General features: G+C 70.4%; 37 protein-coding genes and 5 pseudogenes. 26 read left to right on the top strand and 16 right to left on the bottom strand.

The window, feature by feature from the left end; translation table 11 throughout:
• Positions 1-193 precede the first annotated feature (193 nt).
• The 4 genes from ACFWVE_RS03455 to ACFWVE_RS03440 all read right to left on the bottom strand — a co-directional run bounded on the left by ACFWVE_RS03455 (position 194) and on the right by ACFWVE_RS03440 (position 4222).
• Positions 194-388 carry a ferredoxin gene (locus ACFWVE_RS03455; RefSeq protein WP_384007770.1) on the bottom strand — a complete coding sequence of 65 codons (195 nt, stop codon included), beginning with the start codon at positions 386-388 and terminating at the stop codon, positions 194-196.
• Positions 389-477: 89 nt separating this feature from the next.
• On the bottom strand, positions 478-1659 hold the full coding sequence (locus ACFWVE_RS03450) for a cytochrome P450 (protein ID WP_384007768.1): 1182 nt from the start codon (positions 1657-1659) through the stop codon (positions 478-480).
• Positions 1660-1727: 68 nt separating this feature from the next.
• Positions 1728-2786, bottom strand: coding sequence for a DegT/DnrJ/EryC1/StrS family aminotransferase (locus tag ACFWVE_RS03445; RefSeq protein WP_384007766.1), 1059 nt, complete (start codon positions 2784-2786; stop codon positions 1728-1730).
• 59 nt (positions 2787-2845) lie between these two features.
• Entirely contained in the window at positions 2846-4222 is a 1377-nt protein-coding gene (locus tag ACFWVE_RS03440) for a glycosyltransferase (RefSeq protein ID WP_384007765.1), read from the bottom strand.
• A gap of 341 nt (positions 4223-4563) precedes the next feature.
• Here ACFWVE_RS03440 and ACFWVE_RS03435 point away from each other — a divergent pair, with 341 nt between their 5' ends.
• The 8 genes from ACFWVE_RS03435 (at position 4564) to ACFWVE_RS03400 (ending at position 19083) form a co-directional block, all read left to right on the top strand.
• Positions 4564-7452 (top strand): ATP-binding protein, encoded by a 2889-nt coding sequence (locus ACFWVE_RS03435; RefSeq protein ID WP_384007763.1) that lies wholly within the window; start codon positions 4564-4566, stop codon positions 7450-7452.
• Positions 7453-7535: 83 nt separating this feature from the next.
• Positions 7536-10301, top strand: coding sequence for an AAA family ATPase (locus tag ACFWVE_RS03430; protein WP_384007761.1), 2766 nt, complete (start codon positions 7536-7538; stop codon positions 10299-10301).
• A gap of 4 nt (positions 10302-10305) precedes the next feature.
• Positions 10306-13113: an AAA family ATPase gene (locus ACFWVE_RS03425; RefSeq protein WP_384007759.1), complete on the top strand. Its 2808-nt coding sequence runs from the start codon at positions 10306-10308 to the stop codon at positions 13111-13113.
• A 506-nt stretch (positions 13114-13619) separates the two neighbouring features.
• Positions 13620-14291 carry a PAS domain-containing protein gene (locus tag ACFWVE_RS03420; protein ID WP_384007757.1) on the top strand — a complete coding sequence of 224 codons (672 nt, stop codon included), beginning with the start codon at positions 13620-13622 and terminating at the stop codon, positions 14289-14291.
• Positions 14288-15124, top strand: coding sequence for an aminotransferase class IV (locus ACFWVE_RS03415; protein ID WP_384007756.1), 837 nt, complete (start codon positions 14288-14290; stop codon positions 15122-15124). Before ACFWVE_RS03420 ends, ACFWVE_RS03415 begins: the two co-directional genes overlap by 4 nt.
• Positions 15125-15300: 176 nt before the next feature.
• Positions 15301-16506 carry a glycoside hydrolase family 64 protein gene (locus tag ACFWVE_RS03410; RefSeq protein ID WP_384007754.1) on the top strand — a complete coding sequence of 402 codons (1206 nt, stop codon included), beginning with the start codon at positions 15301-15303 and terminating at the stop codon, positions 16504-16506.
• 215 nt (positions 16507-16721) lie between these two features.
• Entirely contained in the window at positions 16722-17819 is a 1098-nt protein-coding gene (locus ACFWVE_RS03405) for an AI-2E family transporter (RefSeq protein WP_384007752.1), read from the top strand.
• Positions 17820-17871: 52 nt separating this feature from the next.
• On the top strand, positions 17872-19083 hold the full coding sequence (locus ACFWVE_RS03400; protein ID WP_384007750.1) for a cysteine desulfurase-like protein: 1212 nt from the start codon (positions 17872-17874) through the stop codon (positions 19081-19083).
• 75 nt (positions 19084-19158) lie between these two features.
• On the opposite strand, the pseudogene ACFWVE_RS03395 reads toward ACFWVE_RS03400, so the two are convergent.
• The 4 genes and pseudogenes from ACFWVE_RS03395 to ACFWVE_RS03380 all read right to left on the bottom strand — a co-directional run.
• Positions 19159-19296, bottom strand: a pseudogene (locus tag ACFWVE_RS03395) (TauD/TfdA family dioxygenase); the annotation flags it as partial.
• 62 nt (positions 19297-19358) lie between these two features.
• A pseudogene (locus ACFWVE_RS03390) lies at positions 19359-19529 on the bottom strand (hypothetical protein); the annotation flags it as partial.
• Between the two features lie 61 nt (positions 19530-19590).
• The gene (locus tag ACFWVE_RS03385; RefSeq protein WP_384007749.1) at positions 19591-20013 is read right to left on the bottom strand and encodes an acyl carrier protein; all 423 of its coding nucleotides are present in this window, start codon (positions 20011-20013) and stop codon (positions 19591-19593) included.
• On the bottom strand, positions 19899-20906 hold the full coding sequence (locus ACFWVE_RS03380; protein WP_384007747.1) for an AMP-binding protein: 1008 nt from the start codon (positions 20904-20906) through the stop codon (positions 19899-19901). Before ACFWVE_RS03380 ends, ACFWVE_RS03385 begins: the two co-directional genes overlap by 115 nt.
• Positions 20907-21058: 152 nt before the next feature.
• Here ACFWVE_RS03380 and ACFWVE_RS03375 point away from each other — a divergent pair, with 152 nt between their 5' ends.
• Together ACFWVE_RS03375 and ACFWVE_RS03370 are read left to right on the top strand one after the other, a co-directional pair.
• Complete coding sequence (locus ACFWVE_RS03375) at positions 21059-21583, top strand: hypothetical protein (RefSeq protein WP_384007745.1); 525 nt, start codon at positions 21059-21061, stop codon at positions 21581-21583.
• Positions 21584-21858: 275 nt separating this feature from the next.
• Entirely contained in the window at positions 21859-22263 is a 405-nt protein-coding gene (locus ACFWVE_RS03370; RefSeq protein ID WP_384007782.1) for a SpoIIE family protein phosphatase, read from the top strand.
• Here ACFWVE_RS03370 and ACFWVE_RS03365 read toward each other — a convergent pair.
• Positions 22247-22681 carry a DUF2267 domain-containing protein gene (locus ACFWVE_RS03365; protein ID WP_384007743.1) on the bottom strand — a complete coding sequence of 145 codons (435 nt, stop codon included), beginning with the start codon at positions 22679-22681 and terminating at the stop codon, positions 22247-22249. The two genes, ACFWVE_RS03370 and ACFWVE_RS03365, sit on opposite strands and share 17 nt — an antisense overlap.
• 177 nt (positions 22682-22858) lie before the next feature.
• Positions 22859-23290 (bottom strand): Hsp20/alpha crystallin family protein, encoded by a 432-nt coding sequence (locus ACFWVE_RS03360; RefSeq protein ID WP_384007741.1) that lies wholly within the window; start codon positions 23288-23290, stop codon positions 22859-22861.
• Between the two features lie 133 nt (positions 23291-23423).
• Here ACFWVE_RS03360 and ACFWVE_RS03355 point away from each other — a divergent pair, with 133 nt between their 5' ends.
• Both ACFWVE_RS03355 and ACFWVE_RS03350 read left to right on the top strand, forming a co-directional pair.
• Positions 23424-23651 (top strand): hypothetical protein, encoded by a 228-nt coding sequence (locus ACFWVE_RS03355; protein ID WP_384007739.1) that lies wholly within the window; start codon positions 23424-23426, stop codon positions 23649-23651.
• Between the two features lie 134 nt (positions 23652-23785).
• On the top strand, positions 23786-24118 hold the full coding sequence (locus ACFWVE_RS03350) for a hypothetical protein (RefSeq protein WP_384007737.1): 333 nt from the start codon (positions 23786-23788) through the stop codon (positions 24116-24118).
• Between the two features lie 59 nt (positions 24119-24177).
• Here ACFWVE_RS03350 and ACFWVE_RS03345 read toward each other — a convergent pair whose 3' ends face one another.
• Positions 24178-24309 carry a hypothetical protein gene (locus ACFWVE_RS03345; protein WP_384007736.1) on the bottom strand — a complete coding sequence of 44 codons (132 nt, stop codon included), beginning with the start codon at positions 24307-24309 and terminating at the stop codon, positions 24178-24180.
• A 317-nt stretch (positions 24310-24626) separates the two neighbouring features.
• Between ACFWVE_RS03345 and ACFWVE_RS03340 the strand changes: the two genes are divergently transcribed.
• From ACFWVE_RS03340 to ACFWVE_RS03310, 7 genes and pseudogenes are all read left to right on the top strand, one after another.
• Complete coding sequence (locus ACFWVE_RS03340; protein ID WP_384007734.1) at positions 24627-25328, top strand: urease subunit gamma; 702 nt, start codon at positions 24627-24629, stop codon at positions 25326-25328.
• Positions 25329-25390: 62 nt separating this feature from the next.
• The gene (locus tag ACFWVE_RS03335; RefSeq protein WP_384007780.1) at positions 25391-27262 is read left to right on the top strand and encodes an urease subunit alpha; all 1872 of its coding nucleotides are present in this window, start codon (positions 25391-25393) and stop codon (positions 27260-27262) included.
• Positions 27263-27335: 73 nt separating this feature from the next.
• Positions 27336-28010: an urease accessory protein UreF gene (locus ACFWVE_RS03330; protein ID WP_384007732.1), complete on the top strand. Its 675-nt coding sequence runs from the start codon at positions 27336-27338 to the stop codon at positions 28008-28010.
• Between the two features lie 34 nt (positions 28011-28044).
• Entirely contained in the window at positions 28045-28746 is a 702-nt protein-coding gene (gene ureG / locus ACFWVE_RS03325; RefSeq protein WP_384007730.1) for an urease accessory protein UreG, read from the top strand.
• Entirely contained in the window at positions 28743-29564 is an 822-nt protein-coding gene (locus ACFWVE_RS03320; RefSeq protein WP_384007728.1) for an urease accessory protein UreD, read from the top strand. Before ureG ends, ACFWVE_RS03320 begins: the two co-directional genes overlap by 4 nt.
• 601 nt (positions 29565-30165) lie before the next feature.
• On the top strand, positions 30166-30696 hold the full coding sequence (locus ACFWVE_RS03315) for an alcohol dehydrogenase catalytic domain-containing protein (protein WP_384007726.1): 531 nt from the start codon (positions 30166-30168) through the stop codon (positions 30694-30696).
• A gap of 101 nt (positions 30697-30797) precedes the next feature.
• Positions 30798-31202: pseudogene (locus ACFWVE_RS03310) on the top strand (transposase); the annotation flags it as partial.
• Positions 31203-31234: 32 nt separating this feature from the next.
• Here ACFWVE_RS03310 and ACFWVE_RS03305 read toward each other — a convergent pair.
• From ACFWVE_RS03305 to ACFWVE_RS03285, 5 genes and pseudogenes are all read right to left on the bottom strand, one after another.
• The gene (locus ACFWVE_RS03305; RefSeq protein WP_384007724.1) at positions 31235-32395 is read right to left on the bottom strand and encodes an oxygenase MpaB family protein; all 1161 of its coding nucleotides are present in this window, start codon (positions 32393-32395) and stop codon (positions 31235-31237) included.
• 95 nt (positions 32396-32490) lie between these two features.
• Complete coding sequence (locus tag ACFWVE_RS03300) at positions 32491-33546, bottom strand: polyprenyl synthetase family protein (RefSeq protein WP_384007722.1); 1056 nt, start codon at positions 33544-33546, stop codon at positions 32491-32493.
• Positions 33536-33814 (bottom strand): polyprenyl synthetase, encoded by a 279-nt coding sequence (locus tag ACFWVE_RS03295; RefSeq protein ID WP_384007720.1) that lies wholly within the window; start codon positions 33812-33814, stop codon positions 33536-33538. Before ACFWVE_RS03295 ends, ACFWVE_RS03300 begins: the two co-directional genes overlap by 11 nt.
• 379 nt (positions 33815-34193) lie before the next feature.
• Complete coding sequence (locus tag ACFWVE_RS03290) at positions 34194-35399, bottom strand: esterase/lipase family protein (RefSeq protein ID WP_384007718.1); 1206 nt, start codon at positions 35397-35399, stop codon at positions 34194-34196.
• Positions 35400-35857: 458 nt separating this feature from the next.
• Positions 35858-36058: pseudogene (locus ACFWVE_RS03285) on the bottom strand (RNA polymerase subunit sigma-70); the annotation flags it as partial.
• A gap of 124 nt (positions 36059-36182) precedes the next feature.
• Here ACFWVE_RS03285 and ACFWVE_RS03280 point away from each other — a divergent pair.
• The 7 genes and pseudogenes from ACFWVE_RS03280 (at position 36183) to ACFWVE_RS03250 (ending at position 45517) form a co-directional block, all read left to right on the top strand.
• Positions 36183-36710 (top strand): hypothetical protein, encoded by a 528-nt coding sequence (locus tag ACFWVE_RS03280; protein ID WP_384007717.1) that lies wholly within the window; start codon positions 36183-36185, stop codon positions 36708-36710.
• 720 nt (positions 36711-37430) lie between these two features.
• Positions 37431-37952, top strand: coding sequence for a hypothetical protein (locus ACFWVE_RS03275; protein ID WP_384007716.1), 522 nt, complete (start codon positions 37431-37433; stop codon positions 37950-37952).
• An 82-nt stretch (positions 37953-38034) separates the two neighbouring features.
• Positions 38035-39190: pseudogene (locus tag ACFWVE_RS03270) on the top strand (transposase); the annotation flags it as partial.
• A gap of 480 nt (positions 39191-39670) precedes the next feature.
• Positions 39671-40042, top strand: coding sequence for a hypothetical protein (locus tag ACFWVE_RS03265; RefSeq protein WP_384007714.1), 372 nt, complete (start codon positions 39671-39673; stop codon positions 40040-40042).
• A 172-nt stretch (positions 40043-40214) separates the two neighbouring features.
• On the top strand, positions 40215-41036 hold the full coding sequence (locus tag ACFWVE_RS03260) for an IS3 family transposase (protein WP_384007779.1): 822 nt from the start codon (positions 40215-40217) through the stop codon (positions 41034-41036).
• A gap of 371 nt (positions 41037-41407) precedes the next feature.
• The gene (locus tag ACFWVE_RS03255) at positions 41408-42235 is read left to right on the top strand and encodes a restriction endonuclease (RefSeq protein WP_384007712.1); all 828 of its coding nucleotides are present in this window, start codon (positions 41408-41410) and stop codon (positions 42233-42235) included.
• Between the two features lie 510 nt (positions 42236-42745).
• Positions 42746-45517 (top strand): glycosyl hydrolase, encoded by a 2772-nt coding sequence (locus tag ACFWVE_RS03250; protein ID WP_384007711.1) that lies wholly within the window; start codon positions 42746-42748, stop codon positions 45515-45517.
• Positions 45518-45628 lie beyond the last annotated feature (111 nt).

The raw sequence follows: 45628 nt of genomic DNA, 5'->3' as shown, positions 1-45628 counted from the left end.
CTGTCCGGGCCCTCTGACCTCGGACATCCCGCCGGAAGACCCATGACCGGACCGGCCCCGGGGGCCCGTCCCGTCACGGAAGTGCTCCCCTCCGCCACGGCCGCTCGCGTGCCCGCCGCGCCGCGGCGGGCAGACGCCGCGCGGCCCGGGGACGCCGCGGCCCGCCGGACCGCACGTCCCCGCCCGGGGACGGTCAGTCCTCATGGACGGTGATCGAGCCGGACGGGCACAGGTCGCCCGCGGCACGGATTCCGTCCGCTTCCGCCTCGCCGGGCTCCTTCACCAGCAGGGTGACGATCCCGTCCTCGTCCTGGTCGAAGACCTCCGGCGCGTTCAGCGCGCACTGGCCCGCTCCGACGCACCGCTCGCTGTCGACGGTGACGCGCATGCTCGTTGCTCCTTGTGGGGGTGGGTACTCGGGCGGCGATGGGACCGGGTGCCGCCGGGACCGTCCGGCGGCACCCGGGTGCCGGTGGCCTACCAGCGCACCGGCAGCTCGTGGAGTCCGAACAGAATGCCGTCGTACTTGAAGGCCAGTTCGTCCAGCGGGACGGCCAGCTCCAGCGTCGGGATGCGTTCGAACAGCTTGCGGTAGGCGATCTCCATCTCGACCCGGACCAGGTTCTGGCCGAGGCACTGGTGGACGCCGTAGCCGAACGCCACATGCCGGCGCTCGGAGCGGTCCGGGTCGAAGGCGTGCGGACAGCCGAACACCTCGGTGTCGTGGTTGGCGGCCGCGAGCAGCGGGACGATGCCCTCACCCTTGCGGATGAGCTGCCCGGCGATCTCCACGTCGTCGACGGCGACCCGCAGCGCCACCATGTCGGCCACCGAGTGCAGCCGCAGCAGCTCCTCCACCAGCCGCTCGTTGCCGATCCACTGCGGGTTCGTCAGCAGGGTGACCACACCGAGGCCGATGTTGTTGGCGGTGGTCTCGTGGCCCGCGATCAGCAGGAGCAGCAGCACGCCCGACAGTTCGACGCTGGTGAGCTGACCGGTGGCCAGCAGCCGGCTGATCAGGTCGTCGCCGGGCCACTTCTCCTTGATGGCGATCAACCGGTTGATGTAGCGCAGCAGTTCCCGGGTCGCGGTGGCCCGCTGCTCGTCGGTGGAGGTGCGGATGGCGACCAGGGTGCGGGTGCGGGACTCGAAGAAATCGCGGTCCGCCGGCGGCACCCCGAGCAGCGAGGAGATCACCAGGGACGGCACCGGCAGCGCGAAGTCGCTGATGAGGTCGGCGTGGTCGCCTGCGGCGAGCATCGCGTCGATGCGCTCGTCCACGGTGCGTTCGATCGCCGGACGCAGCTCGCGCACGCGCCGCACGGTGAACTCGGGGATGAGAACCTTGCGGAACCGGTCGTGCTCGGGGGAGTCCAGGCCGACGAACCAGCCCGGGATCTGGTCCTGCTTGGGCACGCCCATCGTCTCACCGACGTTGGGGAAGCCCTCGTTGTCCGGGTTGGCGCTGATCTTCGGGTGGGTGAGCACCGCGCGCACGTCCTCGTGCCGGGTCACCAGCCAGATCGGCACCCCGTTCGGCAGGTGGGACAGCACCAGACCGTTCTGCTCGCGGTGGCTCGCGTACTGGGACAGGGGCAGCGGTTCCTCCGGAGTGCGCCGGGGGAAGCCGACCACCGTGGGGCCGGTGCTGGTCGTCATGTCCGTTCCTTCTTCCTCTTCCTGAGGTTTCCAGGGGGTCTGCGTGTTCCCGCGGTGCGTCCCGGCGGTCAGCCCGCTGAGTAGAACTCCCGCACGGCACCGGTCACGTACTCCTGGTCGGCTGCGGTCAGTCCCGTGTGGGTGGGCAGGTACAGACCGTCCTCGCTGAAGCGGTGCGCGTTCAGCGACGGCCACACCGGGTCGAGGTAGCCGGGCTGCCGGCTCATGGGTTTGAAGAACAGCCGGGTCTCGACGCCGCGGTCCGCCAGGTGCACCCGGAGTTCCTCGCGGCGCTCGGCACGGATGTCGTACATCCACAGCACGTCCCGCGGCGGCATCAGCGTGATCCCGGGCACGTCCTTGAGCGCCGTGTCGTAACGGGCCTCGATCGCCCGGCGGGCGGACAGGATCTCGTCCAGCCGCTCCACCTGGGCCAGCGCCACGGCCGCCTGCATGGCCGTCATACGGAAGTTGTAGGCGAGCTTCTTGTGCAGGAAACTGTGGTCGCGGGTGAACGCCATGGCCCGCAGGTGCGCGAGCTGTTCGGCCAGTCGCGGGTCGTCGGTGAGACAGACACCGCCCTCGCCCGCGGTAATGATCTTGTTGGCGAAGAGCGAGAAGCACGCGATGTCCCCGACCGGCCGCACACCGTGCGCCTCCGCCGAGTCCTCGACCACCCGCAGGTTGTACTGGTGCGCGAGGTCCATCACCGCATCCATGTCGCAGCGGCGCCCGTAGATGTGGACCGGCATCAGCGCCTTGGTGCGCGGGGTGATCTTCTCCTCGATCAGGGCGACGTCGATGTTCAGGTCGTCCCCGCAGTCCACGAAGACGGGCGTCGCACCGGTGTACGTCACCGCCCACGCGGAAGCCACCATGGTGAACTCCGGCACGATCACCTCGTCGCCGGGACCGATGCCCAGCGCGCGCAGCGCCAGGGTCAGCGCCGCTGTGCCGGACGAACAGGCGACGCCGTGCGCCACGCCGTTCCACCGGGCGAACGCCTCCTCGAAGCGCCGCACGTAAGGGCCCTGCGAGGAGATCCAGCCGCCGGTGACGGCGTCGGTGACGTACTCCAGTTCGCGCCCCTCGAGAGCGGGCCGGGAGACGGGGTGGGTGAAAGACATGCGTCCTCGCTGCGACGGTGCGTGCGGTGGCTGAAAGGGAGGGGACGGCCGGTTCGGCGTCATGGCTTGGGCAGCAGGCCCAGGATCAGGTCGGCTGCCGCCTTGCGCCCCCCGGCCGCCTTCTGGAGCGCGCCCAGCCGCTCCGCCCGCTCGCGGAAGGACGGGTCCGCGACGACCCGGGTGAGCTTGTCGACGACGTCGTCCGGGTCGACGGTCTGCGGCCGGTCCAGGGTCAGGCTGATGCCGAAGTCGCGTCCGCGCACCGCCTGGTCGAAGCAGTCCACCCACAGCGGCCGCACGACCTGCGGCTTCCCGAAGTAGACGCCCTCGTGATAGGCGTTGCCGCCGCCGTGCGAGAAGAACACCGACACCTTCGGGTGGGCCAGCACGTCCAGTTGGGACGGCACCCAGCCCTCCACCCGCAGATTCCCCGGCAGTGAGCCGGCCGGCGGCAGCAGGTGCTGCTGCTCCTTCGGCAGCTTCCACAGGAACTGGTGGCGGTCCGACATCCGGCGTGCCACCTCCACCAGCGCGGCGACCTCCTCGCGGGTCAGGCGGGTGATGGTGCCGAAGCCCATGTAGACCACGGACGACTGCCGGTCCAGCCAGCCGCTCACGTCCTCGTCGGCCGGTGACTCCGGCAGCGGCGGCAGCAGGGCGCCCACCAGCCGGACCTTCTCCGGCACGTCGAAGGGATAGTCCAGTTCCGCAATGGAGGAGCACAGCACCATCTCGGCCGCGTCCACGCGGGTCAGGGCGTTGGGCGGGGCGATGCCCAGTTCCTTGCGGATGGCGGCGTCCTCCTTGAGCACCCTGCCCATCGCGGGGTGCAGGAACATGCCCAGCGTGCGCCACTTGAACAGGGTGTTCGCCAGCTTCTGCCGAGCCGTCATCTCCAGCGGCAGACCGGAGTTGGGGACCGGGAAGTTCTTCGGGGTGTAGGACGCGCCGAAGGGGTTGTGCGAGGTCAGCACGTTGCTCGCGACGAAGGGCACGGACAGCACGTACGGGATCCGGTGCGCGAGCGCCAGGTCCACGCCGAAGCCGCTCACGCAGTCGACCACCATCAGGGACGGCCGCACCCGCTCGACCACCTTCTCCAGAGCGCGGTACTTGCGAGCCTGGAGCGCCGGCCTGTACGACTGCCGGACCACGGCGCGGTGCGCCTTGAACCGGGAGGACTGGGTGACCTCCCGGTACACGGTGTCGTCCCAGGTCACCGCCGACAGTTCGGACACCACCCCGCCCAGCGAGGCGAACGACACCGCGGAATCGGCGGCCAGTGCCGCCACGTCCTCGCGGCGGTGCTCGTCGGTGGCGAACCACAGGTCGGGCACACCGCGCCGGGCCAGTTCCCCGGCCAGCACCAGCAACGGGTTGAGCAGGCCGCTCTCGGGGAGACCGACGAAGAGGATCGGCCGTGCGGCGGAGTCCATGAGGGCCCTTTCACGAGATGACTGCCGAGGTCGCCGCCCGCCCGCACGGGCACGACCGGCAGGCAGGCAGGATGGAGTTGTCCGTGTGCGGCCTGTCGGCCGGGGCCCGGTTCGGGCGGCGCCGACCGCACCCCACCTTGGTCTCACGGGCGGAACCGGGAAATCCTTAGACTTCCCGTCGCAGGCCGGACGGACGCCGGGCACGGGACCCCGCTGTACTCGCGTCAAGAAAACCGGCGTTCACTGTACGGTGGGGCGCGCCGAGAGCTCCGCAGCGCCGGGAACAAGGGCTGCCCACGGGAGCGCCGACCCTGGCCTCAGCACGACGCAAGGGAGACCACGTGACGAACCGGGAACGGGCCATCGGCCCGTCCCTCCCCCTGGTCGGCCGCGAGGCCCACCTGAGGACGCTTGCCGCCAGGGCCGCCGCCGCCCGTGCCGGACAGCCACAAATGGTCGTCCTCGACGGGCCGGCGGGGATCGGCAAGACCTCCCTGCTGCGGGCCGCCCTCGACGACGGCGGGCCCTGCGACGGCGCGACCGCGCTGTACGGAGCCTGCCGCGCGACCGACTCCGGAAGCGGCTACAGCGGTGTGCGCGCTCTGTTCGGACCGCTCAACCTCACCGCACGCCGAGGCCGCGCCTCGTCCCTGCTCGGCGGGAGCGCCCGCCACGCCCTGCCCGCCCTCGCCCCCGACCTCGTCGACGCGGACACCGCATCCGGTGCCACCTTCCCCGCCCTGAACGGCCTGTACTGGCTGGCCGCCAACCTCATGGCGGAGCGCCCCCTGGTGCTGGCTCTCGACGACGCCCACTGGTGCGACGAACGATCCCTGCGCTGGCTGGACTTCCTGCTGCGCCGCGCCGATGGAATGCCGCTGCTCGTGGTGCTCGCCCAGCGCACCGGGTCCGGCCGGACGGCCGGGCCCGCCCTGACCGACCTGGTGGCCCACCACCGGCCCGTGCCGCTGCCCCTGACCGCACTGCCGGCCTGCGACGTCGAGGCCCTCGTCCGCCGGGCCTTCCCCGGTGCCCCGCCGCAGCCCTCCTTCGTCGACACGCTCACCGCCGTCACCGGTGGCAACCCCCTCGAACTCCAGCGGCTCCTGCACAGGCTGCGTGCCGCCGGGGTGGCCCCCGACGACACGGGCGCCCGGCGCATCACCGAGATCGGGGGGCGGGTCATCGCCTCTTCCGTGCGCGAGGTCCTGGGCAGCCAGCCGGACCGTGTGCGCGAGGTCGCCCGCGCCCTCGCCGTGCTCGGCCCGGAACGGACCGAGCACCTCGCGGCCCTCGCGGGGGTCTCCGTCGTGCAGGCCGAGGAAGCTGTGGAGGTCCTGTGCCGGGCCGCGCTCGTCCGGCCCGGCCGGACCGAGCCGGCGCACGACATGGTGCGTGCGGCGATCCTCTCCACGGTCGGCTCCGCAGCCCTCGCCGGTCTGCGCACCCGGGCCGCCCAACTGCTCAGCGACGTCGGGCGGTCCCCCGAGCAGATCGCCGGCCAACTACTGCTCCTGCCGCGAGCCGACCAGCCGTGGATGACCTCCGTCCTCCTCGACGCCGCCACGCAGGCGGAACAACGGGGGGCTCCCGAGGCCGCCGCACGCTACCTCGAGCGCGTGATGGCGACCGGGCCGGACACGCCGGAGGTCCGGATACGCCTCGCCAAAGTCCTGTCGGAGACGGACCCGTCCCGCTCCCTGACACTGCTGCACGAGGCACTGACCCGCACGGACGACGTCCGCACCCGGGCTACGGCGGCCGTTCAGTTCGGACTGACCTGCCTCAGCGTTCAGAGGTCGCCCGACGGCTCCCGCGTGCTGACCGAGGCCCTGGACGCCCTGCGCGCCGAACTCGGCCCCGAGCCCGAACCCGCCGACCGTGAACTCCTCACCATGGTCGAATCCACCCTGCTGATCGTCGGCGCGGACGAGAAGAGCACCCTTCCGGCGGTGCGTGAACTTGCCGCTCGGCTGACCCCACCGCCGGGCGACACGCCCGCCCAGCGCCAGCAACTCGCCATGCTCACCGTGCTCACCGCGATGGACGGCCGTTCCGCCGCCCAGTCGGTCCGGCAGGCCCGGCGTGCCCTGCGCTTCCCGGACGCACCGCTCGGCGCCTGGTCCCTGCTGCCCGCCTCCCTCGTGCTGTCCCTGGCCGACGAGACCGACGAGGCGCTGGACGCGCTGGACGCCGTACTGCGCGACAGCCGGCGGGCCGCGGGGGTGTGGACGTGCGGCCTCGCGCTCTCCACGCGTGCGTTCGTCCATCTGGACCGGGGCGACATCACCCAGGCCGCGGCAGACGCCCAGACGGCTCTCGACCTTCTCGAGGAGGACCGGGGCGAGGGCGCCACCATGCCGCAGACCGCCTGTGCCCTTGCCCTCACCGAGCGCGGTGAGCCGGCCAGGGCCGAGGCGGTACTCGACACCATCAAGCGTCCGCGCATCGAGCGCTTCGCGTGGGAGTACCACTGGTACCTCATGGCACGGGCACGGGCGCGGTGGGCCCGCGGTGACTCGGAGAGCGCTCTCATCCTGTTGCGCAGCTGCGGAGACTCCCTCGCCGAGGCGGGACACGCCAATCCGGTCCTGGCTCCCTGGTGGCTGGACGCCGCCTGTCTGCTGGCCGACGCCGGCCGCATCGACGAGGCCCGGGAGGCGGCCGACCACGGTGCAGGGCCGGCCGAACGCTGGGGAACCTCTCGCGCCCTGGGCTACGCCGCCCTCGCCAGTGGCGTCGCCACGCCCGGTCCGGAAGGAATCACTCGGCTGCGGGAGGCGGTCCGCCGGCTGTCGGCGTCACCGGCCCGCGTCGACCACGCCCGCGCGCTGCTGCTGTTGGGGCGGGCCCTGCTGGCCGACGGCGCGCCGCGCGAGGCACGCGAACACCTGCGGGACGCGGTCGCGATCGCCCACCGCTGCGGCGGCGTGGCCCTCGCCCGGCGGGCCCGTGAGGAACTGGTCGGGGCCGGCGGAAGGATGCGGGGGGTCCCGGTGTCACCCCTGGACATGCTGACCGGCACGGAACGCACGGTGGCCACGCTGGTCGCCTCGGGAGTGAGCAACCGGGAGGCCGCGGAGTCCCTGTTCGTAACGGTACGCACCGTGGAACTCCACCTCACGAGCGTCTACCGAAAGCTCGGGATCACCCGCCGCGCCGATCTCGCGGGCGTCCTGCGCGAGGACACCCCGGCCGCTCCCGGCTCCCGATCCGATGCGACTCGGTGAGGGCCATGCGGGTACAAGGCCATCAGGAGAACATCGCCCCACAGACGCGCCAGGAAGCGCGTAGGCGTCCCTATGATCACGTCATGCCGCTCGCCGAGCTCCCTTTCCTGGAGCGTGACCGTGAGCAGGCCGTGCTGTCCGCCGTGACCGGAGAACTGAGGGCCGGCCGGCCGGCCGTGGTCACCGTGACGGGTGAACCCGGCGCGGGACAGAACGAACTGCTGAGATGGGCGGCCCAGCACGCCGCCGAGCGGGGACTTCGTGTCCTCACCGCTCGCGCGACCCCCGCCGAACAGGATCTGCGCTACGGCGCGGTCAGCCAGCTTCTGGCGGGCCACGAGAGTTTCGCCGACCACCTGCCCCATCTCTTCCTCGACCAGGGCCGGCCCGGCCGGTTCCCGGGGCTCACCCGTCTGCTGACCGTGGCCCGTGACCGACCCATCCTCCTGACGGTGGAGGACGTCCACCGGCTCGACTCCGACTCGCTGCGCTGGCTGGAGGCTCTGGTACGCCGGTTGCCCCGCGCGCCGCTGGCCTTGATCACCAGCAGCATCCGCACGGCGGACATCGGCCTCGACTGGTTCGCGGGCAACCCACTCACCGGCTCGGCCACCACCGTCGAACTGGCTCTGCCCGGCCTCACCCACGCCGGGACGGGCAGCGCCGTGCGGACCGTCTGCGGCACCCTCGGCGACCGCTCCTTCCTCGATGCCCTCGCCGACGCGACCGGAGGCAACCCCACCGCCGTACGCGACACCCTGCACCGCTTCACCCGAGCGGGGCACACGCCGGACGCCGACCACGTGGACCACGTCCGTGCCATCGCGGCCGACGTGATCGGCGAGCACGCCGCTTCGGCGCTCGGCGGTCTGCGCGACCCCGTGGCCCTCGACGTCCTGCGGGCCCTCGCGGTCTGCGACGAACTCCTCGACTTCCCGCTGGTACTGGCCCTGGCAGGACCGGGCGCCGTGTCCGAGGACCGTCTCCGCGCCGCCCTGCTGGACAGCGGTCTCGTCGCCGTGCGCGACGGCCGGTTCCGCGTGCGCGGTCCGGTCGTGCGGGCCCGGATCATCGAGGAGATGCCCGCAGCCGAGCGTGCGGACCTGCACGCACGTGCCGCCGAGCTGGCCCACCGTGCCGCCGCCGACGACCAGGGCATCGGCGATCTGCTGCTGTCGGCCCGTCCGGTCGGTGTTCCGTGGGCGGCGGACACGCTGTGCCGCGCAGCCGCCGCCGCTCTTCGCGCCGGCCGCCGCGACCGTGCCGCCGCCTATTTCTCCCGAGCCCTGGACGAACCGCTGTCCGCACAGGACCGCCTCCGTGTCCTGCTCCAACTGGCCGGCACGGAACTGGTGATCGCGCCCGTCGCCGCCGGGCGCCGCATCGTGGGCATCCTCCGTGAGCCCGGAGAGGCGGCTGCCGCCTTCCGGTCCCGTGCCGGCGACCTGTTCCTCCTCAGCGGTGACACGGACACCGCCCGGCGCGCCCTTGCCGGGGCCCTCACCGACAGCGGGCCCGACGGCAGGCGGGGGACACCGTCCGACCCCCGGGCGGCGGAGACGGCCGCAGCACGGCACGAGGAACTGACGGCCCTGTTCCGGGTGGCGCAGTCGCTCCACCGGACGCCCGCCGAGATCGCCGTCCCGCCCGTGCCGGAACTGCCCCGTACGTCACGAAACCCCGCCGTGAACGGCGTGCACGCGTGGGAGACCGCCGTGCGGGGAGTCGATTGCGAGGAGACCCGCAGGCTGGCCCGTGCCGCCCTGATCCCCGATCCCTCCGGCCGGCCCTCGCTCACCGTGCCCCGGCTGCTGGCCTGCCGCACGCTCCTTCTCACCGAGGACGGGGACGAGGCTGAGAACCACCTGTGCGCCCTTCTGGCCGAGGCCCACCGCGAACGCAACTCCGTGGCCGTCGGCCGGGTGCTCGCCCTCCGCGCCGAACTGCACCTGCGTCACGGCCGGCCCGATCTCGCCGCCCGGGACCTGGCCGCCGCCGATCTCGAACTGCCACCGGACAGCAGGCATCCGCTGTCCTACCCGTACTGGACGGCGCTCGGCGTCGTCACCGACCTGGCCAACGGCCGACCGGACCGGGCGCGTGCCGCCGCCGAGCGCCCCGTGCCGCCCCCCGCCGAAGAGTCCCTGAACGGTGCCCAGTTGCTGTTCGCCCGCGGCCTGCTGGCCAACGCCGACGACGACCCCCACCGGGCCCGTGCCCTCTTCCGTGCCTGTGGGCGCTGGCTCCTGCAGTACGGCTGCACCAACCCGGCCGTACTTCCCTGGCGCTCCCGGACCGCCGAGGCCGCCCACGCCCTCGGTGACGCGGCGCAGGCCCGGAGGCTGGCGCGGGAGGAACTCGAACTCGCCCAGCGCTGGGGCGCGCCGGGCTCCATCGACGCGGCCCGGCTCTGCCTCGCCCTGATCAGTGAGGAGGACCGCGGCCGGCCGCTCCGGTCAACTGCCGACAGCCCGGACCGGGCCGCCTACCCGTACGCGGTCGTGGCACCGGCCTCCGCCGAGAGCGGCCGGCCCGACCGTGCGACGGCCCCCGCCCCACCGACAGGCGGCACGGTATCCACCACTGCCCACGGTGTCGCGGTGCCGCCGCCACCCCGGCCCACGGGAACCCGCAGCGGCGCACTGCCGCCCGTATGGCGGATCCTCTCGCAGGGGGAACAGGCCGCTGCCGCGCTCGCTGCCCGAGGTCTCGCCAACCGGGACATAGCCGCGGCGCTGTCGGTGACCCCCCGCACCGTGGAACTGCGCCTGAGCAGTGTCTACCGCAAGCTGCGCGTCCGAGGACGCGACGGACTGCGCATCCTGGGCCAAGACACGGAGGACGACTGACCACATGCTGCTGGAGCGCACCACCGAGACGTCCCTGGTCGACGCGGCGCTGGCCGCCGCCGGTCGGGGCAGATCCTCCCTGATCATGGTCACCGGCCCGCTGGGCATCGGGCGATCAGCCCTGCTGCAGTCCCTGCCCGCACTCGCCGACGGCCACGACGACATCCGGGTGCTGCGTGCCAACGCGGCACCCATGGAACAGGACTTCGCCTTCGGAGTCGTGCGACAGCTCTTCGAGAGCCTGCTGTCCACCTCGCCCGAGGACACCGGCGCCCGCTGGATGGACGCCCACGCCTCCTTCGCCCGCCACGTCTTCGCCGACGACAGCGACTCACCCGGTGCGGACCAGGCCGCCGCGGCCAGTGAGGCGGTCCTGCACGGCCTGCTGTCCCTGCTGGCCAACGTCAGCGCCGACGGCAGGCTCCTCGTCCTCGTCGACGACCTCCAGTGGTCCGACGTACCCTCTCTGCGCTGGCTGACCTACCTGGCCAAACGGCTGCACGGCCTGCGCGCCGTCGTCGTGTGCGCCCTGCGTGACGGAGATCCCCGCACCCACCACACCCTGGTACGGGAAGTCAGGGAAGCCGCCACCCAGTCCCTGCGGCCCGCTTCCCTCAGCCTCGACGCCACCCGCGAGCTGGTCCACGAACGGTTCGGCGAGCCCGGCGACAACACCTTCGTCCATGCCTGTCACGAGACCGCCGTCGGCAACCCCCTGTTCCTGATGTCCATCCTGCTCGGCATGGAACACGCCGGCCTGCGGCCGCTCGCCGAACACGCCGACCAGGCACGGTCGCTGCGTCCCTCCCAGCTGCGGGAGCGACTCGCCAGCATCCTGCGCACCCAGGCCCAGCCGGTCCGTGACCTCGCGGCCGCCATCGCGGTACTCGGCGATCACGTCGACCCCGACAACGTTGCCGACCTGGCGCGCCTCGACCCCGTCGGCTACACGGCCGCGCTGCGCACCCTGGTGGCCCTCGGGCTCGTCGCCGCGGACCGCGGGCCGCGCTTCATCCACCGTGTGGTGCGGGACGCCGCCGAGTCGACCCTGACCATGGTCCGGCGCGAACAGCTCCACGACGACGCGGCCGCCCTCCTGTACACCTCCGGGCGTTCCGCCGAACAGGTTGCCGCCCAGCTCATGGCCGTCGTCACCCGCCATCAGCCCTGGACCGTGGACGTCCTGCGGTCCGCCGCCGACACGGCCCTGCGCCGCGGAGCCCCCGACGCCGCGGCCCGTTACCTGCGTCGTGCCCTTCTCGACAGCGCCGCCCAGGGCCTTGACCGGGCCCACCTGCTCGTCGAACTCGGCAGCGCCGAACGTGCCTTCGATCCCGTAGCCTGTGAACGGCACATCGCGCAGGCGACAGCCCTGCTGCCCGAAGCCCGTGACCGGGCCGCGGCCGTGCTGCGCATCTCACCCACACCCCTTGGGCCCGCTCCCTCCGGCGTCGTCGACCTGCTGCGCCAGGCCGCGGAAGGGCTCGGGCCGGCCGCCGGGCTCACCGGAACCGACCGGGACCTCGCCCTGCGCCTGGAAGCCCGGCTGCGCCACTGCGCCTACGAGGACCCCTACGAACTCGCCGACGCCGCCGAGCGGTTGCGGCAACTCGGCTCCGAGCCACCGTTGGAGACCGGAGGCGAGCGGGAACTGACGATCGCCCTGCTCGTCGCCGCCACCTTCGGCAGCAGTCTGCCGGCCGCGGACGTGGCCCGCTGTGCCGAACGCGTCCTCGACCGCGAGCCGGCGACCTCCGCCCGCGTCCAGTCCACCCTTCCCCTGGTGGTCATCACCATGATCGCCGCTGATTCCGTGGAGGCCCTCGACTCCTGGCTGGCCGTCGAGTACCGGGCCCGGGAACACCACACGACGCCGGCCGACGCGCTGGTGCACATCGAGCGGGCCCTGATCCACATCGGCCGCGGCCGGCTCGCCCAGGCCCGCGAGCAGTCCGAAACCGCCCTCGGTATGACCGAGGCCGACCGGCACAGCCTCGGCACGGTCGCCACCCTCGCGCACGCGATGGTGGCGCTGGAGACCCGTGACCCTCTCCCGGCCCAACGCGTGCTGCGACGCGCCGAACACATCCGCCCGCAGGGCCTGACCGTCACCGCGATGCTGCGCCTGCTGGGGGCCGCCGGCGCCGTGGCGATGGGCGATCTCACCGGAGCACTGGACTCCCTGCGATCCTGCGGGCGCCGCCTCGAGGCCGCCGGCTGGCAGAATCCGGTGCTGTTTCCCTGGCGTCCCTGGGCCATCGGTGTCCATCGCCGCCTCGGAGACCTCCGCGCGGCGCGTGCCCTGGCCGAGGAGGAATATGCCAGTGCTCAGCAGTGGGGAGCGCCGGTGGGTGTGGGCCGCGCGCTGCGTCTGCTGGGCCGCATGGAGGAGGGCGGCCGTGGAACGGCTCTGCTGCGTCAGGCGGTCGCCGTGCTGCGCGGCTCCGCCAACCAGCTGGAACTCGCCCGCGCCCTGCTCGCGCTCGCCGAACGGCTGGGTGGGGGAGTGGAGTCGGAGGCCCTGGCCCGCGAGGCCACGACACTCGCCACCGCATGCGGTGCACCGTGGCTCGCCGAACGAGCCGCCGTCGGCGCCGGGGCCCCCGTGGGCGTCACCGCCTACCCGGAGGCCGTGCTCACCCGCACCGAACGCAGGGTGGCCGCGTTCGCCTGCAGAGGTCTGACGAACCAGGAGATCGCCGAGGCCATGGGAGTCAGCTCCCGGGCCGTGGAGAAGCACCTTACCCATTCCTACCGGAAACTCGGGATCTCCGGCCGACGAGAACTGATCGCCCTGATTTCCAGTACGTGAATACCCTCCGATCCGAGGGGATGAGGCGCTCACGAACATCCGGAAACGGTCCGCGGAATTCAAGGACCGTGCCCGGGCGTTTCCGTGTGCGGGCCCCGGGGTGTGGTTATGACGCCGTCCTCGGGGTGCCCGCCCGACCGGAGCGGGCCCGACCGTCCCCGCGGGCCGACATGTCTACCCAGCGTACCGGCCCCGCTCCTCCGAGTGCCCTCACCGGGGGTTTTCGTCCGGTACGGGCAGTGCGCCCGTTCGAGGCGGCCATCGGCACACCGAACCCCCGAAGACCGAACCCCTTCGGTGCGGGACCGTACCTACCGCAGGTGCGACCACAGTGTTGGGGGCCGCTCCTGATTTCACATTGACCACGGACAGTCGTCTCCGTAATCTCCGAATCAATACCGATCACGGTCACGGATTTTCGGCGGGATCAGGCTTCCGTGCCGATCCGAAAGCCGGCCGTGTTCTTTGTTTCCCTTTGAAGTACAACGTAGAAGGGCCTGAGTTCCTTGACGCCTTTCCCCCACGACCTCGTCATGGACCGTCCGCACGCCGCAGACGGGACCGAGGCGGCCCCTGACGTCGACCGGTCCCACGCCTCCGTGGCGTGCCTGGACCCCACCCTGACCATCCAGCAGGCCAACCAGGAGTTCGGCCGTCGGTTCGGCAATCCGGTGGAGGACCTCTGCGGCCGGCCCTTCTGCGACCTGGTGCACCCCAGCGTTCAGCAGCCCCTGATGCGGCAGTTCTCGCGCATGCTGGAGGGCAAGCGGAACCGGTTCGCCACCGAGGTCATCACCCTGGGCCAGGACACCGCGCACACGCTTCCACTGACCGCGATGGCCGTGCGCGGCGGCCACATCCCGGACGTCGCCGCGATCCTGGTGATGCTGCCCGCGGCGGACGGCGAGAGCGTGGACTCCGAGGTCGTGGTGCCTCGCAAGAAGCTTCTCAGCGAGGTCGACGCACGCATCCTCGAAGGCATAGCCGCCGGTGTCTCCACCGTGCCACTCGCCTCCCGCCTCCACCTCAGCCGGCAGGGAGTGGAGTACCACGTGTCCGGTCTGCTCCGTAAGCTCAAGGTGCCCAACCGCGCCGCCCTGGTGTCCCGGGCCTACTCCATGGGCGTGCTCAAGGTCGGCACCTGGCCGCCGAAGGTCGTCGAGGATTTCATCAAATGAGTCGTGTACCCGCCGACCGGAGCGTGCCGCTCCGGGGGTGGGGCGCGGGCTCCGCAGGGGTGACGGAACTGAACGGCTCACCCGCCGGCCCAGAGGCTCTGCGGGCACTGGCCCTGACCAACTACGGCCACTTCACCACCATGGCGGTCGAGGACGGCAGGGTCCGCGGACTGGAACTGCACCTCGAGCGGCTGGACCGCGACTGCCGTCTCCTCTTCGACGTGCCGCTCGACACCGGACGGGTTCGCACCTGGGCGCGCCGCGCGGCTCCGGCGACAGGCCGGTCCACCGTGCGGATCACCGTTTTCGATCCGCTCCTCGGTCTCGCCACCATCTCCGAGGACGCGGTCCCGCAGGTCCTGGTGACGGCCGGACCCGCGCCCGCGACCAGGGCGGAGCCACTGCGAGTGCGCTCCGCCGTCCACCTCCGGGACCTGCCCGAGGTGAAGGGCGTCGGTCTGTTCGGCGCTCTGCGGCTACGGCGCGAGGCCCGGAGGTCGGGTTACGACGACGTGCTGTTCACGGACGGCGACTCGACACTGCTGGAGGGCAGCACCTGGAACATCGGCGTCGTCCATGAGGGCCGGGTGGTCTGGCCGACAGGCCCGGCCCTCGCGGGCACCGCCCGCGAACTCCTGCGCCGCGCCGGGGCGGGGACGACCGCCCGCGTCACTCTGCCCGAACTGGCCCAGTGCGATGCCGTGTTCGCCACCAACTCCACCGGCGGGGTCCACCCCGTCATCCGGGTGGACGGCCTCGTGTTCCCCGCCGTTCATCCCGCTGTGACCCGCCTCGCCGACCTCTACGCGTCGCTCCCGGCCGACAGACTGTAGTGCGCACGGACTGCGGTGCGCACGGAGTCGGTCCGGGGCGGCGCGGTGGACGGTGACGCCTTCGCACCCGACGGGCCCACTCCTTCCCACCCGTTGACAGGTCCATACCAGGACGGCACGCTGAGAGCGCTCTCACCCCCCACCCCGCATCGGCCGCAGTCGAACGGAGACGGAGCATGCTGCGCACACTCAAACAACGGGCCCTGACCGTGGTGTCGACCATCGTCATGCTGCTCGGCGGCTCACTGCTCGCCACGGCGACCCCCTCACCCGCCCACGCCGCCGTCCCGGACACCATCCCCCTGCAGATCACCAACAACTCGGGCCGTGGTGAACGGGTGTACGTCTACAACCTCGGCACCCAGCTGTCGACCGGCCGACAGGGCTGGGCCGACGCGAACGGCACGTTCCACCCCTGGCCCGCGGGCGGCAACCCGCCCACCCCCGCGCCCGACGCGTCGATACCGGGCCCGGCGGCCGGACAGTCCACGACCATCCGCATGCCGAAGTTCTCCGGCCGCATCTACTTCTCGTACGGTCACAAGCTCGTGTTCAAGCTGACCACCGGCGGCCTGGTGCAGCCCGCCGTGCAGAACCCCACGGACCCCAACCGGGACATCCTCTTCAACTGGTCGGAGTACACCCTCAACGACTCGGGCCTGTGGCTCAACAGCACGCAGGTCGACATGTTCTCCACCCCCTACTCGGTCGGGGTGCAGCGCGCCGACGGCAGCACGGCGAGCACCGGCCGGCTCAAGCCCGGCGGCTACAACGGATTCTTCAACGCACTCCGAAGGCAGTCCGGAGGCTGGGCCAATCTGATCCAGACCCGGTCCGACGGCACCGTGCTACGCGCGCTGTCCCCGCTGTACGGAGTGGAAACGGGCGCCCTGCCGGCGTCGGTCATGGACGACTACGTCAACCGCGTCTGGCAGAAGTACACCACCTCGGCCCTGACGGTCACCCCCTTCGCCCACCAGCCCGACGTCAAGTACTACGGACGGGTCTTTGGTGACGTCATGAACTTCACCAACAGCGCGGGCGCCGTCGTCACCAGCTTCCAGAAGCCGGACGCCTCCTCCATCTTCGGCTGCCACCGGCGGCTCGACGCGCCGAACGACCAGGTGCGCGGCCCCATTTCCCGCACCCTGTGCGCCGGATTCCACCGCTCCACGCTCCTGACCAACCCCCACCAGCCGGACTCCGGCGCGGCAGCTTTCTACCAGGACGCCGTCACCAATCACTACGCCCGTGCCGTTCACGCGCAGATGGCCGACGGGAAGGCCTACGCCTTCGCCTTCGACGACGTGGGCAATCACGAGTCGCTCGTCCACGACGGCGACCCGCGCCAGGCCCGGCTCACCCTGGACCCCCTCAGCTGACCGCTCCTCTGCGGTGGACACCGTGCCGGTGGCGGCGTGCGGGGCCTCGCGCCGCCACCGCCGGTTCTCGGACACGGCATCGATCTCCCGCCCACGGGGATCGGCCGGCGTGCCGGACGGGTGAGCGGTCGTCAGCCGTCGGCGCCCGCCGGCGACGGACGCAACGCGGCGAGGCCCGTGATCACCGTGACCGGCGGGCCCCATAAGGTGCCTTCATGTCTGCCACGTTGAATGCGGGGAAAACCCGCGCCGCACTGCGTACGTCCGCGCGCATCTCCGGTGAACTGCTGCTGGTCCTGGTGGCCGTCGCGGTGGTTCTGTGGGTTGTGGGCCGGATGTGGCCGATCGTCTGGCCCCTGATAGTCGGTCTCCTTCTTACCACGCTCACCTGGCCCCCGACCCGCTTCCTGCGTCGACGTGGCCTCGCCCCGGCGCTCGCCGCGTCATTGGTGACCGTATTGTTCCTGCTGGTGGCCACAGGCACCGTCGCGCTGATCGCGGTGCCCGTGACGTCGCAGTCCGGCGAGCTGACCGACGGAGTGGTGGAAGGCATCCAGCGGCTGCGCGAGTGGGCCGCCGGGCCGCCGCTGAACATCGGCGAGGAGCGGATCGCCGGTGCCTTCGACACCGCGACCGCCCGCGTCCAGGACAGCGCCGGAACCATTGTCTCCACGGTCGCCACAGGGGTGAGCACCGTCTTCAACGGTGTGGTCACAGCCGTGCTGGGGCTCTTCCTGATGTTCTTCTTCCTCAAGGACGGCCCGCGCTTTTTGCCGTGGCTCGGACGGCAGCTCCCCGGCCGGCTCGCCACCGACGTCCCGGTCGTGGCCGCGCGGTGCTGGGACACCCTGGGATCGTTCGTCCGGTCCCAGGCGCTCGTCGGCCTGATCGATGCCGTGCTCATCGGACTGGGCCTGTGGATCCTGGGCGTACCGCTGGTGCTTCCGCTGGCGGTGCTGACCTTCGTGTCCGCTTTCGTGCCCATCATCGGCGCCCTGTTCGCCGGTCTGGTGGCGGTGCTGATCGCGCTCGTGTCCAACGGCCTGATGGACGCGTTGTTCGTGCTGATCATCATCGTCGTGGTGCAGCAACTCGAGGGCAACGTGTTCCAGCCCATGATCCAGAGCCGCGGTCTCGGACTGCACGCGGCGGTCATCCTGCTGGCGGTGACACTGGGCGGGAGCCTGGTCGGCATCGTCGGCAGCCTGCTCGCCGTACCGGTCGCCGCGCTGATCGCGGTCGTCTGGAACTATCTGCGCGAGCAGCTCTCCGACCCGCTGCAGGAACCGCCGACCGACGGCTCGCACCCCTGACCGACACGCCGACCCGCCGCATCCTCCCGGCCGCACCGACAGGAAGTCCCACGTGACCTACGACCTCACCGCCCTGCGCGCCCAGGTTCCCGCGCTGGCCACCGGCACCGCCCACTTCGACGGCCCCGGCGGCACCCAGATGCCGCTGCCCGTCATCGAGGCGATCGGCGCCGCGCTGTCCCAACCACTCTCGATCCGGGGCGACGGTCTGCCCGGCGAGCGCAACGCCGAGACCGTCGTCGTCGCAGCCCGCCGTGCCATGGCCGACCTCCTGGGCGCCGACCCGGCGGGCATCGTCTTCGGCCGCAGCGCCACCCAGCTCACCTACGACTTCTCCCGCACCCTCGCCGGAACCTGGTCACCGGGCGACGAGGTGGTCGTCACACGGCTGGACCACGACGCCAACATCCGGCCCTGGATACAGGCGGCCGAGCGGGCCGCCTGCACCGTCCGCTGGGCGGACTTCGATCCGGCCACCGGTGAACTGACCGGCGACGACATCCGGGCCGTGCTCAGCGAACGCACCCGGCTGGTGGCGGTCACCGGGGCTTCGAACCTCCTCGGCACGATTCCTCCGATCGGCGAGATCGCGCGGATCGTGCACGAGGCGGGCGCCCTGCTGTACGTCGACGGAGTGCACTACGCCGCCCACGCCCTCGTCGACATCGAGGCGCTCGGCGCGGATTTCTTCGTCTGCTCCCCGTACAAGTTCCTCGGCCCCCACCACGGCGTCCTGGCCGCCCGGCCCGAACTCCTCGAAACGCTGCGCCCCGACAAGCTGCTGCCCTCCACGGACGTGGTTCCCGAGCGCTTCGAGCTCGGCACGCTGCCCTACGAGTTCCTGGCGGGCACCCGTGCGGCGGTCGACTTCCTGGCCGGACTGGCCGCGCATCAGACCGGCAGCCGCCGCGAACGGCTCGGCTCGGCATTCGGGATGATCGAGGAACACGAGGACGCGATGCGCGACCGGCTCGAGAAAGGACTGGCGGCCTTCGAGCAGGTCACCGTCCGGTCCCGCGCGGCCCGGCGTACCCCGACCCTGCTCGTCACCCTCGACGGCCACAGCACCGTGGACGCCTACCGCTTCCTGGCCGACCGCGGCGTCCACGCACCCTCCGGCAGTTTCTACGCGTTGGAGGCATCCCGCCGCCTCGGCCTCGGAGACACCGGCGGCCTCCGTATCGGACTGGCCCCCTACACCGACAGCGAGGACGTCGGCCGGCTCCTGTCGGGCCTGGCGGCCTTCCTGGAGCGGAAGACGTGAAGGACGGGCCGGGTGAGCCGTGGCAGCGTGGAGCGCTCGGCCCGAAGGGATTGGGTCTGTGGTCTCGGCAGCCGGTCAGCTCTTCAGCGGGCCGCCGTTGATCGCGACCCGGCGACCGTAGCGGGTGTGCGGGTAGTAGTCGTACGTGGCGTGGTGCTGTACGCAGCGGTTGTCCCAGAAGACGAGCGTGCCGGGGGCCCAGCGGACCCGGCAGGGCCCAGCATGACGCAGACGAGCTGCCACGACCGGGGCAGGCCCACGGCGACGGCGTCTGCGGGCCACACGCCCCGGGCCCGTAACGCGGCAGCGACGTTTGCGGTTTCGGCGTCCAGGGCGGCGTAGTCCAGTACGCGGCCCCCGTCGCTCACGGCGGGAGCGTGCGGAGTACGCCCGGCCTGTTCGTACACGGCGCGGGCCGGGCCGGAGGAGGGGATGGGGGGATACATCATGCCTCCGCTACCGGGTTTCCCGCGAACCTGCCGTCGAGCCGGACGAGTTCGTCGGTGATCAGTTCGGCGATGCGGGGCACCCGCTCTCCTTCCAGTACATCCCAGTGACCGCCCTCCACCTGCTCGACCCGGAAGCCGCCCAGAGCCCGGTCCTGCCAGAACCGGCGCAACTCGGCTTCGGCCGCGGCCGCTTCCTCACGGGTCCGCCCCTCGGCCGCGGGGCGTAGTCGCGGCCCGCGCGGAACTCGATCAGGGAATCGTCGCCCGCTGCCGGTGCCCCCTGGTGCAGGCGTGCCGCCAGGCGCTCGATCGTGGGGTGCTCGAGCACGTCGCGGATCGGCAGGTCCCGGCCGAACCGCTCACGGATCAGGTGCAAGACCTTGATGGCGGACAGCGAGGTGCCCCCGACCGCGAAGAAGTCGTCGGTGATGCCGATGCCGGGATGAAGCAGCACCTGTCGCCAGATCCGGTACAGCGACATCTCGACACCGTCGCGGGGTGCCTGGACGTTGGCCTGGGCGGGCAGCGTCGTGCGCGCACGGCCCGACGGTCCAGCGTGCCGCTGCGGTTGAGCGGCAGCCGGGGGAACTCGGCGAACAACGACGGGATCATGTGGTCCGGCAGACGCTCGGACAGGGCGGCGCGCCATTCGTGGGGCGGCACAGGAGGCCCGTCGACGCGGCCCACACCTGCCACCAGCACGGTCTCGCCGGCCTCGTCGCGGTCGGCGAGCACAGCCGCCTCCGTGACGCCGGGCAGCTCCTGCAGGGCTGCCGCCACCTCTGCGGGCTCGATGCGGAAGCCACGGAGCTTGACCTGGTCGTCGACGCGGCCGACGAACTCGAAGTTGCCGTCGGGGAGCAGCCGTGCCAGATCTCCGGTGCGGTAGGCCCGTTCGCCGGGGACGACTGGATCCGGCAGGAAACGTTCGTCGGTCAGGTCGGGCCGGTTGAGATACCCGCCGGCCACACCGGCTCCGCCGATGTACACCTCGCCGGTGACACCGGGCGGTACGGGCCGGCGCCGCTGATCCAGCAGGTGGATACGGGTGTTGTCCACGGGACGGCCGATCGGGCACCTGCGCTCCAGGGCGCGCGGCTCGTTGTACGTGATGCTGTAGACGGTGGTCTCGGTCGGACCGTAGACGTAGCAGATCTGAAGTTCCGGCAGGATCTGCCGCATCCGGTGCAGTGCCGGCTCGGGGAGCGGCTCCGCCCCCGTCGCCACCTGGCGCAGTACCAGACCTCGCAGGCGCTCCTCGGAGTCCTCGTCGATCCAGAGTATGTAGGACGCCGGCAGCCAGGCGTGCACGATCCTGCGCACGCGCATCCAGCTCATCAACTGCTGGGGGTCGCCTCTCAGGTCCTCGGGCACCAGGTGGAGGACGGCGCCCGTGGTGAGGGGTGTAGCCCCCGGCGCACGAGGCGGCGCACGGGCACGCTCCGTGGTTCGCTGTGCGTCGAGCGCCGTCCGCCGGATCGGCAGGTTCCGCCATCGGCCGATCCGATGGCGGGCAGCATCGCTGTATGTCCGCTGACGCGACCCCCGCTCCCGGGGTACAGGTGTGCTCCCTCAAGACCGACACGCACCAGCTGATCCAACCCGGCAGCACGTACCGAATAGTGAGGTTTCCGTTCGGTGCGGCGGAGCCGACCGACCGGTTCGGGATGCACCAGGCAGTTCAGCCCGACGGGTACGTGGTGAGCGGCTGGGCGACGGACGACCGCAGTGGGCTGATCTGGCCCTCCAAGGCGGGCTGGGGTCATCTGCACGCCATGATCCAATGGGAGACGGCCGGTTCCTCCGGTGGTTACACCGAGTTGCGCGACCAGTTCGTACGGGACCCGCTCGGCCTGACCACGAACCCCAACGACACAACGGCGACCGAGCACCGCACCCCGACGCCGGGCGGCCAGTACTACGTCAAGAACCACGGCATCTTCGTCGAGCCCGGCACACCCCTGGCGCTGCGCGTCACGCACAACGACGCGGCCCCCCGGCTGGTGACGCTCGCCGAATTCAAACTCGTGATTCACGACGAGGCCCCGTAGCCGGGCGTGCGCAGCCGTACGTCGTAAGCACCCCGTCCGCAGCAGTCGCCGACGGAGGTACAGGTCTCCCTTCGCGGCACGCTTCTGTCGCCCGCGTCACCGCCCGCGGGCGGTGAGCTTGGTGCAACGGGGCCCGACCGGCCGACCTCGGCAGCAACCCGGCGAAATCCGCCGCGTCCCCCGAGCTTGGAGCCCTGATCACCGCGAGCCGGGGGCGGTCCCGGACAGGCCCCGCGCACTCGGCTCCCGGGCGGTGAGGAGCATCGACTCGTCCCCTGTGGCAGGACCCGTCGACGCCCGCCTCCCCCCGCTACCCGTATGCCGAACCCGGCCTGCCTCTCGGTGTGGACGACGCTCTGTCACGCCCCGACCACATCCACCGGCTGCTGGCCGGAGACACGGTCCTGATGTTCACCGATGGCTTGGTCGAGCACCCTCGGCGGTGCCTGGACGCATGCCTGGACGCGCCTGCCGCCATCGCCTCGGCTCACAGCGGGCTGCCGCTCGACGCGCTCTGCCGCGTCCTGGCCGACCGGCACCCGAGGAGTGGACAAGGCCGGCGGCCGGTTGTCGTCCTGGGCGGCGCTGATGCGTTCGGGGACGTCCGCTCGTTGAGCGGCGGTGTCCCGGCTCCGTTGTACCGCAGTGCACCGCTCCCGGGTGTCAGGCGGCCTGGGTGAGTTCGGCGCGGCCGAACAGCAGGGCGTAACCGGTGGGGAGCTGGGTGAGGATACGGTCGAGGAGCTTCTCGTCGGTGAGCTGGGCGACGACGCGTAGGACGGTGCCGGTGTCCCAGCGGGTGGTGGCTGTCGTGCCGCCGGTGCGGGAGGAGAGGTCCTCGACGAAGCGCCAGCCGGTGAAGGGCTGGGTGGCGGGTGTCTGTGATGTGAGGACGACGGCGGCTTCGTGGGGCAGCCCGGCCGCCAGTGCCACGCGCTCGTCGCCTGTCAGCTGCCGCCCGAGGGAGGCCAGCACGGCGCGCACGGCCTGCTCGGCCCGTGCGCGGGTGGGGTATGCGCCTTCGTAGCGCACTCTTTCCAGCATCTGCTCGTAGGCCGTGCTGACGGTGGACCGGCACGGCTCCTGCTGGGGGATCATCGGTGACGCGGTTGCCTTTCTCGTAGGAGGTGGCGGGGGAGGCGGTGGCCGGGGTTCTTTCGCCGGCCACCGATGTCGCCCGGTAGGGGGAGGGGTTGTCGCTGCCTTCGGCCCTGTGTGCCGGGGGCGGCCGCAGAGCAGGCCGTCTCCCCGTGCTCCGCGCGGCTGGGAGAGGGGTCAGCCGCTGATCTCCTTGTGGGCGGAGCCGCCGATGGCGATCCTGCGCGGTTTGGCGCGCTCGGCGATCGGGATACGCAGGGTCAGCACACCCGCGTCGTAGTCCGCCTTGATGCGCTCGGTGTCCAGGGTGTCGGCCAGCACGACCTGGCGGGAGAAGACTCCCAGGGGCCGCTCGGAGAGCTCCATCTGCACGTCGTCCGCCTTGGTGACGGGCCGCCGCTCGGCCTTGACGGTCAGCATGTTCCGTTCGACGTCGATCTCGATCGCGTCCGTGGAGACGCCGGGCAGGTCGAGGGCGATCACGTACTCCTCGCCCTCACGGTAGGCGTCCATGGGCATCGCCGACGGCCGCGACCAGGTGCCGGTCGTGTTCAGGAGCTGCTGGGTGAGCCGGTCGAGCTCACGGAAGGGATCGGTGCGCATCAACATGGTGAAACACCTCCAGTGTTCGGGTCGGGCACTTTGCTGCCAATGCGGTTCACCTGCCTTCGTTGTAGCATGTCATCCAAGTGATGACAAGTCGAGTGTCGCCGAAATGACGACAATGCCTGCTGGAGATTCCATGACCAGTGACGATCGGCCCACCCCGCGCGCCCGCGGTCTGACCCCCACTTCCTTCCTCGCCGCCGCCGCGCTGAACACGATCCACGAAGCCCTGCGCACCGCCCGGACACGCAGGACGGGGGGCGTCCCGAGCCCGTCCGGGCCGGCTCGGAGCAGCAGGCGCTCACCGCGCTCCTGCTGCTCCGCGAAGTCCGCGATCAGCTCGCCGGGTGGGAACCGGTCCTGATCGAAGAGGCCCCGGAGGCGGGCGCCAGCTGGGCCGGCCTCGCCCATCCCCTGGGTGTCTCCAGCCGCCAGGCCGCCGAACGCCGCTACCTGCGCGTACGCCCCGGAAACCCGGGGTCCACGGGCGAGCAGCGGGTGCGGGCCACCCGCGATCGCCGCGCCGCCGACCGCACCGTCACCGCATGGGCCCGCGCCAACGTCGCGGACCTGCGCCGGCTCGCCGGCCAGATCACCGCGCTCACCGATCTCCCTGCCGCCGCCCGCATCCCTCTCGCCGAACTCACCGCGGCCCTCGCCGACAACGACGCCGCCGCCCTCGTCGGCCCCCTGACGGTGACGCACGCGCATCTGGTGTCCGGCCATCCCGACCTCGCGGCGCGCGTCGATGACGTCGCCCGCCACACCGACCGGCTCCGTCGGCACAGCGGCGACCGGCGCCAGGGGCCCCAAGGGCCACCGGCGCGCTGAGCACGGCCGGTGGCGGCCCGACCCGATGGCCCTGTGACACCACGTCTCATCCGGGCCGATCAGGGGCGTGGCCGGGTGTGCGCGTCCCCGGCCCGCAACTCCACCACCTCGCCGTGGCGTGGATCGCCGCGGATCACGTGGAGCCGCCCCTCCTCGTGGATCCGGCCGCCGCGAAGGCCGGCAGATCTCATCGGCCGCGATGTGGACCGCGTGAGGCTGCTGCGCGTTCCGTTGACCGCCAATGAGTGAGCGCGAGTGCAAGGTCAGGTTTTCACTGATTCGGGTGCGAATAGGTGGAGTGTGTTGCTCTCTGCTGGGTCGGCGTGACCATGATGCTGGGCGACGGGCTGGGGCCGAACGGTCGAAAACGGACCGCGGCAGTGTGTCAGCGGCATGGGAGGGCAAGTCGTAGGGCTTCGCCCGGACCGCTGAAACGGGCACGGCCGGTCCCGGTAAGCAGGCCCAGGGCGGAAGTTCTGGACAGGAGCGAACACGGGGGAGCAGCACTGTGCACCTGACTCCACATGAGCAAGAACGCTTGATGATTCACGTGGCGGCGGATGTCGCCGAGAAGCGGCGGGCCCGGGGGGTGCGGCTGAACTACCCCGAGTCGATGGCGCTGTTGATCGTGCATGTCCTCGAGGGGGCCCGGGACGGCAGGACCGTTGCTGAGCTCATGTCGTCCGGGCGGAAGGTGTTGTCGCGGGAGGAGGTCATGGACGGCGTCCCCGAGATGATCGAGAACGTACAGGTGGAGGCCACGTTCCCCGACGGCACGAAGCTGGTCACCATCCACGACCCCTTCCCGGAGGCGGCCGACGGCGAGACGGGGATCGTCCATCCGGGAAAGGTGGACTGCTCCACGCGCCAGGAGGACCAGGTAGTGGTCTTCAACGAAGGGCGCGAAGTCACGAAGTCGACAGTCAAGAACCCGACCGACCGCCCTGTCCAGGTCGGTTCGCACTACCACTTCGCCGAGGCCAACGCCGGGCTGGAATTCGACCGTGAAAGGGCGTGGGGCAAGCGTCTGCACGTCCCGGCCGGCAGTTCCGTACGTTTCGAGCCCGGCATCTCCGAAGAGGTCGAACTCGTCCCCATCGAGGGTGAGCGCGTGGTCCACGGTCTGCGCGGCAAGACCAAGGGTCTACCCGAAAAGCTCGAAGGCTCGCTCGACAACACGCAGGGTTCGTTCGACAAGGAGCGGATGTGACTTCCAGGACCGAGTGCCCCGACTGTTCCTGCTGCCAGCGGCCTCCGAAGCCTTCTGATCCGCTGCCCCGCCTCGCGTACGCGGACCGGTTCGGCCCGACGACCCGCGACCGGATCCGGCTTGCCGACACGGCGCTGCAGATCAGGATCGAGGACGACTGGTCGGGCGGCCCCGGACGCAGCGGCAACGAGATGGTGTTCGGCGGCGGCAAGGTGATCCGTGAGTCGATGGGACAGTCCATCGCGCCGCGCAACCCGGGCGCAAGCCGCGAGTCCGCCGGCAACCTCGCCGTCGAACCGCCCGACACGGTCATCACCGGCGCTGTCGTTCTGGACCACTGGGGCATCGTCAAAGCCGATATCGCCATCCGGGACGGCGACATCGTCGCCCTCGGCAAAGCGTACAACCCGGAGACGATGGATCCTCTGCACGAGGAAGCCGGTCCTCACAACGGCACCGGCCCCAAGCCCACCGACTTCGCCATCGGCCCGGACACCGAGGTCATCGCGGGCAAGGGCAGGATTCTCACCGCCGGGGGCATTGACACGCACGTCCACTTCATCTGCCCCGACCAGGTCAAAGAGGCACTGGCCGCAGGTGTCACCACGCTCATCGGTGGCGGGACGGGGCCCGCAGAGGGCAGCACGGCCACCACCGTGACCCCCGGCTCCTGGCACATCGCCCGCACCTTCGAAGCGCTGGACGCCTTCCCGGTCAACATCGGGCTGCTCGGCAAGGGGGCCACCATGTCCGAGAAGTCCATGTACGACCAGGTGGACGCAGGCATCATCGGCTTCAAGATCCACGAGGACTGGGGTGCCACCCCGGCCGTCATCAGAAAATGCCTTCAGGTCTGCAAGAAGACCGGTGTGCAGCTCGCACTCCATGCCGACTCCCTGAACGAGGCAGGCTTCGTCAAGGACACCGTCAACGCCATCGGCGGCTGCTCCATCCATATCTTCCACGTCGAGGGCGCCGGCGGCGGACATGCCCCGGACATGATCAAGATGGTGAGTGAGCCGAACGTCCTTCCCGCCTCCACCAACCCCACCCGTCCACTGACCGTCAACACGGTCAAGGAGCACTTCGACATGGTGATGGTCTGCCATCACCTCAACCCGAAGGTCGAGGAGGACCTGGCCTTCGCGGACTCCCGGATCCGGCCCTCCACGATGGCAGCCGAGGACACCCTGCACGACCTCGGCGCCATCTCCATCATGTCCTCGGACGCCCAGGCCATGGGCCGCATCGGTGAAATGATCATGCGCACCTGGCAGACCGCGCACGTCATGAAGGTACGCCGCGGCTTCCTGCAGGAGGATCTACCGCAGGACGAGAAGACCAAGAACACGACCTCGGAGGATGATCCGCTGCCGGCCGACAACCGGCGTGCCCGCCGGTACGTGTCGAAGTACACGATCAACCCGGCCATCGCCCAGGGTATCGACGCCGTCGTCGGGTCGGTGGAGACCGGCAAGCTGGCCGACTTGGTGCTGTGGGAACCGAAGTTCTTCGGAGTCAAACCACACACCGTCATCAAGGGCGGACAGATCGCCTACGCGCAGGTGGGCGACGCCAACGCCTCCATCCCCACTCCGCAGCCGGTCCTGCCCCGCCCCATGTGGGGAGCGACAGGCCGGGCCCCCGGCTCCATCTCCTTCAACTTCGTCACCGAGCGGGCCGTCAAGAACGGCCTGGCCAAGAAGCACAAGCTGAACAAACAGTTCAGGGCCATCACCAGCACACGCGGCGTCTTCAAAAAGCACATGAAGGAAAACGACGCCACCCCCGAGGTCACGATCGACCCCGACACCTACGAAGTCGTCATCGGGGGCGCGAAGGTCACGGACGTGACGACCTTCGTCGACGACCAGATCGTCGACCGCGCCTACGCCTCCGAACTGCCGATGGCGCAGCGTTACTTCCTCTTCTGAGACGTCGAAGAAGTACTTCGGCGACGTGCAAGGTGAACTGCGAAGAGCTGGAACGGAAGGTGACCTGCACCAGATGAACCGCGCCGCGCTGTTCGTCCTGGCCGACGGCCGGTTCCCCGCCGGAGGCCACGCGCACTCCGGCGGGGCCGAAGCGTCCGTGACCGCAGGCCTCATCAAGGACGCAGCCTCGCTGGAGAACTTCTGCCGGGGACGGCTGCACACCACGGGCCTGGTCACAGCGGCACTGGCCGCCGCGGCCGCCGCCGGGCACGATCCGCTGGAACTCGACGCCGCCGCCGACGCCCGCACACCAGTGCAGGCCCTGCGGAACACCGCACGCAAACTCGGCCGACAGATGATGCGGGCCGCCCGTGCCACCTGGCCGTCGGCCGAACTCGACCACCTGGCCGCGCACCGGCCGCGCGGCGCGCACCAGCCGGTGGTCCTGGGCCTGGCCGCCCGGTCGGCAGGCCTGACCCCGCTGGATGCCGCCTATGCGGCGGCCTACGAAACGATCAGCGGGCCGGCCATGGCGACCGTCCGGCTGCTGAGCCTGGACCCGTTCGACGCCACCGCTGTCCTCGCCCACTTGTCCGACGACCTCGACCGCACCGCCACCGCAGCCGCCACCGCAGCCCAGCGCATCCCCGAGCACGGGCTCGACGCGCTGCCCGCCGCCTCCGCACCGCTGCTCGACATCACCGCACAGCAGCATGCCGACTGGCCGGTACGCCTGTTCGCCTCCTGACCACTGCACCCACGAGACCCACGCAGGAAACCGCATGCACCTCGGCCATGACCTCGACGAGAAATTCCCCCACCGGCACACCTACAGCGCCGCCGAACCGCGACGCCACAACGGCACACGACGCGCCCTGCGGATCGGTCTGGGCGGGCCGGTCGGATCGGGCAAGACCGCCACCGTCGCCGCCCTGTGCCGGGCCCTACGGGACCAACTGTCCATCGCTGTGGTCACCAACGACATCTATACCCGCGAGGACGCCGACTTTCTGCTGCGCGAAGCCGTCCTGCCACCCGAGCGCATCAGAGCCGTCGAAACCGGCGCCTGCCCGCACACCGCCATCCGCGACGACATCTCCGCCAACCTGGAGGCCCTCGAAGAGCTGGAGAACGAGATCGATCCCCTCGACCTGGTCCTGTTGGAGTCCGGCGGCGACAATCTCACCGCGACGTTCTCCAAGGGTCTCGTCGACGCGCAACTCTTTGTCATCGACGTCGCGGGCGGTGACGACATTCCGCGCAAGGGCGGCCCCGGAGTGACTACCGCCGATCTCCTCGTCATCAACAAGACCGACCTCGCACCGTACGTGGGCTCCGACCTGGAGGGCATGGCCCGCGATGCCAGGGCACAGCGCGGTGAGCTTCCGGTCGCCTTCACCTCCCTCAGAAGCGAAGGCGGCGTGGAGCCGGTGGCCGACTGGATTCGCCAACTCCTCACGGCCTGGACGGCAGGCCCGGCATGACCCTTGCAACCCGGCCCGCCGTGTCGGCAGCCGCAGGCGTACAGGCGACCGCACGCATCACGGCAGCCACCAGAGGCGGCACCACCAGTCTGCCGGTCCTCGAGGGCGACGGTCCCTTCGAACTACGACGCCTGCGTTCACGAGGAACCGAGGCACGCGTGTGCGTCGTCGGCGCCATGAGCGCCCCCCTCGGCGGCGACCGGCTGCGCATCGAAGCCATCGCACGACCAGGCGCGGTTCTGCACATCACCTCCGCTGCCGCGACCCTCGCGTTGCAAGGATGCACGGCCGACCACGCCACCTATGACGTGCAGCTGACCGTGGAAGAACACGCAGAACTCCACTGGCTACCGAAGCCCCTGATCAGCACCGTCGGCAGCAATCTACGGCAGACCTGGACCGTCCACCTCGCCCCCACAGCGCGTCTCGTCCTGCGCGAAGAGCAGATTCTCGGACGCACAGGAGAACCACCAGGTCAGGTCACCACACACCTCATCGTCCGACGCGGTGGACGTACCCTGCTCAATCAGGAAGCCAACTACGGTCCAGCCACCCCGGCCTGGGACGGCCCAGCCGCCCTCGCCCACCACCGAGCGACCGGGCAAATCCTCACCGTCGACCCCGCTTACGACAACAATCCCCCGAAGGCGAGATACTTCGCCAGCCCTTCGCAAGACGGCCAGGCGGTACTGACACCCCTTGTCGGACCGGCCGCCCTGGTCACCGCCATTGCCCCGGACGGTCTTCGCCTGCGCCGCCTCCTCGACACGGCGCAGACCGCCTTCCGCAATCCTGCCGCCACAGACACTGCCCCGTAGAACGGCGGCCCGCCTCAGACCGACCGAGGTGCAGGCGTCGGCCAGGTCCTCGCGTCGGCAGACTTCCACGACCTGGCCGGGGCGCAGCAGCGGTCCGTCAAATTGTGCACTCAAGACGGTGAACAGCCCGCCGTGGACGGATCCGCACTACGAACGCCGTCCCACGCGCCTTCTCACCGAGCACGTTCGAGGGCCGAAGGCTTCCGCCGAACGGTGGGAGAAGACGACCGCCGGGGTGGCCCACGACCGGCCGGCGACTCGTCCGTGCGGCACGTTCCACGCCGACGACGTCACCCGGCAGGAAGCCGCAGACGAAGCCGGAGGCCGCCCACGGCCAGGAGTCGGGCAAGCTCCGTCACCGAACCTGACCAGGCAGGACGAAGGCATTCCTGGACAAGCTTTCCCACGCGAGAGCTTGCCCCCCGGCTGAAGCCGGCCCTGCTACCCGTCGCCGCGGGTCTGAGGGCGGGTCGTCAGGGTCTGAGGTCGGGCTGGGAAGCACGCCGTGGCCCCGGCATTGCCGTGGGCTGGCGGCGCGGGCCGGTCAACAGGCCCGCACCGGGTACTCGGCCGGAAGGCGCACCACCGCGGGGAGGACGCCATGCCTGAGGCCGAAGCCGCGGTTGACCGTCCCGGCACTGGAACCTTCGCCTGGGAGACCCTCCAGGTGGACGCGCCACACCCCGACGAGTTGCTGGTCCGGATCGGCGGTGTCGGCATTTGTCACACCGACCTCGCCATCCGCGACGAGCACCTGCACACCCCCATGCCCGCAGTGCTGGGCCACGAGGGTGCGGGTGTGATGGAGGCGGTCGGTTCCGCGGTGACCCGGGCGAGGCCGGGCGACCGGGGGCTGCTGTCGTTCAGTTCCTGCGGCTACTGCCCCGCCTGTTTGCACGGGCATCCGGCTTACTGCACCACTTTCATCCCGCGCAGCTTCGACGGTGCTTGGTCGGAGGCCAGCATGCCCTTCGGCCGGGCACGATGCATACGAAGACGCAAAGACATGCCGGTGACCCCATGGCGGCGTCCCTGGATTCACAACGCGTTATACGCGCAGCACCAGACTTACCGCCGACCGGGGTGCTGCGTCCCTGACAAGATCGCGAAGTCGAACTGGAGTACTAAATGATCGTTTCAAAATGAAGTTCGTTCTGTGGATTGGCGGTTGGGGGTTGTGCCGGCAGGACTTGTCGGGTGTCCGGCCGCAGCCGCATGAGGCGCTGCCGGCACGGCACTCCCTTGGCCATCTCGTTGACCAGCGGAAACCGTCACGTCGTCATTCAGCTGATGCCATTGCCGGACGCGGTACCCCGCATCCGCGGGAGGCGCGGGAGGCGCGGGCGAACGAGGCATCGGCCGGGCGGGCTGTTTGCCGACTACGACTACGACAAGTACCGCCGCCTCATCCGGGCCCGGGGCATCACACCGAAGATCGCCCGCAAGGGCACCGCCCACGGCTCGGGTTTGGGCAAGACCCGCTGGGTCGTCGAGCGGACCTTCGCCCGGCTCCACCAGTTCAAGCGCCTTCGCATCCGCTACGACATACGAGCCGACCTCCGCCTGTGCCTGCTCCAACTCGCCTGCGGCATCATCTGCTGGAGACGACTCCGAACCTCATTCCGAAACGATCGGTAAGTGTGTGCCGCCGAAGTCTGAGTGCTGGGTGGTCAAGAGACTGTGGCGGCCGGTGGGGTCCATCGGTGGGTGTGGGGCACCGTGCTGGAGATGTTGTAGTCCTTCTTGAGCTGTTCGGGGATGGCGTAGTGCATGACGCGTCCCCGGGTGAGGGAGGACAGCTCGAAGACGGTGGTGAGGTGGCCGAGACGGTCCAGGGCCCAGGCGCCGAGCGGGGAGCGGTCTTCGATGGTTTCGAGAATGCCGAGGAGGTGGGGCACGGCCTTGACGACGGTGTCCCATGAGGTCTGCGGCACGTGGAGCCAGTCGGCGCAGGTGTCGCCGATGAGGTAGCGGATGAGGGCGGAGACGATCGGGTCGAAGAGGGTACCGGGCACCACTTCCTCGTAGAGGTCGATGAGCTGCCGGGTCAGGTGCGAGCCCTCCTCGGAGGGCCCCATGTGCCGGATCATGTACAGGTCGAGGAAGGCGCGGGCCTCCTCCAGGGTCTTGGGGACGGCGTCCTGGTCGACGCCGAGCATGGCGCCGACCACCCGCCAGGCGTAGTAGTAGGCTTCGGCGCCTTCCTGTGACATGTGGATGCCGAGGCGGTGCAGGCTGTCCAGGGTGAGCAGAGAGAAGAACATCTGCCCGCCGATCATGTCCTCCTGGCAGATCGGCGTCCCCAGCGCGGTGGTGTCCCACTGGTTCTCGCGCTTGAGGTGGTGGCGGATGGAGGCATGCAGGAGGCGGACCTTCTGGGCGGCAGGGATGAAGCGGCTGCCGGCCTCGAAGGCATCGGGCTGCATCAGGTAGACGGTGAACTGACCCGTCTCCGCCATCCGTTTGGCCGGGTACTTCAGTCCGTGGGCGGCCGACAGCAGTTTCGCCACGTGCGGGACGACGTAGCAGGCGGGCATCGAGGCGAAGGACAACGCGGTGGAGATGTGCACGTTGTTGTCGATGAAGAACAGCCGGGCCTTTTCCATTTCCGCCCAGTCCACCCAGGACGGCGGGACACGGGTCGACTCCAGGTACTCCCGGGCGACGTCGGGCAGCCCGTCCGGCAGGGGAGCGCCGGCGTTGGAGACGTAGCGCATCAGAGTGTTGAACGTGCCCACCTGGCCGCTTTCGAAGAGTGCGGCGACAGTGGTGTCGGCGAGTTCGTCGCCGGCGTGCCGTAGGGCGTCCATGGATGCCTCGGTGCAGGTCATGGCGGGGCTCCTTGTTTCTTCGGGACCGTCGACGACCGGCGGGAGGGCCGACGGCCGGGCATGGCGTGTGGTTGTGCCGACCGGGGTGCAAAAGTTCAGGACAGGCGGTCCGCCGCGGACTGCGCCAGTGCGGTCAAGGCGCTCGCGGCGTGCGCTGGTACGTCCAGCTCGTGGAGAGCGCCCAGTGCCTCCCGGACGCGTGTGCTGATCATGTCCTCGATGCGGTCAGGTGCCTTCAGCCGGCGCATCACCTCGCGCACCGCGGCCAGGGCATCTGCGTCCGGGCGGCGCCGGCCCAGCAGGGCGCGCAGCCGTTCGCGGTCTCCGTCGGCGGCGAGACGCCAGGTCTCTGCCAGCAGGGCCGTGGGCCGGTTGCCGCGCACGTCGTCGGCGTTGGCCTTGCCGGTGCGTTCCGGATCTCCGAACAGGCCGAGCAGGTCGTCCCGAAGCTGGAACGCCTCGCCCAGCGGCAACCCGTACGCGGAGTAGCCCTCGCACAGCCGCCCGCCCGCCCCGGCCAGGGCGCCGCCGATCAGCAGGGGCTGCTCAACGGTGTACTTGGCGGTCTTGTAGCGGACCACCTTCAGCGACGCGGTCGTGTCCGGACCGGTTCCGGTGCTCAGAATTTCCAGGCATTCGCCGGCGATCAGCTCGCGGGCCATCACCGACCACAGGGAGCGGGCCCGGGCCAGGTATGCGGCAGGCAGGCCGCTGGTGGCGAACAACTGCCCGGCCAGCGCCATCAGCAGGTCTCCCACCAGCATCGCGAGCGACCGCGCGGCGGCGTCGCCGCGGGGGCGACGGCGTACGGCACCACGCAGGGCGATGTGCGCGGTAGGGCGCCCGTGCCGCAGCGGGCTGTCGTCGATGAGGTCGTCGTGCACGACAGCGGCGGCGTGCACGAGCTCCATGGAGGCCGCTGCCCGCACCAGCGCGTCGCTGTCCGGCTGTCCCACCGCGCGCCAGCCCCAGTAGCAGAACGCCGCCCGCAGCCGTTTGCCGTCCGCGACGGCCGCCTCCAATTGCTCGGCCACCGGGCCCAGGAGCGGGTCGATCGCCGCGAACCGGTCAGCCTCCTGCGCGACGAACCGGTGCAGTACCTCGTCGATGCGGGTCTTGAACGCGGCCGGCGCCCACCCGTCAGACGTCATCGGCGGTCTTCCGGGCCAGGGCGTGACGGGCGAGGATCTCCAGGTGGGCCGGGGGTATGGCTGTGTACCGGTCCAGCGCCAAGCGCCCACGCGCCATCAGCTCGTTCTCGGCTTCCGCCGCGAGCTCCGCGGTGTCCGAGCGGCGCAACAGCCCTCGCACCGTCCCCAGGGCAGAACCCAGCGTGCTCACCGCAAGATCGGCCAACCCGGCCATCAGCAGCACCGCCTGCTCGTCCAAGCCGTCTCGCCGTCCCGCTTCTCGAGTCATGGTATTCCTCACCCACAAGACATCCGGGCGGCGCCGGTCACGCGCCGTTCTTCCGAGCATCGGGTCGGACCGGGCGCGAGAGCGCAACAACTCACGATCGAGTGACCACATCGCTTGACTGTGCGGATCACTGCTGCTTATAGCCCCGCACCCGCATTTCGCCATTCCGTACCACTCACACTTCGATGGCACGAACTCGCCGATCGTCAACTTTCCGTGGCAAAGATCAACCTTTACTGCACGGGACACTGGCCTCTCGCAGTGAAGGTTGAGCGCTCTCATCGAAGTTTGAGCGGGCTGGTCGGGGCGCGGATCGACGAAGGGGCCGCCGTCCGTCCGGTGTGAGTGGACGGCAGCCCCGGTGGGCGCGTGACGGGGATCAGTCGGGGAGCCGGTCCATGAGCCAGGTGCACAGTTCTTCGGTGATGGCCGTGTGCGCGGTGGTCGTGGACGAACAGAGGAAGCCGTCCAGCTCGCTCTGCTCCGGGTCCAGTCCGTTGATGGCCGTGTACAGGTTGTCCTGCGTCTCGATGTCGCGGATCGCGACCGCGCTGACCGAGGGGACGAAGCACACGTCCTCGTGCCGCAGGTCCGCCGTGCCGCCGAGCTTCTTCATGGTGTCGGCGAGGATCTTGTAGGTGTGCAGGGTTCCGCCCGGTGCGCCGTCCAGTTCCGGGAAGCCGCTGGTCGTGATGGTCTTCTCCGTCTTGGGGAACCTGCGGTTGAGGTAGGCGGCCGTCACGTCGTCGCCCTGGGCCTGGGTGTAGAAGGTGGTGCCCGGGTAGATCCGGTCGACCCGCAGCGCGACATCGCCGGGCTTCACGTCCGGCAGGCCGACCCCGTCGCCGCGACCGTTGGCCACGGCGATCTTCATCGGAATCTGCGGCCAGCCGCCGAGCCGTTCCAGGTCGGCCAGGAACTCCGTGCGCTCCGGGGCGACGCCGATCTTGCCGGTGTCCTTGTCGTAGTGCTGCCACAGCATCTGGCGCGCGGCCGGGCTGTTCATCTGCTTCGCGAAGTCGTTCGGGAACGGGATGAAGTGCGAGAACGCCTGCACGCCGACCGGGATGGAAGCGCCGCGGTGCGGGCTGTCGTAGGAGAAGTACAGCGCGGTCCGGTGGTCCATCCGCTGCAACTCCATGTGGGCGAGCGCGTAGCGGGTGACGATGCCGCCCATGCTGAAGCCGCCGACGACCAGGCGGGCGTCGCCCTGCTGCTCGGCGATGGCCCGCATGACGGCGGCCTCGGCCGCCTGCGCGTTGTCCAGGATCGACGCGCTGCGCTCCTCGAAACCGAGCAGGATCACGTCCCTGCCGCGGCGGCGCAGCTCGCTGATGAACGGGTAGCCGCTCTCCAGCCCCTGGTAGAGCGCGTCGAGCTTGCTCCTGCCGAGGTTGAAGCCGTCGGCCATGATCACGGGCCGGACGAGACCGCCGCGGTCGCCCCCGCCGGGGAAGACCCAGGCGAAGCCGTTGGGCAGGGTCCACTCGCCGTGCTCCGGTACCTCGATCGGTCCGGCGGGTTCGGCGGTCAGCGGCCCGCCGAGGGTGAACGAACCGACGTTGGGCTCGGTCGTCTCGGACATGGTCGTCCTCCTTGCGTGAGGGGCGGGTGAGACGACGCCATCATGGGGGGCAACCCGGGCGCATCACTCTTCTGACCTGCGGGGTTCACCACATCTGATGGAGCACGCACGGAAAGTGTTTGGGGTGCCCGGCATGTGCCGCGGGCCTGCTCGCCCCGCTCGTCCGTTCCCCGTCGATCGCACGCCGAGAAGGCACCACACCGCCTAGGAGAACCACTCGTGCGATCACCTCACCGACGCCCGCGCCGCCGGCATTGCGGGACCAGGCCACGGGCCGGGGGGCCTGGGAGCCGTACCCCGGCACGCTTTCCCATCGGCACCGAGACGGACGCTCGCCCCCCGTGGTGGGGGTGAGCCCGCGCGACCGCGCGGCCCACGACCCGCACCTCCCTTGGGCGCCCCGGCGTCCCTTCGCGGCTCGAGGATCATTCTCCGGGCATGAGGAGGATCATCACTGTGGCCGCTCCGGTCACGTCGTCGGTGAGCAGCGCCACCAGCCGTTCGGTGCGCCCCGACGTGGCGGCGGCGAGGAACTCCTCGACGACCCGGCGCGCGGACGCGGGGTCCACCTCGTCCCTGCCGCGGCGGCGTTCGGCGGCGACCCGGATCCGGGCGCGGTGGACATGCTGCTGGCTGACGGACTCGGTGATGTCGAGGAGAGGACAAGCAGGCAACCAACCGCCGAGCAGCCATCGCCTCAACTCGATGTACACGGTCAACCGTATGCTCGACGGCGAGCCGTTCCACGTGAAGACCACCCCATGGCCTCCCGAGGAAGCAGCCATGTCGCTCATCACCGAGTACACCGTCATGGCACGCCCCGACCGGCGCGTGGTCGAGGTGTACGACGCCGACGCCCACCTCGGTGATGACGACACTCTGAAAGCCTCACGAAGCCAGGTGGTGGCCGGCAACGGCTACCACCTGTACCTGCACAGCCTCCAACCCGACATCCCCGTACAGATCACGCTTCGGATCTGGGACGTCCCCCAGCCGGCCCTCGCTGGAAGTGAGGGCCACACCCGAGTGACCCTGGAAGCGGAGACCGGGGAGCTCGTCGTCAACCAGTTCACCATGGGGCCGGCCGGTGGCACAGAACTCCCGCGCCCTGGCGTCTACGAGGGCCATGCCTCATGGACCGGACGGCAGGAGACGGCCGACTACTACAACTGGTGCATCGCGCAGGGTGCCGCTGAGCATTGGTCCCCGGACCGTATCGGTCAGGCCTGGGCGGAGTGCCCCACGCGGGAGAGTTACGTGCTCGACCTCTGGTACGTACGGGAGCCGGAGCCTGCCGATGACGACAGCTGAAACCCCGACATCTCCCGGTGGGGGCGCTTGGCGGGTGGCCTCCGGGTATTCCAGTGGCCGAGCCATGGCGCTCCGGTTGGCCAGCTTGGGTCCGTGCTGTGTCCTGGACGGGAAGCTCTCAACACCCGTTTGCCAAGACGTTCAGGCGGATCGAGTCACCGCCCAGGAGCGTGTCTCGGTAACCGGCAACCCGCCTACGGTTCGTGATCATTGGTGCGGGATGATCCCGGTATGCGTGGTGGCGTCGGGGACTGGAGACCTCGCGAGGGCCGGACTCGCTCCGCCCCCGACCGCGAGGACTGCCGCCGGCCCGGACACCAGCAAACGCCGCATCCAGCGCATGGTGAGCATGCCCGCACGGTAGAGGCGCGCATCAGCGGCTCCGGGACAACGGTCCGGTGGATTTCCGGCCGCGCAAAACGCCTCCGACGCATGATGGTTCGGCGCGCCCGGCGGACACCGTCGAGCTGCGTCCCCGGCGTATGCCCGCTCCCGCGGGCTTGTGTTCATGGGGTTCTCGTCGGCGAGGCCACAGCCCCGAGCCGTCACGCCATTGGGTGATGCGGCTCAGCCGGACGAGTGGCCGCGGCCACCGCAGGCTGCTACCGGGCGGGCCGGTGTTCCAGGATCGGTGCCGCCGCCGTCTCCGGCGGAATGTGCATCGGCCACGTCTGTGCCGTGCGATCGGCTCGACCACGACTGTTCGAGGAGTCCCATCCCATGCGTTCACGCGTCATCGCCGTCATGGCCGCCGCGGTTGCGGCCGTTGCGTCACTCGCACAACCCGCCCACGCCGCCCCGATCGTCGACGGGGTCTACCGGTTCGCGGCTCTCAAGGACGGCAAGTGCCTGGTCTGGCCCAAAACGCACGGGAGTATCGGCATGGTGTCGCTGGGCGCCTGCACGGACAACGCGTCCACCTCGGCGAACTGGCAGGTACGGCAACGCCCCAACGGAACAATGGAGGTCTCCGCGCCGGGCTCGAACCCGCGCACCTGCCTGAGCGTGACGACGGAGCACCGCGTGGCGGTCAACAACTGCGCTGACAAGTACGCCGAGTGGACTGTCTTCTACGGCTCCGCCGGGCCCGGCAGCGTGGTGTGGGCCGACATCGAGCACACCCCCGGCGACCGATCCGGCTCGTGGGGGAAGCTGGTGGACAGTCCCGACGTAACCGGTCGACTCGTGGTGAGGCAGGCCCCCATCGAGCCGCACTACTGGGCATTGCAGCAGGTCGGCTAGGAGCGTGTCTCAGTACGGGCAACCCGCCTGCGTCTCGTGATCTTTCGTGCGAGATGATCCCGGTATGCGTGGCGGGGATGGACTGGTCGAGGTCGATCCGCTCGAGACGAAGCGGCGGCAGGACCGTCCGGCGGCGGTGGACAAGGCGTTCCGGGCGTTCGACCCGCACCAGGTCCTGCTGCTGCCTCCCTCGCTGGACGACTGGCTGCCCCAGGACCACCTCGCCCGGTTCGTCGCAGACCTGGCCGACGAGGTACTCGACCTCTCCCCGATCCTGGCCGACTGCACCGAGAAGCGCGGCTACCCGCCCCATGCCCCCCGGCTGATGATGCGCCTGCTGATTTACGGCTACACCACCGGTGTCCGCTCCTGCCGGGCGATCGAGCGCAAATGCGCCGACGACGTGGCGGTCCGGTTCCTGGCCGCCGACCAGGCCCCGGACTTCCGCTCCATCGCCCGGTTCCGCCGCCGTCACCTCAACGCCCTGGCCGACCTGTTCACCCAGTCGCTGCGCCTCGCGACCAAGCCCGGCATGGTCAAGACGGGCTGCGTCGCCCTGGACGGCACCAAGCTCGAAGCGAACGCCTCCAAGCGCAAGGCGATGAGCTACGGCCGCCTGATCGACAAGGAAGAACGGATCGAGGTCGAGATCGCCGAGTTGAGGGCCAAGGCCACCGCCCTGCTCGCCTACGCCGAGACCACCGACACCGCCGAGGATCAGAGGTTCGGCATCGACGACAAGGACACCGACCTGCCCGCCGAACTGGACCGTCGCGAGAAGCGCCTCGCACGCCTGCAGGCCGCCCGCGCCCAGATCGAGGCCGAGGCAGCCGGCAAGGCCCGCCGTCACACCGGGGACAAGAACGCCGCCGGCCTCCGAGACCAACCTCGAAGCCGCCCGGGACCGCCAACTCGCCTGCGGAAACGATACGTTCATGGCCACCGGCCGTCCTGCCCGCGACGAGCAGGTCCCACCCGCACCTCGCGGACGCACCCTCAAGGACGCGACCTTGAAGGAGCGCATGGCCCGCAAGCTGCGGACCAAACCCGGACGAGCCGTCTACAGCCGCCGCAAGACCATAGTCGAACCCGTCTTCGGACAGATCATGTCCTGCCAGAACGGCCGCCAGCTCCTCCTGCGCGGCGAAGACGGCGCCCGCGGCGAGTGGCGTCTGCTGGCCGCCTGCCACAACCTCCGCAAGATCTTCCGGCACACAAGGACGGCAGGGACCGCCGCCCTGGCCGGCCGACCGGCCGGGCCTCCCCGGCCACGTGACGAGCCCTGCAGGCCGGACACCCGGCCGACACGGCCCCGCCAGAGCCCCACAGGCCCGGACAGGGCTGCCGCAACCGATCCGCCGGTCGCAGCAACGGAGCCGCTTGCTCGTTACTGACCCACACTCCCAGGTGGGAACGGGGGTGTGGAATCTCGCGGACGGCGTACGTTCGTCGAGCAGATGCCGGGGTTGGGGTTGCCCCGGAGGCACAGCCGCTGGACAGAGCGCCTGGGCTCGACGCCGGCCGCGGTCGGTCTCGCGCTTGCCGGCCGGGCGGAACGCGAGCCGTACGGAGCTGCACAGGACGCCGACGGGCCGGTGGGCCCATGAGATCATCGTGTCCGCGGCCTTGGGGGCCCTGCGCTGTCGTTCTGCCGGCCACAGGCTGAGCGGCTCGACCGGAGCACTGGTGACACCGAACTGCGGCACCTGGGGATGGGCATGAGGGACAGCGGGACAACGGAAGTGCGCCGGGAGCGTGCGCGTGCCGAGCGGCTGACCGAAGGACTGACCGTCGCCCTGGCGTCGGTCCTCTCGTTCGGTCTGCTGGCCGGCCCAGCAGCCGTCTTCGGCGCAACCGCCTGGCACATGGTCACCGACACCGGCACCACCGCGTTCAGCCGGCTCTCGGTGCCGGTGATCTTCCTCGCCCTCGTGGCGCTGCCGCCCGTCCTGGCCCGCGTGGTGTTCCGCTCGGGCCGGCGCAAGGGCAGGGAGCGGCTGACGGCGGCGGTTCCGGCAGTGCTGACGCTGCTCGGCTCGTCCGTCGTGCCGTTCGCGGCTCTGTGCCTGATCGTCGTGTACGCGGACTGATCTGCGGCTACGGCGGTCCTTCCGACGTTCACAAAGGCGGACTTGTTGTCACTTGCGGTGGTTGTGCAGCGTTTGCGGGGTGCGGGACAGGGCGGCCCCCGCGCAGGTCACCACTGCTGTTGCCGCGGCATTGAGGCAGAGCACGACCGTCCAGGACCTGTCTGCCGTGTCGATGCGACCGATGCGGAAGGGCTCTTGCCCCGCCTGCTCGAGGATGTCGATATGGTGGTCCGCTCGCTGTTTCGTCGACGAGAGCCGGAACGTCCACGGCGTGGAGCGGGTGTGTGGCGTCCTGGGCCGGGACCGTTCCGGCTACTGCACCTGGCACGGAGACAAGGAGGCCCGGCAGGAGAAGGCGGACGCGCAGGAGGACCTCGCCCGTCGCATCCGGGAGAACCACACCGATTCCCGGGGTGCCTACGGTGCCCGCCGGATCACGCAGAAACTGCGCCGTCAGGGCCGGGTCGTGAACCGCAAACGGGTCGCGTGGATCATGCGGGAGCGTGAGATCGTTGGGGCAACGCGACAAAAGCCGCGGTCCTCGACGAAGCGGAACCGCACCGTGCTTTCCGTGCCGGACCTCATTCCGCGGGACTTCGCGGCGCCGATGCCGGGGATGAAACCCGTCGGGGACATCATCTGCCTGCCGACGGCCGAGGGGTCGCTGTGTCCGGCGACGCCGGTCGGCCTGCGCACGCGGGAGGTCGTGGTCCAGGTCGAAGGCCGGTCGTATACGCACCCAGCTGGACATCCATCCGGCAGAGTACCGGCCGGACCGGTTCATGCTTCGACAATGCCGCGGCGGAGAGTTTTTCGCCGTCCTGAAAGCCGAGATCGGCACGACAGTCCGGGGGCCGGGGCGCAGGCTCGGCAGGACGTATTCCGGTGGACCGCGGAACATGACGACCGGGAGCGGATCCACTCGGCCATCGGCTGCCTCACGCCACACCGGGCGAGGGTCCGCTGTCACCAACGACTGGGCCTCGCGGCATAGAACGGAAGTGCAGGGACCTGAGGGGTACTTCATGACGCCGGACGCCCGACGCCAACCACACGGCATTGAGACCAGTACTGCAATGGTGTTTGCCGGGGCGGCTGGGCAGGGCGGCCATCTGGGCAATGAAGGCGGTCGGATACCCGCGACCCTTGCGGCGCGTACGTTCTCGGTCTTCGGCGAGCGCACGCGGGAGCCGTCCGAGTGGCAGCGGTTCTTCATGCGGCGATACAGCCGGCGCAGTGGCGCGGGCCGCGTCGACGGTGTGGAAGCACCGTGACACGGGTGGTCGTACCGGCTCGATAGAACCTTCCGTACCTGGGCAGACGCCTTTTGATCTTCGTTGGCGTCCCTGGAGAGGAAGCATCACCATGGCCGTACCCGCACGTGCTTCACGTTCCGTGCGCCGCTCCCGCCGGTTCGAACTCCGGTCGACGGCCCTGTACTTCGTCCTTCTCGCCGTCATTCTGACACTGGTGGGCACGGTCGTCCGTACCGCGACGGCCGCCGCCGAACGCCGTCCCGCCTGGGCCGTCGTTCTCGTCCTCGTGGGCACCGGCGGTGTCGTGGCCGGCTGCCGCAGAAGGCGCCGGGTATCGGCAGCGAGGCTCGCGCGCCACGCCGCGGAAGCCCTGGAAGAGGCCACGGAGACGGCGGTCGAAGCCCTCGACACCGCTCCACCGGCTCCTGCCGCCGGCCCCGTGGCAGCACGGACCGATCCCTGCGGCGGCCGCCTCGACGTGGAACGGACCGTCCCCCTCCTTGAGCCCGTGAACGAGGTGTCCGCGGACACCGGGGAGATCGCCTACGAGGCGCTGGACCCCGCAGAGTTCGAGCAGGCGATAGCCGAGTTGTGTCGACGCGACGGCTGCCTCGACGTGGACGTCGTGGGCGGGGCCGGCGACCTGGGCGCCGACGTCGTGGCGAGGACGCCGGACGGGCGCCTGGTCGTCATCCAGTGCAAGCGGTACTGCGACGCCAACCGAGTCGGTTCTCAGGACATGCAGCGGTTCGGCGGCACCTGTTTCACCGTTCACGGGGCCGATGTCGCCGTCGTGGTCACCACCAGCGACTTCACCGCTCCCGCGATCGAGTACGCCGAGCAGTGCGGCATCGTGTGCATGGACGGTCAAGAACTCCTGCGCTGGCAGGACGGCGTGGGGCCGCGGCCGTGGGAGTCGGAGTTCGTGGCCGGCTGAGGCGGGTGAGGGCGGGCGGCCGGTGTCAGTCGTCCAGCAGGGTCTGACGTGAGGGCCGGCGACGGGCGCCGCGGTAGAGGGCGGTGGAGCGGCCCGGATGGAAGAAACCTCACCCGGCCGCGATTTCCGTGACCGTGGCCCCGTCGTCGTGCGGGTCGGCGGCCGGCGGGGCCCGCGGCGGGGGGAAGGCCGACAAGGGCGCGGGGGCTGCCGATGACGAGCTGGTGGGGGTGCGCGCCGGGTCGTCGGTGCAAGAGGTGATCCGTGCGGCGACCGCGCGGGCGCGGGCGAGGAGGGCACGCTTCAGGATCTTCTCGCCCCGGTAGTCGAAGGATCCGCAGGCAGGGCCTGTGCGGTGAGTGCGTTGGCACCGAGGCGGACAGCGGCCCATGTGGCGGCGCCAACTGCCCACTGTGTTCAATGTATTGACACGTGCATTACAGGGGCTTTACGTTCCGGCCATCTGAGAGCGCTCTCAGACCCTCTTCCTGTGATGACTTGAGGTGCCGCATGCCATCCCCCCGTACCAGGCCGGCAGTAGTACTGCTTCTGGCCTCAGCCCTAGCCGTCGTCGGCCTGGGCCCGGCCGCCGTACCGGCGGCCGCCGCCACCGTCCCCGTGGGCTCCGGCAGCTACTCCGACACCCGGCCCCCCGGCACGTCGGGCCCCACCACCAACACAGGAACGCCGGTCACGCCCAAGCTGACCGCCGCCGCCCGGAACCGGCCCGTGCCCACCAACGACTGGTGGTCCTCCCTCGCCTTCCAGCGCTACGGCGACAACCCGTACTCGACCCCCATGTACGGACACCCCCTCACCTACCAGGCCACGGCCGGCGGGCTCGACGTCGGCTACCCGACGACCCCCGCGATCGTCGGTGACGGCCGCCAGTACGAGTACGCCCACAAGCGCGACCTCACCATCGGACTGACCGGCCTCAACTCACCCGACACCAAGGCCGACGACTGGTCCGACTGGACGGTCACCCCCCAATGGTCCGACGGCGCCCGCACCCTGCGCACCACCATCGGCCACGGCTCCCCGTTCGTCTACGCCAAGGGCTCCGGCGGCAACGCCCAGATCACCACCGCCGGCGCGCCCACCGTCTTCGCCGACCAGGGCAACGTCCTCGGCATCACCGTCGCCGGGCACCACTACGCCCTCTTCGCGCCGACCGGCAGTGACTGGAACGTCGCCGGCTCCACCGTCACCGCGGGGCTCGGCTCCAAGGACTACTTCTCCGTCGCCGTGCTGCCGTCCACCGGCGCGCTGGCGACCTTCAAGAAGTACGCCTACAGCTTCGTCACCGGCTCCAAGGCCACCTGGAGCTACACCGGTGGCACCGTCAGGGCCACCTACACGCTCACCACCGAGGCGAAGGAAGGAACAGAGCGCGGCACGCTCCAGGCCCTCTACCGCCACCAGTGGCTGAACACCACGGACCCCCTCACCTCCTACACCTACGTCTCACCGCGCGGCACCATGAAGGTCCGCGAGTCGGCCTCCTTCACCACGAGCCAGAAGGCAGCGGCGGTGCTGCCCGCGCTGCCCAAGTCGAACGGCGTGGACACCGCCAGACTGCGCGGTTACCTGAACGAGGTCGTGAACGCAGCCGACCCCTTCTCCGGAGCCTCCGACACCTACTGGACCGGCAAGGCCCTCGGCCGTCTCGCCCAGCTCGTCCCGATGGCCGACCAGATCGGCGAAACCGGCATCCGCGACAGGCTTCTGGGCCTGATGAAGGGCAAACTCCAGGACTGGTTCACGGCGGGAGGCGCGAACGAGTTCAGCTACGACAAGGACTGGAAGACGCTCACCGGCTACCCCGCCTCCTACGGCAGCGACACCGAGCTCAACGACCACCACTTCCACTACAGCTACTACGTCTACGCGGCGGCGATCGTCGCCCAGTACGACCAGGGATGGGCCGCCGACTCCGCCTGGGGCGGTATGGTCAAGGCCCTCGTACGGGATGCCGCCAACCCCAGCCGCACCGACACCGCCTTCCCCTTCCTGCGCGGCTTCGACGTCTACGCGGGCCACAGCTGGGCCTCCGGCCATCAGGGTTTCGCCGCCGGCAACAACCAGGAGTCCTCCTCCGAGTCCACCAACCTCAGCGCAGCCCTCGTCCTGTGGGGCTCCGCCACCGGCGACACTTCGCTGCGTGACCTCGGCACCTTTCTGCTGACCACCGAGTCGGAGTCGATCGCCCAGTACTGGTTCGACGCAGACGAGCAGGTCTTCCCCTCCTCCTTCGGTCACGACACAGCCGGCATGGTGTGGGGCAGTGGCGCCGCCTACGCCACCTGGTGGACCGCCAACCCCGAGGAGATCCACGGCATCAACGTCCTGCCCGTGACCGGCGGATCGCTCCACCTCGGCGGTGAGAAGGCCGCGATCCGGCGCAACATCGACGAGATGGAGCGGGAGAACGGCGGCCCGGCCGTCGAATGGCGCGACATCCTCTGGGAGTTCCAGTCCTTCGCCGACCCGGCTGCGGCCAAGACGAAATGGGACGCGGGCCACGCCGGCTACACCCCGGAACAGGGAGAGTCGAAGGCGCACACCTACCACTGGATCAACACCCTCGACACCCTCGGCGCCCCGGACGCCACGGTGACCGGTGACATCCCCACCTCCGCCGTCTTCACCAAGGGAACGACCCGGACCTACGCGGCCCACAACCACGGACCGACGGCCCGCACCGTCACCTTCTCCGACGGCAAGACCCTCTCCGTGCCGGCCCGTTCCACCGCGAGCGGTACCGGGACCGGTTCAGGGGACCCCGACCCGGAACCGCCGACCGGCAACACCTTCCAGCTGCGCAGTGGTGGCGCCCTGACCACGGCGAGCGGCGGCACGGCGGGCAGCGACACCATCGCCTCCGGTGGCGGCGTCAACCACGACGGCACTCCGTACCAGCCCCTCGTCTACGAGGTCCGCGGCGTCGACGGCACGCTCACCCCGGGCACACAGACCGCCTTCCGGCTCCAGGTGGACGCGGGCAGCACGGTCGGGCTCGGTCAGCAGGCCCGGATCAGCTACGACTTCACCGGCGACGGTGATTTCGACCGGACCGAGACGTACCACTACTTCGCGACCGACCCGGTCACCGGATGGGAGGAGTACACGCAGGCACGCGGTCTCAGGACGTCCACGGGCGCACCGGGCGATCTGGACGGCGGCACCGTACGCCTCGAGGTGTGGAGCGCTATCGGCAACGGCACCTCGAAGCTCCAGACGGGCACGGACAAGTCCGTACTGGTGATCCCTTACAGCTGAACCGGCGGGAAGCCGGCGGCGGGCATCGGCGTCAGGGCCCAGCCCCCCCCCAGAAACCGGGGGGGGGGGTTGGACAAGCCCCGGCGGGGGCGCCCCCAACCGAAAAAAACA

The organism is Streptomyces sp. NPDC058632, assembly GCF_042717095.1.
Classification (GTDB): domain Bacteria; phylum Actinomycetota; class Actinomycetes; order Streptomycetales; family Streptomycetaceae; genus Streptomyces.
This window is presented reverse-complemented; position numbering and strand designations above follow the sequence as displayed.

What these genes read in the sequence shown, in the direction of transcription:
- ureG (WP_384007730.1), top strand. Translation starts at nt 28,045, where the DNA reads ATGCACCTCGGCCATGACCTCGACGAGAAATTCCCCCACCGGCACACC.
- ACFWVE_RS03365 (WP_384007743.1), bottom strand. Translation starts at nt 22,681, where the DNA reads ATGATCCCCCAGCAGGAGCCGTGCCGGTCCACCGTCAGCACGGCCTAC.
- ACFWVE_RS03290 (WP_384007718.1), bottom strand. Translation starts at nt 35,399, where the DNA reads ATGTCCGAGACGACCGAGCCCAACGTCGGTTCGTTCACCCTCGGCGGG.
- ACFWVE_RS03450 (WP_384007768.1), bottom strand. Translation starts at nt 1,659, where the DNA reads ATGACGACCAGCACCGGCCCCACGGTGGTCGGCTTCCCCCGGCGCACT.
- ACFWVE_RS03295 (WP_384007720.1), bottom strand. Translation starts at nt 33,814, where the DNA reads ATGACTCGAGAAGCGGGACGGCGAGACGGCTTGGACGAGCAGGCGGTG.
- ACFWVE_RS03260 (WP_384007779.1), top strand. Translation starts at nt 40,215, where the DNA reads ATGCGACCGATGCGGAAGGGCTCTTGCCCCGCCTGCTCGAGGATGTCG.
- ACFWVE_RS03305 (WP_384007724.1), bottom strand. Translation starts at nt 32,395, where the DNA reads ATGACCTGCACCGAGGCATCCATGGACGCCCTACGGCACGCCGGCGAC.
- ACFWVE_RS03405 (WP_384007752.1), top strand. Translation starts at nt 16,722, where the DNA reads ATGTCTGCCACGTTGAATGCGGGGAAAACCCGCGCCGCACTGCGTACG.
- ACFWVE_RS03360 (WP_384007741.1), bottom strand. Translation starts at nt 23,290, where the DNA reads ATGTTGATGCGCACCGATCCCTTCCGTGAGCTCGACCGGCTCACCCAG.
- ACFWVE_RS03255 (WP_384007712.1), top strand. Translation starts at nt 41,408, where the DNA reads ATGGCCGTACCCGCACGTGCTTCACGTTCCGTGCGCCGCTCCCGCCGG.
- ACFWVE_RS03320 (WP_384007728.1), top strand. Translation starts at nt 28,743, where the DNA reads ATGACCCTTGCAACCCGGCCCGCCGTGTCGGCAGCCGCAGGCGTACAG.
- ACFWVE_RS03440 (WP_384007765.1), bottom strand. Translation starts at nt 4,222, where the DNA reads ATGGACTCCGCCGCACGGCCGATCCTCTTCGTCGGTCTCCCCGAGAGC.
- ACFWVE_RS03345 (WP_384007736.1), bottom strand. Translation starts at nt 24,309, where the DNA reads ATGAGATCTGCCGGCCTTCGCGGCGGCCGGATCCACGAGGAGGGGCGG.
- ACFWVE_RS03425 (WP_384007759.1), top strand. Translation starts at nt 10,306, where the DNA reads ATGCTGCTGGAGCGCACCACCGAGACGTCCCTGGTCGACGCGGCGCTG.
- ACFWVE_RS03280 (WP_384007717.1), top strand. Translation starts at nt 36,183, where the DNA reads ATGTCGCTCATCACCGAGTACACCGTCATGGCACGCCCCGACCGGCGC.
- ACFWVE_RS03455 (WP_384007770.1), bottom strand. Translation starts at nt 388, where the DNA reads ATGCGCGTCACCGTCGACAGCGAGCGGTGCGTCGGAGCGGGCCAGTGC.
- ACFWVE_RS03315 (WP_384007726.1), top strand. Translation starts at nt 30,166, where the DNA reads ATGCCTGAGGCCGAAGCCGCGGTTGACCGTCCCGGCACTGGAACCTTC.
- ACFWVE_RS03250 (WP_384007711.1), top strand. Translation starts at nt 42,746, where the DNA reads ATGCCATCCCCCCGTACCAGGCCGGCAGTAGTACTGCTTCTGGCCTCA.
- ACFWVE_RS03385 (WP_384007749.1), bottom strand. Translation starts at nt 20,013, where the DNA reads ATGTCGCTGTACCGGATCTGGCGACAGGTGCTGCTTCATCCCGGCATC.
- ACFWVE_RS03445 (WP_384007766.1), bottom strand. Translation starts at nt 2,786, where the DNA reads ATGTCTTTCACCCACCCCGTCTCCCGGCCCGCTCTCGAGGGGCGCGAA.
- ACFWVE_RS03265 (WP_384007714.1), top strand. Translation starts at nt 39,671, where the DNA reads ATGAGGGACAGCGGGACAACGGAAGTGCGCCGGGAGCGTGCGCGTGCC.
- ACFWVE_RS03355 (WP_384007739.1), top strand. Translation starts at nt 23,424, where the DNA reads ATGACCAGTGACGATCGGCCCACCCCGCGCGCCCGCGGTCTGACCCCC.
- ACFWVE_RS03275 (WP_384007716.1), top strand. Translation starts at nt 37,431, where the DNA reads ATGCGTTCACGCGTCATCGCCGTCATGGCCGCCGCGGTTGCGGCCGTT.
- ACFWVE_RS03410 (WP_384007754.1), top strand. Translation starts at nt 15,301, where the DNA reads ATGCTGCGCACACTCAAACAACGGGCCCTGACCGTGGTGTCGACCATC.
- ACFWVE_RS03330 (WP_384007732.1), top strand. Translation starts at nt 27,336, where the DNA reads ATGAACCGCGCCGCGCTGTTCGTCCTGGCCGACGGCCGGTTCCCCGCC.
- ACFWVE_RS03430 (WP_384007761.1), top strand. Translation starts at nt 7,536, where the DNA reads ATGCCGCTCGCCGAGCTCCCTTTCCTGGAGCGTGACCGTGAGCAGGCC.
- ACFWVE_RS03415 (WP_384007756.1), top strand. Translation starts at nt 14,288, where the DNA reads ATGAGTCGTGTACCCGCCGACCGGAGCGTGCCGCTCCGGGGGTGGGGC.
- ACFWVE_RS03300 (WP_384007722.1), bottom strand. Translation starts at nt 33,546, where the DNA reads ATGACGTCTGACGGGTGGGCGCCGGCCGCGTTCAAGACCCGCATCGAC.
- ACFWVE_RS03375 (WP_384007745.1), top strand. Translation starts at nt 21,059, where the DNA reads ATGTCCGCTGACGCGACCCCCGCTCCCGGGGTACAGGTGTGCTCCCTC.